The organism is Janthinobacterium sp. GW822-FHT07A03, assembly GCF_058798815.1.
The window spans coordinates 284,566-341,741 of the sequence record NZ_JBXAKW010000008.1; the positions used below are offsets into that span (position 1 = coordinate 284,566).

51 protein-coding genes (2 of these 51 only partly in view) are annotated in these 57,176 nt (G+C 64.3%); 36 read left to right on the plus strand and 15 right to left on the minus strand.

Going from position 1 to position 57,176, the window contains the following annotated elements; genetic code table 11:
* The 6 genes from AC1RJW_RS23060 to AC1RJW_RS23085 form a co-directional block, all read left to right on the plus strand.
* Nucleotides 1-1,520, plus strand: partial view of a TonB-dependent siderophore receptor gene (locus AC1RJW_RS23060; protein ID WP_493047023.1) — the 3' portion only. 886 nt of this gene lie to the left of the window's left edge; the window shows 1,520 of its 2,406 coding nt (coding positions 887-2,406); the start codon falls outside the window, past its left edge; its stop codon occupies nt 1,518-1,520.
* A gap of 91 nt (nt 1,521-1,611) precedes the next feature.
* On the plus strand, nt 1,612-3,963 hold the full coding sequence (locus tag AC1RJW_RS23065; protein WP_493047024.1) for a TonB-dependent receptor: 2,352 nt from the start codon (nt 1,612-1,614) through the stop codon (nt 3,961-3,963).
* A 131-nt stretch (nt 3,964-4,094) separates the two neighbouring features.
* The gene (locus tag AC1RJW_RS23070) at nt 4,095-4,592 is read left to right on the plus strand and encodes a Fur family transcriptional regulator (RefSeq protein WP_493047025.1); all 498 of its coding nucleotides are present in this window, start codon (nt 4,095-4,097) and stop codon (nt 4,590-4,592) included.
* Between the two features lie 118 nt (nt 4,593-4,710).
* Nucleotides 4,711-5,811, plus strand: a complete 1,101-nt coding sequence (locus tag AC1RJW_RS23075) for a branched-chain amino acid aminotransferase (RefSeq protein WP_493047026.1) — start codon at nt 4,711-4,713, stop codon at nt 5,809-5,811.
* 70 nt (nt 5,812-5,881) lie between these two features.
* A complete protein-coding gene (locus tag AC1RJW_RS23080) occupies nt 5,882-6,598 on the plus strand; it encodes a ribonuclease T2 family protein (RefSeq protein WP_493047027.1) in 717 nt (238 codons plus the stop codon).
* Between the two features lie 106 nt (nt 6,599-6,704).
* Nucleotides 6,705-8,117 carry an MFS transporter gene (locus AC1RJW_RS23085; protein WP_493047028.1) on the plus strand — a complete coding sequence of 471 codons (1,413 nt, stop codon included), beginning with the start codon at nt 6,705-6,707 and terminating at the stop codon, nt 8,115-8,117.
* Between the two features lie 10 nt (nt 8,118-8,127).
* On the opposite strand, the gene AC1RJW_RS23090 is transcribed toward AC1RJW_RS23085, so the two are convergent.
* Entirely contained in the window at nt 8,128-9,762 is a 1,635-nt protein-coding gene (locus tag AC1RJW_RS23090; RefSeq protein ID WP_493047029.1) for an acyl-CoA synthetase, read from the minus strand.
* A 114-nt stretch (nt 9,763-9,876) separates the two neighbouring features.
* Between AC1RJW_RS23090 and AC1RJW_RS23095 the strand changes: the two genes are divergently transcribed.
* The 12 genes from AC1RJW_RS23095 (at nt 9,877) to bla (ending at nt 21,084) form a co-directional block, all read left to right on the plus strand.
* Entirely contained in the window at nt 9,877-10,578 is a 702-nt protein-coding gene (locus tag AC1RJW_RS23095; RefSeq protein WP_493047030.1) for a Crp/Fnr family transcriptional regulator, read from the plus strand.
* A gap of 62 nt (nt 10,579-10,640) precedes the next feature.
* Nucleotides 10,641-11,234 (plus strand): helix-turn-helix transcriptional regulator, encoded by a 594-nt coding sequence (locus tag AC1RJW_RS23100; RefSeq protein WP_070291699.1) that lies wholly within the window; start codon nt 10,641-10,643, stop codon nt 11,232-11,234.
* 24 nt (nt 11,235-11,258) lie between these two features.
* Nucleotides 11,259-11,657 carry a DUF2946 domain-containing protein gene (locus AC1RJW_RS23105; protein ID WP_493047031.1) on the plus strand — a complete coding sequence of 133 codons (399 nt, stop codon included), beginning with the start codon at nt 11,259-11,261 and terminating at the stop codon, nt 11,655-11,657.
* A gap of 83 nt (nt 11,658-11,740) precedes the next feature.
* Complete coding sequence (locus AC1RJW_RS23110) at nt 11,741-12,337, plus strand: SCO family protein (RefSeq protein ID WP_493047032.1); 597 nt, start codon at nt 11,741-11,743, stop codon at nt 12,335-12,337.
* A 17-nt stretch (nt 12,338-12,354) separates the two neighbouring features.
* Entirely contained in the window at nt 12,355-12,819 is a 465-nt protein-coding gene (locus tag AC1RJW_RS23115) for a copper chaperone PCu(A)C (RefSeq protein WP_493047033.1), read from the plus strand.
* A gap of 122 nt (nt 12,820-12,941) precedes the next feature.
* Nucleotides 12,942-13,604 carry a CerR family C-terminal domain-containing protein gene (locus tag AC1RJW_RS23120; RefSeq protein WP_493047034.1) on the plus strand — a complete coding sequence of 221 codons (663 nt, stop codon included), beginning with the start codon at nt 12,942-12,944 and terminating at the stop codon, nt 13,602-13,604.
* Entirely contained in the window at nt 13,601-14,809 is a 1,209-nt protein-coding gene (locus tag AC1RJW_RS23125) for a multidrug effflux MFS transporter (RefSeq protein ID WP_493047035.1), read from the plus strand. The genes AC1RJW_RS23120 and AC1RJW_RS23125 overlap by 4 nt, the downstream gene beginning before the upstream one ends.
* A gap of 122 nt (nt 14,810-14,931) precedes the next feature.
* A complete protein-coding gene (locus AC1RJW_RS23130) occupies nt 14,932-16,272 on the plus strand; it encodes a DUF3422 family protein (protein ID WP_493047036.1) in 1,341 nt (446 codons plus the stop codon).
* Nucleotides 16,273-16,370: 98 nt separating this feature from the next.
* Entirely contained in the window at nt 16,371-17,849 is a 1,479-nt protein-coding gene (locus AC1RJW_RS23135; RefSeq protein WP_493047037.1) for a hypothetical protein, read from the plus strand.
* A 61-nt stretch (nt 17,850-17,910) separates the two neighbouring features.
* Nucleotides 17,911-18,303, plus strand: a complete 393-nt coding sequence (locus AC1RJW_RS23140) for a BlaI/MecI/CopY family transcriptional regulator (protein ID WP_493047038.1) — start codon at nt 17,911-17,913, stop codon at nt 18,301-18,303.
* Nucleotides 18,300-20,063: a M56 family metallopeptidase gene (locus AC1RJW_RS23145; RefSeq protein WP_493047039.1), complete on the plus strand. Its 1,764-nt coding sequence runs from the start codon at nt 18,300-18,302 to the stop codon at nt 20,061-20,063. The genes AC1RJW_RS23140 and AC1RJW_RS23145 overlap by 4 nt, the downstream gene beginning before the upstream one ends.
* Before the next feature lie 79 nt (nt 20,064-20,142).
* The gene (gene bla / locus AC1RJW_RS23150; RefSeq protein WP_493047040.1) at nt 20,143-21,084 is read left to right on the plus strand and encodes a subclass B3 metallo-beta-lactamase; all 942 of its coding nucleotides are present in this window, start codon (nt 20,143-20,145) and stop codon (nt 21,082-21,084) included.
* A 5-nt stretch (nt 21,085-21,089) separates the two neighbouring features.
* Here bla and AC1RJW_RS23155 read toward each other — a convergent pair whose 3' ends face one another.
* Nucleotides 21,090-21,413 carry a tetratricopeptide repeat protein gene (locus AC1RJW_RS23155; protein WP_493047041.1) on the minus strand — a complete coding sequence of 108 codons (324 nt, stop codon included), beginning with the start codon at nt 21,411-21,413 and terminating at the stop codon, nt 21,090-21,092.
* Between the two features lie 260 nt (nt 21,414-21,673).
* On the opposite strand from AC1RJW_RS23155, the gene AC1RJW_RS23160 reads away from it, so the two are divergent.
* Entirely contained in the window at nt 21,674-23,761 is a 2,088-nt protein-coding gene (locus AC1RJW_RS23160; RefSeq protein WP_493047042.1) for a TonB-dependent siderophore receptor, read from the plus strand.
* 3 nt (nt 23,762-23,764) lie between these two features.
* Nucleotides 23,765-24,928 carry an acetyltransferase domain-containing protein gene (locus tag AC1RJW_RS23165; RefSeq protein WP_493047043.1) on the plus strand — a complete coding sequence of 388 codons (1,164 nt, stop codon included), beginning with the start codon at nt 23,765-23,767 and terminating at the stop codon, nt 24,926-24,928.
* Between the two features lie 12 nt (nt 24,929-24,940).
* On the opposite strand, the gene AC1RJW_RS23170 is transcribed toward AC1RJW_RS23165, so the two are convergent.
* The 3 genes from AC1RJW_RS23170 to AC1RJW_RS23180 all read right to left on the minus strand — a co-directional run bounded on the left by AC1RJW_RS23170 (nt 24,941) and on the right by AC1RJW_RS23180 (nt 28,422).
* A complete protein-coding gene (locus tag AC1RJW_RS23170) occupies nt 24,941-26,812 on the minus strand; it encodes a transthyretin-like family protein (protein WP_493047044.1) in 1,872 nt (623 codons plus the stop codon).
* A gap of 106 nt (nt 26,813-26,918) precedes the next feature.
* Entirely contained in the window at nt 26,919-27,449 is a 531-nt protein-coding gene (locus AC1RJW_RS23175; protein WP_493047045.1) for an isochorismatase family protein, read from the minus strand.
* Between the two features lie 55 nt (nt 27,450-27,504).
* Entirely contained in the window at nt 27,505-28,422 is a 918-nt protein-coding gene (locus AC1RJW_RS23180) for a LysR family transcriptional regulator (RefSeq protein WP_493047084.1), read from the minus strand.
* Between the two features lie 120 nt (nt 28,423-28,542).
* Between AC1RJW_RS23180 and AC1RJW_RS23185 the strand changes: the two genes are divergently transcribed.
* Genes AC1RJW_RS23185 through mmsB form a run of 3 tightly spaced genes read left to right on the plus strand, consistent with a single transcriptional unit; the run spans nt 28,543 to nt 32,216 of the window.
* Complete coding sequence (locus AC1RJW_RS23185; RefSeq protein ID WP_493047046.1) at nt 28,543-29,760, plus strand: ABC transporter substrate-binding protein; 1,218 nt, start codon at nt 28,543-28,545, stop codon at nt 29,758-29,760.
* Between the two features lie 26 nt (nt 29,761-29,786).
* Nucleotides 29,787-31,301: a CoA-acylating methylmalonate-semialdehyde dehydrogenase gene (locus AC1RJW_RS23190; protein WP_493047047.1), complete on the plus strand. Its 1,515-nt coding sequence runs from the start codon at nt 29,787-29,789 to the stop codon at nt 31,299-31,301.
* Nucleotides 31,302-31,310: 9 nt separating this feature from the next.
* The gene (mmsB, locus tag AC1RJW_RS23195) at nt 31,311-32,216 is read left to right on the plus strand and encodes a 3-hydroxyisobutyrate dehydrogenase (protein ID WP_493047048.1); all 906 of its coding nucleotides are present in this window, start codon (nt 31,311-31,313) and stop codon (nt 32,214-32,216) included.
* Here mmsB and AC1RJW_RS23200 read toward each other — a convergent pair.
* Nucleotides 32,213-32,602 carry a DUF1090 family protein gene (locus tag AC1RJW_RS23200; RefSeq protein WP_493047049.1) on the minus strand — a complete coding sequence of 130 codons (390 nt, stop codon included), beginning with the start codon at nt 32,600-32,602 and terminating at the stop codon, nt 32,213-32,215. The genes mmsB and AC1RJW_RS23200 overlap by 4 nt on opposite strands.
* Nucleotides 32,603-32,754: 152 nt before the next feature.
* Here AC1RJW_RS23200 and AC1RJW_RS23205 point away from each other — a divergent pair, with 152 nt between their 5' ends.
* From AC1RJW_RS23205 to AC1RJW_RS23220, 4 genes are all read left to right on the plus strand, one after another.
* On the plus strand, nt 32,755-33,579 hold the full coding sequence (locus tag AC1RJW_RS23205) for a tetratricopeptide repeat protein (RefSeq protein WP_493047050.1): 825 nt from the start codon (nt 32,755-32,757) through the stop codon (nt 33,577-33,579).
* Nucleotides 33,576-34,577 carry a tetratricopeptide repeat protein gene (locus tag AC1RJW_RS23210; protein WP_493047051.1) on the plus strand — a complete coding sequence of 334 codons (1,002 nt, stop codon included), beginning with the start codon at nt 33,576-33,578 and terminating at the stop codon, nt 34,575-34,577. Before AC1RJW_RS23205 ends, AC1RJW_RS23210 begins: the two co-directional genes overlap by 4 nt.
* Before the next feature lie 68 nt (nt 34,578-34,645).
* Nucleotides 34,646-35,860, plus strand: a complete 1,215-nt coding sequence (locus AC1RJW_RS23215; RefSeq protein WP_493047052.1) for an AGE family epimerase/isomerase — start codon at nt 34,646-34,648, stop codon at nt 35,858-35,860.
* Nucleotides 35,857-36,789, plus strand: coding sequence for a carbohydrate kinase family protein (locus AC1RJW_RS23220; protein ID WP_493047053.1), 933 nt, complete (start codon nt 35,857-35,859; stop codon nt 36,787-36,789). Before AC1RJW_RS23215 ends, AC1RJW_RS23220 begins: the two co-directional genes overlap by 4 nt.
* 7 nt (nt 36,790-36,796) lie before the next feature.
* On the opposite strand, the gene AC1RJW_RS23225 is transcribed toward AC1RJW_RS23220, so the two are convergent.
* Both AC1RJW_RS23225 and AC1RJW_RS23230 read right to left on the minus strand, forming a co-directional pair.
* Entirely contained in the window at nt 36,797-37,861 is a 1,065-nt protein-coding gene (locus AC1RJW_RS23225; protein WP_493047054.1) for a LacI family DNA-binding transcriptional regulator, read from the minus strand.
* On the minus strand, nt 37,845-39,758 hold the full coding sequence (locus tag AC1RJW_RS23230; protein ID WP_493047055.1) for a glucokinase: 1,914 nt from the start codon (nt 39,756-39,758) through the stop codon (nt 37,845-37,847). The genes AC1RJW_RS23225 and AC1RJW_RS23230 overlap by 17 nt, the downstream gene beginning before the upstream one ends.
* Nucleotides 39,759-40,102: 344 nt before the next feature.
* On the opposite strand from AC1RJW_RS23230, the gene AC1RJW_RS23235 reads away from it, so the two are divergent.
* The 5 genes from AC1RJW_RS23235 (at nt 40,103) to AC1RJW_RS23255 (ending at nt 45,872) form a co-directional block, all read left to right on the plus strand.
* On the plus strand, nt 40,103-41,389 hold the full coding sequence (locus tag AC1RJW_RS23235; protein ID WP_493047056.1) for a maltoporin: 1,287 nt from the start codon (nt 40,103-40,105) through the stop codon (nt 41,387-41,389).
* A 244-nt stretch (nt 41,390-41,633) separates the two neighbouring features.
* Nucleotides 41,634-42,887, plus strand: coding sequence for an ABC transporter substrate-binding protein (locus AC1RJW_RS23240; RefSeq protein ID WP_086143001.1), 1,254 nt, complete (start codon nt 41,634-41,636; stop codon nt 42,885-42,887).
* Nucleotides 42,888-43,002: 115 nt separating this feature from the next.
* A complete protein-coding gene (locus AC1RJW_RS23245) occupies nt 43,003-43,887 on the plus strand; it encodes a carbohydrate ABC transporter permease (RefSeq protein ID WP_010397323.1) in 885 nt (294 codons plus the stop codon).
* Entirely contained in the window at nt 43,884-44,753 is an 870-nt protein-coding gene (locus AC1RJW_RS23250; protein ID WP_034777933.1) for a carbohydrate ABC transporter permease, read from the plus strand. Before AC1RJW_RS23245 ends, AC1RJW_RS23250 begins: the two co-directional genes overlap by 4 nt.
* A gap of 9 nt (nt 44,754-44,762) precedes the next feature.
* On the plus strand, nt 44,763-45,872 hold the full coding sequence (locus AC1RJW_RS23255; RefSeq protein ID WP_493047057.1) for an ABC transporter ATP-binding protein: 1,110 nt from the start codon (nt 44,763-44,765) through the stop codon (nt 45,870-45,872).
* A 72-nt stretch (nt 45,873-45,944) separates the two neighbouring features.
* Here the strand turns inward: AC1RJW_RS23255 and AC1RJW_RS23260 are convergent, their stop codons facing one another.
* The 6 genes from AC1RJW_RS23260 to AC1RJW_RS23285 form a co-directional block, all read right to left on the minus strand.
* Nucleotides 45,945-46,967 carry a ParB/Srx family N-terminal domain-containing protein gene (locus AC1RJW_RS23260; protein WP_493047058.1) on the minus strand — a complete coding sequence of 341 codons (1,023 nt, stop codon included), beginning with the start codon at nt 46,965-46,967 and terminating at the stop codon, nt 45,945-45,947.
* Between the two features lie 98 nt (nt 46,968-47,065).
* Nucleotides 47,066-48,301 (minus strand): maltoporin, encoded by a 1,236-nt coding sequence (locus AC1RJW_RS23265; protein ID WP_493047059.1) that lies wholly within the window; start codon nt 48,299-48,301, stop codon nt 47,066-47,068.
* 93 nt (nt 48,302-48,394) lie between these two features.
* Nucleotides 48,395-49,528, minus strand: coding sequence for an ABC transporter ATP-binding protein (locus AC1RJW_RS23270; RefSeq protein WP_493047060.1), 1,134 nt, complete (start codon nt 49,526-49,528; stop codon nt 48,395-48,397).
* 10 nt (nt 49,529-49,538) lie between these two features.
* Nucleotides 49,539-50,378, minus strand: coding sequence for a carbohydrate ABC transporter permease (locus AC1RJW_RS23275; protein WP_070218105.1), 840 nt, complete (start codon nt 50,376-50,378; stop codon nt 49,539-49,541).
* 8 nt (nt 50,379-50,386) lie between these two features.
* Entirely contained in the window at nt 50,387-51,301 is a 915-nt protein-coding gene (locus tag AC1RJW_RS23280; RefSeq protein ID WP_070218123.1) for a carbohydrate ABC transporter permease, read from the minus strand.
* Between the two features lie 112 nt (nt 51,302-51,413).
* Nucleotides 51,414-52,676, minus strand: coding sequence for an ABC transporter substrate-binding protein (locus AC1RJW_RS23285; RefSeq protein WP_493047061.1), 1,263 nt, complete (start codon nt 52,674-52,676; stop codon nt 51,414-51,416).
* A gap of 355 nt (nt 52,677-53,031) precedes the next feature.
* Here AC1RJW_RS23285 and AC1RJW_RS23290 point away from each other — a divergent pair, with 355 nt between their 5' ends.
* The 4 genes from AC1RJW_RS23290 to AC1RJW_RS23305 are packed head-to-tail and all read left to right on the plus strand — an operon-like array spanning nt 53,032 to nt 56,504.
* Nucleotides 53,032-53,514, plus strand: a complete 483-nt coding sequence (locus AC1RJW_RS23290; protein WP_493047062.1) for a hypothetical protein — start codon at nt 53,032-53,034, stop codon at nt 53,512-53,514.
* Between the two features lie 9 nt (nt 53,515-53,523).
* Nucleotides 53,524-54,360: an ABC transporter substrate-binding protein gene (locus AC1RJW_RS23295; protein WP_493047085.1), complete on the plus strand. Its 837-nt coding sequence runs from the start codon at nt 53,524-53,526 to the stop codon at nt 54,358-54,360.
* Nucleotides 54,335-55,048 carry a response regulator gene (locus tag AC1RJW_RS23300; protein ID WP_493047063.1) on the plus strand — a complete coding sequence of 238 codons (714 nt, stop codon included), beginning with the start codon at nt 54,335-54,337 and terminating at the stop codon, nt 55,046-55,048. Before AC1RJW_RS23295 ends, AC1RJW_RS23300 begins: the two co-directional genes overlap by 26 nt.
* Nucleotides 55,041-56,504, plus strand: coding sequence for an ATP-binding protein (locus AC1RJW_RS23305; RefSeq protein ID WP_493047064.1), 1,464 nt, complete (start codon nt 55,041-55,043; stop codon nt 56,502-56,504). The genes AC1RJW_RS23300 and AC1RJW_RS23305 overlap by 8 nt, the downstream gene beginning before the upstream one ends.
* Nucleotides 56,505-56,520: 16 nt before the next feature.
* On the opposite strand, the gene AC1RJW_RS23310 is transcribed toward AC1RJW_RS23305, so the two are convergent.
* Nucleotides 56,521-57,176, minus strand: the 3' portion of a protein-coding gene (locus tag AC1RJW_RS23310; protein ID WP_493047065.1) for a hypothetical protein. It continues 562 nt past the right edge of the window; the window shows 656 of its 1,218 coding nt (coding positions 563-1,218); the start codon falls outside the window, past its right edge; it ends in the stop codon at nt 56,521-56,523.

The following is a 57,176-nucleotide window of genomic DNA, read 5'->3' on the forward strand; positions in this document are numbered from 1 at the left end:
TGGCCGTGCGGATCAATGCCATGGCGGAAAACAGCGACTCTTTTCGCCAGGGCGTCAACGTGCGCCGTAGCGCCGTCAATCCCGTCGTGGCCTGGCGCCTCTCGCCGCGCACCAGCGTGGCGGCCAGCTATGAACATTTCCGCGACGACCGGGTGACGGACCGGGGCGTGCCTTCATACCGGGGGCGCCCGTTCGAGACGGACCCGTCCACGTTTTTCGGCATCGCCGGCACCAGTCCATCCTGGGCCTACATCGATGCGCTGGGCGTGACCGTCGAACATGACTTTGCCAGCGGCGCGGTCTTGCGCAACCGCACGCGCCTGGCCGATTATGACAAGCTGTACCAGAATGCCTTTCCCGGCCCCGTCAGCGCGGATGGCGAATCCGTGACGGTGTTGGCGTACAACAGCGCCACCCGGCGGCGCAACCTGTTCAGCCAGACGGACGTGGAATGGACCGTGACGGCCGGGGGCGTGCAGCACCGCCTGACGGCGGGCGGCGAGCTGGGCCGCCAGACGACGGACAATCTGCGCAACACGGGCTATTTCACCACCGCGGGCGCGGACGTCACCCACATCAGCCTGCCCACATCGTACCCCGTGACGGATTTGCCCGTGACCTTCCGCCCCAGCGCCACGGATGCCGACAACCATGGCGTGGCCGACACGGCCGCCCTGTTTGTGCAGGATCAAGTCCGCTTCAGTCCGCACTGGCTGGCCATCGCCGGCCTGCGCTATGAGCGCTTCGCCGTCGATTTTCTCAACCGCCGCAACGGCGCGCGCATCGCCCGCACGGATGCGCCATGGTCGCCGCGCGCGGCCCTGATATATCAGCCCATGCCTGCCGTTTCGCTGTACGCCAGCGTCAGCCAATCGTTCCTGCCGCGCGCGGGCGAACAGCTGGCGTCATTGACGCCCAGCAACGCCGTGTTCGCGCCCGAGCGTTTCCGCAACGTGGAGTTGGGTGCCAGGTGGGAAGCCACGCCGGACCTGTCGGCCAGCGCGGCCCTGTACCGGCTTGAGCGGAGCAATGTCGCCGTCACCGATCCGAACGACACGACGCGGGCCATGCTGGTCGATGGCCAGCGCAGCGAGGGGCTGGAACTGGAACTCAATGGCAAGGTCCAACCCGGCTGGAGCATCGCCGGCGGCTATGCCTGGCAGCGCGCCTTGCTGACGGCCACGCAATCGGCCACGGCATTGGCTGGCGCCACGGTAGCGCATGTGCCACGGCACAGCCTGTCCTTGTGGAACCGCTACGATTTTTCGCCCGCCTGGGGCGCGGCGCTGGGCATCATTGCCCGCAGCGCCGTGTTCGCTTCCGTGTCGAATACGGTGGCGCTGCCCGGTTTTGCCCGCGTCGATGGTGCCGTCTACTTCAAGCCGCAGGGAAATTTCCAGCTGCAGTTGAACCTGGAAAACCTGTTCGACAAAAAATATTACGCCTCCGCCCACAGCAACGACAACATCGCGCCCGGCTCGCCCCGGGCGCTGCGCATGACGGCGCGGTGGCGGTTCTAGTTTTGCAGTACCCAAGCAATCAACGAGCCAGCCAACTGCCGCAGGTAGTAGCCAGCCATATTTAAACCATCCGATAGAGTGAAAGATAGCGATGACATCGAAAGACACAGCGGGCGCCGCCAAGCCGGCCGCCATCATCCGCAGCCGCAAGCACCAGACCACTTCCACGCCGCGCATGCATGGCACGGCCCTGGCCGCGTTTGCCACCCTGGCCATGCCGCTGGCGCTGCACGCGCAAACGACGGACAAGCCGCAGCAGTTGCAGGAAGTGAAAGTCATCGGCACGGCTGAGCGCCTGATCCAGGCGCCCGTCAAATCGGCCAACGACAAGCTGACGGCGCCCCTGCTCGATACGCCGAAATCCGTCACCGTGATTCCTGCCGAAATCATTTCGCAAACGGGCGCCGTCTCGCTGACGGACGCGCTGCGCACCGTGCCGGGCATCACCATCGGCGCAGGCGAGGGCGGCAACCCCGTGGGCGACAACCTGTTTATCCGCGGCTACAACGCGCAAACGGATACGTATATCGACGGCATCCGCGACACGGGTTCGCAATCGCGTGAAATCTTTGCGCTGGAACAAATCGAAGTCGTCAAGGGCCCGAACTCGGCCTACGGCGGGCGCTCGTCCGCAGGCGGCGGCGTCAACCTGATCAGCAAGACGCCGAAGGCGGAAGATTTCACCAACGCCACCGTGGGCCTGGGCAGCGCCAAGTACCGGCGCGCCACGGCTGACGTGAACCGCGTCATCAGCGACGACGTGGCCGTGCGCCTTAACGTGATGGCGCACGACGCCCACGTTGCCGGCCGCGACTACATCAATGGCGACCGCTGGGGCATCGCGCCATCGGTCACCTTCGGCCTGAAGTCGGCCACGCAGGCGACCCTCAGCTACTACCACATGCAGTCGAGCGAGCTGCCCGATACCGGCTTGCCGTTCAATAACCCGTTCTCGTCGGGCGCGAATGTGTCGAAAAACGGCAACGGCACGCCCGTCAACGTGCCGCGCGAGACTTTCTATGGCCTGGTGAACCGTGACTTCCGCGATACGCAAAGCGATATCGGCACCATCGACGTGCGCCACGACTTCGGCAACAAGTTGATCTTGCGCAATGTCACGCGCTACGGCAAGACCAGCAACGACTATGTGTGGACCCAGCCCGACGATTCCAAGGGCAATACCATGCTGTACGGCACCGTCTGGCGCCGCGCCAACACGCGCACCACCGATACGGACGCGCTGGCCAACGCCACCAGCCTGGGCGGCGAATGGCTGGCGGGCGGCGTCAAGCACACGTACACGCTGGGCCTGGAAATCAGCCGCGAAGAAACGGACCGCAGCTCCTACCTGTTCAGCCCGGGGACGAACAATCCGCTGGAAAAAGTCGGCTCCAGCTGCCCGACCTCTGGCGTGGCCACCCTGTACAACTGCGCACCCTTGCTCAATCCGAACGCCAACGACCCGTGGGTCTACACGCGCTCCGTGTCGCCAGCCCGCACGAATATCGTTACCAACACGCGTTCCGTGTACGGTTTCGACACCATCGAGTTCACGCCGCAATGGCTGCTCAACGTGGGCATCCGCTGGGATGACTACAAGAGTTCGCTGAACACGCCGCAATACACGCTCGACGGCAAGACCACGGCCGCCACCAGCGCCAATGTGCATGCCACGTTCGCCAGCTACCAGGCGGGCCTGGTCTACAAGCCATCGACCAACAGCAGTGTGTATGTTTCCTACGGCACGTCGTCCACGCCACCGGGCAATGACGGCGGCGACGGCATCGACGGCCTGTCGGTCGCCATCCAGAACCTCAAGCCGCAGGAGAGCAAGAGCTTCGAGCTGGGCACGAAATGGGAAGTGCTGCCTGGCGGCCGTTTGTCCGTGAGCGGCGCCTACTTCCAGAGCGACATGAGCAATGCACGCGTGACGGCGCCGGACGGCAGCACGCAAAACGTGGGCGACAAGCAAGTCAAGGGTATCGAACTGGGCGTGAGCGGCAATATCACCCGCGAATGGTCGGTCTTCGGCGGTTATACGCATTTGAACGCCATCGTGGAAAACAATGGCTACGTGACGAATGGCGTCATCAATGGCGTGACGCAATACGCGCCGTCGCCGTACAACGGCAACCAGTTCCCCACCACGCCGAAAAACAGCGCCTCGCTGTGGACGTCCTACCTGGTCACGCCTGCCATCACGGTGGGCGGCGGCGTGAACTACGTCGACAAGGTCTACGCCAACGTGGCCAACAACAAGTACGCTCCGGCCTACACGCGCTTCGACGCCATGGCCAGCTATGTCGTCAGCCGCAACGTGACCCTGCAGCTGAACATCCAGAACCTGACGAACAAGCTGTACTTCGACAAGGTTTCTTCGCCGCACTACGCTGGCGTGGCGCCAGGCCGCTCCGCGACCCTGACGGCCAACATGAAATTCTGATGGTGGCACGTTTGAGGTAGCGCAAGGCGCCGTTCCCGGCAAGGGAGCGGCGCTTTTTTCATTTCGCGGTTCCCTTTTGATGTTCTCGATTGGCAATGTCAGTAGAGCTGAACGCAGAAGCGGAGAATTCCATGCAAGACATTTCATACCAGGGCGATGGCCGCGTGTTCGAGCGCCTGCGCGCCGTGCGCCTGCGTCCGACCAGCGCGCGCATCTGCATCCTGCAGGTGCTGGCCGGCACGCAGCGGCAGGCGATGAATGCGGAAGGCATTTATCAGCAGCTGCAGCACATCGGCATCGCCGTCAGCCTGGGCACGATTTACCGCGTGCTCAAGGAAATGGAGCTGGCCGGCTTGCTGCTGCGCGAGCGCGAAGCGAGCGCCAGCGGTAACAAGGCGCGCTACCTGATCAAGCCCGAGCGGGTGGCGGCGGACAGCTGCTACCTGGTGTGCCGCGTCTGCGAGCGCAGCGTGCTGGTGCAGGATGCGCCGCTGGTGGAGCAGCTGCGCCAGACAGCGGTGGCGCACGGCATGGAAATCGGCGCGAACGTGATTTCCGTGCAGATGCGCTGCAGTCATTGCGCCGAGGAAACGCAGGCAGGGCGGGGCAAACCGGTGCGGGCCGGCTGATGGCACCATTTTTTGATGCGGTGCAACAATGCGGGCCGGCCCATCCGCCTCCTCGCCGCGCGCATTAGGCGCTACAATAGGGAATCTCCTTATTCTCCCTGACTCGTCTTCTGCTACCATGACCACTTCCACACCGAATCTCGTCGTCACCCCATCCGCCCACCCCTTGTCCGACGCCGAGCGCGCCGCGCGCATGGTCAATCCCGCTTTCGGCCGCATCTTCACCGACCACATGGTGGTGATTCCTTACCGCGACGGCAAATGGCAGCAGGGCGAACTGAAGGCGTACGGCCCGCTGATGCTGGACCCGTCCGCGTCGTCGCTGCATTACGGCCAGGCCATCTTCGAAGGCTATAAAGCGTTTGCCCAACCCGATGGCAGCATCAAGACGTTCCGTCCGGAACAAAATGCGGAACGTTTCAACCGCAGCGCCGCGCGCCTGGCCATGCCGGCCATCCCCGTAGAGCTGTTCCTGGAAGCGGGCGACGCGCTGATCGCGCAAGACCGCAACTGGGTGCCGAAGAACACGGGCGAAAGCCTGTACATGCGTCCGCTGATGATCGCCACCGACCCTTACCTGGGCGTGCGCCCATCGGAAGAATACCTGTTCGTGCTGTTCGCCTCGCCCGCCGGCGCCTACTTCCCGAAAGGCGTGAAACCCGTCACCGTGTGGATCAGCGAAGACTTCGTGCGCGCCGCGCCGGGCGGCACCGGTGAAGCCAAGTGCGCGGGCAACTACGCGGCCAGCCTGATGGCCCAGTCGCAAGCGCAAGAGAAGGGTTGCGACCAGGTCGTGTGGCTCGACGCCGTGCACCGCGAGTACATCGAAGAAATGGGCGGCATGAATTTGTTCTTCGTGTATAAAGATGGCGAAAAGGTCACCGTGGTGACGCCGGAATTGACGGGCACCTTGCTGCCAGGCATCACCCGCCGCAGCCTGCTGGAAATGGCGAAAGACCTCGGCTACGCGACGGAAGAGCGTAAATTGTCCGTCCAGCAATGGCGCGACGATATCGCCTCGGGCCGCATGACCGAAGTATTCGCCTGCGGCACGGCCGCAGTCATCACGCCCGTGGGCGTGGCCAAGGCCAACGGCTTTGAAATGACCATCAACAACAATGAAAACGGCGCCGTCACGCTGGCCCTGCGCGAAGCGCTGCTGGGCTTGCAGCATGGCACGGCACCGGATACGCATGGCTGGATGCATACCGTCTGCTAAGTTGATGGTGTAATTTCACTACCGCGCCGGCACCCAGTTGCCGGCGTTTTTATATCTTGAAGGAAATACGATGAAAATTCGCTCTGTCTTGCCCGCGCTGGCCGCCGTTTTCCTCAGCCTGTCCGCCGGTGCCGTCCATGCGGCCGACGCCAGCTGCGCCATTCCGCGCAACGTCAGCTATTACGACTACGACGTCAAGCCGTCGGACGAGAAAAACACCTGCTACAAGCAAAGCACCAACGTGCCCACCGATTACTTCATGCTGGCACTGTCGTGGTCGCCAGGCTTTTGCGATAGCCAGCGCCGCCGCGGCGAAGTGTCGAAAAAGGCCGCCTTCCAGTGCGCCGAGAGCAATCACTTCGGCTGGATCGTGCATGGCTTGTGGGCACAGTCGAATAACCCGGGCACCTGCGAAGACATTTCCGTAACGCCGCCGCGCAAGACGGAACTGCACCCGCGCTATTGCAAGGGCAATCTGCCGAAGCTGGCGCCATCGGACATCCTGCCCTACATGTGCATGCAGCCCGGCGAAGCCTTGCTGCAGGGTGAATGGGAGAAACATGGCGCCTGCGATTTCGATACGGCCAAGCAGTATTTCGAGAAGGAACGCGAACTGTTCCAGGCCTTGAAATTGCCGGACAGCACCATGCCGAAAAACGCGCTGTTCCAGTGGATGAAGCAGCACAACCCGCAGCTGAAGGGCCGCTGGCTCGGCTATGAAAAGCACTCGGGCGAGTTGCGCATCTGTTATTCGAAAGATTTCAAGGTCATCGACTGCCAGAAGTGATGTAGGGTGAAATCGGCGGGCCTGCCCGGCAGAGTCCGTCCATCCATGCTAGTGTCTTGGCTGCGGCACCGTAGGCCGCCCCGGACGGGCTAGACGAACAGGCAACATGATGAAGCAGAAAAACAAGGCGCAGCCTTTCCTCGTGGGCGAGGACGGCTTGCCGCCCGGCGCCCGTTTATGGGCCATGCTGGCGCTGGCCATCGGCGTGGGCATGGCCTCGCTCGATACGGCGATCGCCAACACGGCCTTGCCGGCCATCGCCAGCGAACTGAACACGACGCCGGCCGCCTCCGTCTGGATCGTGAATGTGTACCAGCTGGCCATGGTGGCGACCTTGCTGCCGTTTTCCGCCCTCGGCGAAATCGCCGGCTACCGGCGCGTGTTTATCTCCGGCATGTTCCTGTTCACTTTGGCGTCGCTCGCCTGCGCGCTGGCCTGGTCCTTGCCCTCGCTGGTGGTGGCGCGCCTGTTCCAGGGCGTGGGCGCCAGCGCCATGATGAGCGTCAATACGGCGCTGCTGCGCGCCCTGTACCCTAAACATTTGCTGGGCCGCGCGTTCGGCAACAATGCGCTGGTGGTGGCCGTCGCGTTCGCCATCGGGCCCACGGCCGCCTCGCTGATCCTGGCGACGGCATCGTGGCCGTGGCTGTTCGCCATCAACGTGCCGCTGGGCGTGGCGGGTTTTTTCCTCGCCAGCCGCATGCTGCCGGCGACAAAACTGTCCGGCCACACCTTGGATGCGCGCACGGCGCTGTACAACGTGGGCGCCTTCGGCTTGCTCATCTTGCTGTTCGGCGACGCGGCCCATCACGCGGCCGTCTCGACCTTGCTGCCGGAACTGGTGGCCGTGGCGATCTTTTTTATGTTGCTGCTGCGCCGACAGGCGGGGCATGCGGCGCCGATGCTGCCCATCGACCTGTTCCGCCGTCCCCTGTTCTTGCTGTCGTCGCTGACGGCCATCTGCACGTTTGCCGCGCAGGGACTGGCGTTTGTTTCTCTGCCATTCTATTTTGAAGTCACCCTGGGCCGCTCGCCCGTGGAAACGGGTTTTTTGATGACGCCGTGGGCCGTGCTGGTGGCCGTGATGGCGCCCGTGGCCGGGCGCCTGAGCGACCGTTTTTCGCCGGGCGTGCTGGGCGGCATCGGCCTGGCGGCGCTGGCGGGCGGCTTGCTGACGCTCGTGTGGATACCCGCGCATCCGAGCGCTTTCGACATCGGCTGGCGCATGGCCTTGTGCGGCATCGGCTTCGGCTTCTTCCAGGCGCCGAACCTGAAAGCCATCATGGGCAGCGCGCCGCCCGAGCGGGCAGGCGGCGCCAGCGGCGTGGTCGCCACCTCGCGCCTGATCGGCCAGGCGACGGGCGCGGCGCTGGTCGCGTATTGCTTCACGGTCTCGGCCAGCCGGGGCACGACGTATGCGTTGTGCCTGGCGGCAGGATTTGCCGCCGTGGCCAGCATCGCCAGCTTTGCGCGCCTGGCGGTGGCGCAGCCGGCGTGGCTGCAAGGCAAGCGCGACTGAGTGACCTGCATCAGACGTCGATGGCCTTGTCCGACTGCATGCGCTTGCGCAATTCGAACTTCTGGATCTTGCCCGTCGACGTGCGGGGCAGGGGGCCGAAATAGATGGCTTTCGGCACCTTGAAGCCCGCCAGGTTGTTCTTGCAGAAGGCGATCAATTCCGCTTCCGTTACCGTGCCGCCTTCGCGCAGTTCGACGAAGGCGCACGGCGTCTCGCCCCACTTCTCGTCCGGCTGGGCGATGACGGCGGCCGCCAGCACTTGCGGGTGGTGGTACAGCGCATCTTCCACTTCCACGCTGGAAATGTTTTCACCGCCGGAAATGATGATGTCCTTGCTGCGGTCCTTCAGCTTGATGTAGCCGTCCGGATACATCACACCGAGGTCGCCCGTGTGGAACCAGCCGCCCGCGAACGCTTCCTGCGTCGCCTTTTCATTTTTTAAGTAACCCTTCATGCAGATGTTGCCGCGGAACATGATCTCGCCGATCTGTTCGCCGTCGGCCGCCACGGGCTGCATGGTTTCCGGGTCCAGCACGGCCACGGCGCTTTGCAAGTGGTAGCGCACGCCCTGGCGCGATTTCAATACGGCCCGCTCTTCCTGGCTCAGGGCCGCCCACTCGTCCTGCTCGGCGCAGATGGCGGCGGGGCCGTACACTTCCGTCAAGCCATACGAATGGATCAAGTCGAAGCCCATGGCTTCGATCTTCGCCACCATGGCCGCCGGCGGCGGCGCGCCGGCCACCATGCCGCGCACGGTCCAGGCTATGCCGTCGCGCCAGTTGGCGGGCGCGTTGGCCAGCGCCGCATGCACGATGGGCGCCGCGCAATAGTGGGTGATGCGCAATTCGCGCATCAGGTCGAACACGAGCTTCGGCTCGAACTTGCGCAGGCACACATTGACGCCGGCGCGCGCGGCCACGGTCCACGGGAAGCACCAGCCATTGCAGTGGAACATCGGCAAGGTCCACAGGTAGACGGCGTGCTTGGGCATGTCCCACTCTAATATGTTCGACAGGGCATTCAATGCCGCGCCGCGGTGGTGGTAGACGACGCCTTTCGGGTCGCCCGTGGTGCCGGACGTGTAGTTCAATGCGATGGCGTCCCACTCATCGGCAGGCGGCTGCCAGTCGTAATCGGGGTCGCCGCTGGCCAGCAAGGCTTCGTAGTCGAGGTCGGAAAACGCGTCCACTTCCGGACCCAGCACGTCGTTGACCTGGATCACGCGCAAGCCGGGAATCTGCGCCGCCATCTGGCGCGCCAGCTCGGCAAATTCCGTGTCGGCCAGCAAGACTTTCGCCTGACCATGGCGCAGCATGAAGGTCAGCGAGGCCAGGTCGAGGCGGATATTCAGGGCATTGAGGACGGCGCCCGCCATGGGCACGCCAAAGCTCGCTTCCACCATGGCGGGCGTGTTCGGCAGCATCACGGCGACGGTATCGCCCGTGCCCACGCCCAGCTTGATCAAGCCGGAGGCCAGGCGGCGCGTGCGCGCATACGTCTCGCGCCAGGTCTGGCGCAGGCTGCCATGTGCAATTGCCAGGCGATTGCCATATACTGCGGCTGCCCTGGCGATATAGTCGAGCGGGGTGAGGGCGGCGTAGTTGGCGCTGTTTTTGCCAAGGCCGGTGTTGAAATCAGCTGTCATGCTTGTCTCCAAGTAAAAAAATTCTGCAGCTCCCTGTTTCGGGATTGATAGGGGTTAGCATAGCACCGGTGCGATAAAATCACTGTCATCTTAGTGACAGGTCTGGAAGGTGGAATGGACAGCAACGACAGCGTGATCAGTGCAGTACCCGAACTCGACAGCCACGACTGGTTCACGGCCCTCGATGCGCGGCACCAGGCCTTGCTGCGCGCCGGCAGCGTGATCCGGCATTACGAGGCGGGCGCCGTTATTACCCGGCGCGGCGAACCGTCGGCGCACTGGATCGGCGTGCACACGGGCTTGATCAAGCTGGCCGTCTACAATGCCGATGGGCGCGGCGCCACGTTTTCCGGCGTGCCGGCCGGCGGCTGGTGCGGCGAGGGCAGCGTGCTCAAGCGCGAACTGCGCCGCTACGACGTGGTGGCCGTGCGCGCATCAAGCATCATCCTCGTGCCGGTGGACCTGTTTCATCTGCTGCTGGCCGAGAGCCTCTCCTTCAATGCCTTCGTCATCCGCCAGCTGAACGAGCGCATGGGCCAATTCATCGCCACCATCCAGAACCAGCGCCTGCTGGCCGTCGATGCGCAGGTGGCGCAAGCGATCGCGCAGCTGTTCCACCCCATGTTATACCCGCGCACCTCCAGCGTGCTTGAGCTGTCGCAGGAAGAAATCGGCTTGCTGACGGGCATTTCGCGCCAGCGGGTGAACCAGGCGCTGGGCCATCTGGCCGAACTCAAGCTGATCAGCATCGCTTATCAGTCCATCCGCGTCGTCGACCTCGATGGCTTGCGCCGTTATGGCGTGGCGTCGCTGTGATGACAGACTGCTTGCGCGATGTGTGGCATGCTGGCGGCTCGTTCACCACCTTGACCTGACGCATGGCCCTCGTTTCCGATCATCCTCTGCACTTGCTGGGCTTGCGCTTTCCGCTCAGGCTGCGCGTCACCGTGCGCCAGGGTTTTGTCACCTTGCATAATGAAATCGCCACCAAGAAGCTGGCCAGCGGCGACAGCTTCGTCGTGCCCGCCTTCTTGCGCTTTGCCTGCGACGTGATGCCGGGGCGGGGCAAGCCGGCCGTGTTCACCTTGGCGCTGGAAGGCGATGAGCCCGATGGCGGCCACGGCGGCGGCAAGCGCTGGAGCCAGGCGCTGGCGCAGCACATCTTTGATACGCCGCAAGGCAAATGGACGGCGGCGCGCCTGGCGGCCCTGTGGCAAGTGACGCCGCACAAGGCGCGTGCCCGCCTGTTTGCCGAGGGCGAGGCATTGCTCAGCCTGGTGCGCGAACAGCGTTTGGCGCACGCGTTGCACACGGCGGCGCAAGCGGGCGCCGATGGGGAAGACGGCGAGCGCGACCTGGCCCAAGTGGCTGCCGGCTCCGGCTTTGCCTCGATCCCCGCGTTTTGCGACGCCTGCGTGGACGTGGCCGGTGTGCGCCCCAGCCTGTTCCTGCGGGGCCAGGCGCCCGGATAGCCAGACTCCGTTATAATCGGGGCCATGGGATCATTATTGAAGCGCAAACAGTGGCATATGTGGTTCGCCTGCCTGGCGATACTGCTCAATGCGCTGTCGCCGTCCCTGTCGTATGCGTTTGCCTCGCGGCATGCGAACGCGAACAATGCCACCGTCGAAATCTGCTCGGCCAGCGGTGCCGTCTACACGCAAGCGGACCTGGCGCCAGCCGTCAGATCCACCACCGATTCCGTGCTGCACCACATCGAACATTGCCCGTTCTGCATGAGTCATGCGGGCGGCGTGGGCTTGCCGCCGTCCTCATCCTCGCCGCTGGCCGTCATCACGGGCCACGACCACTATCCGCCATTGTTTTACCAGGCGCCGAAAGCGCCGTTCGCGTGGCTGGCCGCCAGTCCGCGCGGCCCGCCGTCCCTGGCCTGAGTACACCTGTTCTGCCTGCCGCCATGCGGTATGGCATCTGTTTCCTGATTTGTATCAACTACGCCCATTGGGCCGGAATTACCATGAAACGTCGTCTCTTCCTTCTCGCCGGCACGGCGGGATTGCTCACGCTTGCCGCCTGCGAGCCTGCGCCGAAACCCCATTACAACGGCCTCGACCTGACGGGCGGCGATTACAAGCCCGACTTCAAGTTGAGCGGCCCCGACGGCAAGGTCTACACCTTGGCCGACTTCAAGGGCAAGTATGTGATGGTCTTCTTTGGCTTCACGCAATGCCCGGACGTGTGTCCGACAGCCCTGTCGCGCGCGCTGGAAATCCGCCAGAAACTGGGCGCCGATGGCGATAAACTGCAAGTGATCTTCATCAGCATCGACCCCGAGCGCGATACGCCCGAGTTGCTGGGCGAGTACATGCGCGCCTTCGACCCCAGCTTCCTCGGCTTGCGCACGGACCCGAAGGACACGGCGCAGACGGCCTTCAACTACAAGGTCTTCTACCGCCGCGTGCCGAGCGGCAGTTCGTACACGATGGACCACACGGCCATCAGCTACGTGCTCGATACCGAGGGGCGCATGCGCCTGGGCCTGAAGCACCAGCTCACGGGCGATGAGTGCGTGCAGGACATCAAGACCCTGATGAAATCGAAATACACCTTATAACTACCGAGGAAATGATCATGACCCATCTGAAAACCCTGCTGGCCACGGCCCTGACCGTGCTGTCCTTCTCCGCCGCTGCCCAGACTTCCGTGCAGATCACCGACCCGTGGGTGCGCGCCACCGTGCCGCAGCAAAAAGCCACGGGCGCCTTCATGCAGATCACGGCGCCGAAAGCCATGCGGCTGCTGGAAGTGCGCTCGCCCGTGGCGGGCGTGGCGGAAATCCATGAAATGAGCATGGCGGACAATATGATGCGCATGCGCCAGGTCAAGGAATTCGCCTTGCCAGCCGGCAAAGCCGTCGAACTGAAACCGGGCGGCTACCACGTGATGCTGCTGGACCTGAAAAGCCAAGTGAAGGCGGGCGACAAGATCCCGCTGACCCTGGTGCTGGAAGGCGAGGACAAGCACCGCGAAACCATCGAAGTGACCGCCGTGGCCCGTCCGCTGGGCGCCACCAGCATGCCGGCGATGAAACACTAAGCCTGCCGCTGTTCCTTGAAAAGCCCGGTACGCCGGGCTTTTTTGCGCCCGCCTGAAAGTTAAACGGTTGTTTGATATAATTCCGCACAATATTAAACGGCTGTTTAACTGATGGGAATGGCATGGCGGAAGAGAAAGAAAACGAACCGGCGCGCGCGCGCATCCTGCAGGCGGCGGTGGAGCTGTTTGCCGACGACGGTTACAAGCTCGCGTCCGTGCGCAGGATCTGCGAAGCGGCCCACGTCAACGTGGCGATGGTCAATTACTATTTTCATGGCAAGGAAGAGCTGTATCTGGCCGCCTTTGACCATGCACGCGAACTGGCGCGCGCTTCGGCTGCCGACGTGGCTGCCGCCAGCGCGCAGGCGCAGTTGCCGCCCGTGGAACAGTTGCGCCTGGCCATCGAGGCGCTCGTGTCCGACATGCTGCGCTCGGGTCACGCATCGCTGTTCAGCCGCCTGGTGGCGCGCGAGCTGATCGAGCCGACGGCGGCCATCCACAAGCTGGCCGAGCGCAATGTGCGTCCGCAGCATGCCCTGTTTACGGGCTTGATCCGTGGCGTGGTGGGGCCGGCCATGCCGATTGAGGTGGTGCAGAAATGCGTGTTCAGCGTGATTGGCCAGGTGGTGTTCTATGCCCGTTCGCGCATCGTGCATGAACTGGTGGTGCCGGAGATCACCTATGACGAGGCGGGTATCGCCGATATCGCCCGGCATATTGCCGCCTTCTCGCTGGCGGCCCTGGACGGCTTGCGCCGCCAACATTCTGCGCAGGAGCTTGCATGAAAACCAGAAACCTGACCCTGGTGCTGGCCGGGCTGGCCATGCTGGGCCCGTTCGCCACCGATACCTTCTTGCCATCGTTTCCCGCGATCGGCACGCATTTCGACGTCAGCAGCGTGCTGGTGCAGCAGACCCTGAGCGTCTATCTGGCCGCCTATGCCTTCATGACCTTGTTCTACGGTACCTTGTCCGACTCGTTCGGCCGCCGTCCCGTGATCCTCGCATCCTTGCTGATCTTTGCCGTCGGCTCCATCGGCGCCGCCTTCGCCCCCAGCTTTGGCTGGCTGCTGTTCTTCCGCGGCATGCAGGGCGCCTCGGCCGGCGCGGGCAGGGTCATCGGGCAAGCCATCGTGCGCGACAGTTTATCGGGCGCGGCCGCGCAAAAGATGCTGGCCAATATCATGATGGTGTTCGGCATCGCCCCGGCCATCGCCCCCATCATCGGCGGCTGGCTGCACGTGGCCTACGGCTGGCAGTCGACGTTCGTGTTCACCTTTACCGTCACCGTGCTGCTGGCGCTCGCCTGTCTGAAAGGCTTGCCGGAAAGTTTAGCTGTCGAGCAACGCCAACCCTTCCATCCAGGCAACATCGCGCGCAATTACTGGCTGGCCTTGCGCCACCGGGCTTTCCTCTTGCGTTCGCTGGCCGTGGCCTTCGCCTTTGGCGGCTTTGCGCTGTACATCGCCTCGGCCCCGCATTTCATCCTGGAGTTGCTGCGTCTGCCGGAAACGGCGTTTGGCTGGATGTTCATCCCCATGGTGGCCGGTTTGGTGCTGGGCTCGGCGCTGTCGGGCAAGCTGGCCCACGTGGTGAAAAGCACCGTGCTGGTGCGCTGGGGCTTGCTGGCCATGGCGGCCACGGGGGCCATCAATATTGCTTACAACCACTGGTTCGCGGCCAGCATCCCGTTCGCCGTCGTGCCCGTGATGCTGTACGCGTTCGGCATGTCGCTGGCCTTGCCGGGCATGACCATGTCCACGCTCGACATCTTCCCGCAGATGCGGGGCCTGGCCGCGTCCCTGCAGAATTTCGTACAAATGCTGGTGTTTGCGCTGGTGTCCGGTTTTGTCGCACCCTTGCTGTTCGACAGCGCATTCAAACTGGCGCTGGGACAGGCTTCGGCCGTCGTGCTGGCCGCCGCATTCTGGTGGCTGGGCAGCCGGCAAGGGGCGGGGCAGGGCGTGGCTGGAATTGTTAAAACAACATGAGGCGACCTGGAAAAGGATGGCATGCTTTCTGCTTTGTTACACTGTGACAATCAGACCCCCGCTGCGGGCAGCACAGCACGCGCGCGGGTCTAAGCAGTTTTGCAACTTTACCTTTGGCTATCATGCACTTGATTAACTCCAGTTTGAACCACGCCTTGCGCGTGCCGCTGGCTGCGGAAATCCACTCGCGGCCGTTTTTGCAGCTCGACGCCCCCGAGCTGATCACCCATCTTGCCGTGTATAAAGATGACAGCGCGGCACCCGGTGCGTCGAATATGGCGGCCCAGCACGCCACTCTGGCGGCCCTGTGCACGCATTTCGGCGTTACGCCGCCCGCTGCCGAAGCCAAGTATTTTTATTACGACTTTGGCCGCTTCCGCCTGAAATGGGAGTGCCACACGGAATTTGCCACGTTTACCTTCGCCGAACACCCGGGGCAGGCCTTGCCTCTGGAACAGGCGTTCGAGCGCATGCCCCTGGAACAGTTGCCGCAGCAATGGCTGGTGGGCTTGAAGGGCAAGCTGATGGTGGCCGCGCACGTGGTGCTCGAGCAGGCAACCGAGCCTGCCGAAATCTTCATGCAAGGCTTGTCGCGCGTGTTCGAAGGCAACACCCTGGCCGGCAGCAAGGTATTGCAGGGCGGCGAATTATGGACGGATTTCACCATCCAGTCAGACGGCTTCAGCCGTTTCGTCATCCGCGACGCGGGCATGCGCTCGCAGCAGTCGGGCCGCCTGGTGCAGCGCGTGCTGGAAATCGAAACCTACCGCATGATGGCCTTGTTGGGCTTGCCCTACGCCATGCAGGCGGCGCCATCGTTGAATGCCATCGAGAACGAACTGGCGACCCTGGCCGCCGCCATGGTCGATACGGACGACGCCCCGGGAGCCGGCGACGAGGGCGTCTCCGAGCAAGCCTTGCTCGACCGCATCACGCGCCTGGCGGCCCGCATTGAAAAGCTGTCGCTCGACAATAGCTACCGTTTTTCCGCCTCGAAAGCCTATATGGGCCTCGTGAAAGCGCGCATCGACGAGCTGCGCGAAGTGCGCATCGAGGGCATCCCCACGGTCGAGGAATTCATGGACCGCCGTTTGACGCCCGCGATGAATACGTGCGAAGCGATGGCCAGCCGCCAGGAAGCGATGGCGCAGCGCATTGCCAACACCAATGACTTGCTGCGCACGCGCGTGGGCATCGTGCAGGAATTGCAGAACCGGCAAATCCTGCAATCGATGAACGCCCGCGCGGCCCAGCAACTGCGGCTGCAGCAAGCGGTGGAGGGTCTGTCTGTCGCCGCCATCTCGTATTACGTGATCGGCCTGTTCAGCTACACGGGCAAGGCGGCCAAGGTGCTGGGGCTGCCCGTGAATCCGGAAATCCTCGTCGGTGCCCTGGTGCCGTTCGTGGCGGCGGCCGTCTGGCTGGGCTTGCGCCGCATGCACCACAAGCTGCACGCCGACTGAGCCGTGTAAGCAGCTTTGCGGCTCCGGCGGCGCGTACGCCGCGCGCCGCCAATCTTTGCTATCGTGCTGGCCTCATTGTTTGCTACAAGGAAATCAGCGTGCTTGCCAAGGTTGGAGATATCTATAGTGTGTTTTCGCACAGGCTGCAGCAGTATGTGGCTTGCCAGGTCACGGCCATCGATGATACGGCGTCCGGCAGCGCCCCGCTGGCCGCCATTTTGCAGCTGGACTGGACGGGCGACGCCTTGCCCGATGCCGCAGCAGTGCAGGCGATGCGCCCGCTGGTGTGCGATTACTATTTCTGGAACAGCCGCCACGACCACAGCTTTGCCAGCGCGAAGGTGCCGCGCCATTACACCCTGGTGGCCAATGTCGCGCCGCTGGTCGATACGGCAGTGAAAAGCTACAGCGGCGGCTGGCACATGGGCGACAGCGTGTACCGCCAGCGCCGCTGGGAGCAGGTCGACCCGGCCAGGCGCCGGCGCTTCAAGGCGGCATCGAGCGAGGAAGTACGCATAGGCGGCCAGGCCGTGCGCCAGAAGACGAACCGCATCGGCGACGATATCCTGCAGGCGATCAGCGACCTGTCCGAACTGGACCAGCTGCCTTGCCTGACGACCATCGAAACGCGCCACGGCAGCGCGGCGCTGGCCGCCTACATCAACGGCAACCCCATCATCAACGAAGTGCAGTGGCAGTCCTCGACGGAGGGCGAACTCGACTTGCGCAACAGCAATGTCAGCCGCCTCGTCGTGCATGCCGCAGGCTTGCGCTCGCTACGCCTGAACGAGGGTTTGAGTACCCTGATACTGAATGGCGCGCCGTCGGCCGCGCTGCGCATCGACGACCCGCATGCGGGGCGTTTCCTGCGCCTGCAGTGTTCCGGCGCCCTGGCGCCATTCCACGGCCTCGACCAGCTGGCGCGCCTGTCGCTGAGCGCCATGCCGGTGGTCGATTTCGACGCCGTGGCGCAGCGTTTCCCCGTGCTGACGGACCTGACCGTGTGGGGCAAGCCGGGGCTGGCGTCGAACCTGGCCAGCATCGCCAGACTGGACCGTTTGCGCTCCTTCACCGCGTATGAACTGTTTGGCTACGGTGCCGACGACTTCCCCGCGCCGGCGCAGTTGCCGGCCTTGTCCAGCCTGCCGGCCGACGCCGCCAAGGCCATCAAGGCCAGTTATAGAAAGGCGGCGGCGCTGGGCCTGGACTTGTCCGTGACGCGGCCGCGCAAGCCGGAATGGCTGGCGGAAAACCTGGATAACCCGTTCCGCGACTGGGATGGCCGCGAACACATTGCGGCGGCATATGCCAAAAAGGCCGCGCAGGCGTATAAAAAGCTGCTGGCCACGGCGCGCACGCTCGACGGCGCGAACGATGCCGGGATGGCGCAAGCCATGGCGCAGGAGATGGTCACCGCCTACGTCGGCGTGTTCAACCAGATAGAGCGGCGTTCCAGCGTCATCGAGACGGTGGAGCGCGATGAAATCTACGTGGCGCTGGAGCAGGTGCTGACGCAGGTGCCGCTGCCGGATGTGGCGGCGCTGTACGCCTTGTTCGACCGCCTGCGCGATTTTTAGTCAGGCATAATCTAGAAAAAAAGTTCTAGACATGGCGTTCTAGAATCGGTATTCTAGCGTCATGTTAAAAAATACCGCCACTCCCCATCCCACGGCCGCCGAACTGGATCTGCTGCGCATCCTCTGGCGGCGCGGTCCGTCCGACGCGCGCGCCGTGTACGACGCCCTGGCCGAAGAGCGTGCCGACGCCAGTTACGCCACCGTGCTGCGCCAGTTGCAGCTGATGCATGGCAAGGGCTTGCTGAGCCGCGACGAAAGCCAGCGGCCGCAGCTGTATGCGGCCGTCGACGCGCAGGAAAAGCTGCAGACCAGCTTGCTCAAGGACTTGATCGGCAAGGTGTTTTCCGGTTCCGGCAAGGCGCTGGTGCTGACGGCGCTGCGCGAGCACGTGAGCGACGCGGAACGCCTGGAAATTGAAAAAATCCTGCGCAGCAAGGATGGCAAACAGCCATGAACCTGGACATGCGCCTCGGCATAGAGTTGGGCAAGCTGGTCCCTGCGCTGGGCTGGGTCTTGCTGTATTTTGTCTGGCAGGGCTTGATCGTGGGCGCCGTGTCCGCAGTCCTGCTCCGGCTGCTGCGCCAGGCCAGCGCGCGCTGGCGCTATGCCGTCTGCGCGCTGGGGCTGCTGCTGTGCCTGTGTATTCCCGCCATCCATCTGCTGTCTCTGCTGTCCGGCATGTCGCCGGCCCAGCTGCCGGTGGCCGCGCCGCCCGCCTGGCGCGCCGCGCTGCAAGCGTGGATGCCGGCCCTGGTGCTGGCCTGGAGCGCCGGTGTCGCCCTGATGAGCTTGCGCCTGTGCCTGGGCCTGGCGTGGGTCGGCAAGCTGCGCCGCCAGGCCGTCGCTGCCCCGGCCATCTGGCAGGCGCGCCTCGATGCGCTGGCCTTGCGCATGGGCTTGCACGGCAGTCGGAAAGTGCCGCTGAAGCTGCATGGGGGATTGTCCAGCCCCGTCACGGTGGGTTTCTGGCGCCCCGTCATCCTGCTGCCGGCCGCCTTGCTGAGCGGCATGCCCGTCGCCTTGCTCGAAGCGCTGCTGGCGCATGAACTGGCGCACGTGCGGCGCTGGGATTACCTGGTCAACCTGCTGCAAAGCGTGGCCGAGGCGCTGCTGTTCTTTCACCCCGTCGTCTGGTGGCTGTCGGCGCGCATGCGGGCCGAACGGGAACAGGTGGCCGACGCCCTGGCTGCGCAGGCGCTGCAAGACCCGCAGCAGCTGGCCACGGCGCTGCATGCCTTGTCCCTGCACGCTGCCGCGCCGCAGCATTCCGGCTTGCTGATGTCGGCCCGGGGCGGGGCGCTGCTCACGCGCATCGAACGCCTGATGGCGCCTGGGCTTGATACGGCCGGCTGGAAGTTTGCCGTGCCCGCCTTGCTGCTGGCTTGTGCCACCTTGTTGCTGCAGGTACAGGGCAAGCCCGCCGTCAGCGGGGCCACCTTGGCCGCCGCCGCCGTCGCCATGCTGGACTTGCCCGTCAGCGCGAAACACATGCTGGTATTTGACGACAGCACGGGCCAGGTGCTGATGGCGAAAGATGCGGACGCCGTCGTGCCGATCGCCTCGATCACCAAGCTGATGACGGCCATGGTGGTGCTGGACGCCGGCCTTGACCCGGACGAACAGCTGCGCATCGTGCGCGCCGATGGCGATGCGTCCTTGCAGCGCCACAGCCTGCTGGCCGATGGCGTGGCCGTGTCGCGCGGCGCGCTGTTGCAACTGGCGCTGCTGCCATCCGAAAACCGCGCCGCCGCCGCGCTGGCGCGCACTTATCCCGGCGGCAACGCGGCTTTTCAGCAAGCCTTGCAGGCGAAGATCCGCCACCTGGGCTTGCGCCGCACCAACCTGACGGACCCCGTCGGCAGTTCGCCCGCGAATACGTCGACGGCCAGCGAGGTGGCCAGGATCGTGGCGGCGGCCGCGCGCTATCCGGACATCGCGCGCATCACCAGCCACCCGCAGGCCAGCGTGGCCGTCAATGGCAAGGTCCGCACCCTGCGCAACACCAACCCGCTGGTGGGCGGCAAGGGCTGGGACATTTTATTGTCCAAGACGGGCAGCAGCCACGAGGCGGGCAGCTGCCTGACCATGCGCATGCGCAGCGGCGGCAAGCACGTCACCGTGGTGCTGCTGGACGCCGACGGCGCGCAGCGGCGCTCGCTCGACGCCGGACACATCCGCGACACCCTGGCCGGGAGCCCAGGCCGCATGCATTGATACCCCCCCCGGGCGCGCCAGTGCGGGCGCCCATCTTTTTTACACTTTGGAGATGAAGATGACACTATTGGCGAAGTTGATGCTGGCTACGGTTGCGACCATGGCGGCAGGCACGGTGCAGGCGAAGACCCCCGCGCCGGTGCAGGATAAACCGGTTAATTGCGACAATTGCAAGGAATGGAATGCGCCCGTCAAGCCGTTCAATATCTATGGCAATAGCTGGTATGTGGGCACGGCGGGCTTGTCCGCCGTGCTGGTGACGAGTCCGCAGGGCCATATCCTGCTCGACGGCGCGCTGCCGCAATCAGCGCCCTTGATCATCGACAATATCAAGGCGCTGGGCTTTCGCATCGAGGATGTGAAATATATCCTCAATTCGCACGCCCATTGGGACCATGCGGGCGGCATTGCCGCGCTGCAGCGGGCGAGCGGCGCCACCGTCATGGCCAGCGCCTCGGGCGCCTTGGGCCTGCAAAGCGGCACGAATGGCAGGGATGACCCGCAATACCAGGCCAATCCCGTCGTGCATGTGGCCAAGGTGAGCAAAGTCAGCCTGGTGGGCGAGGGCGATACCGTCAAGGTCGGCCCCCTGGTGCTCACGGCCCACATGACGCCGGGCCACACGCCGGGCGGCACGACGTGGACCTGGACCTCATGCGAAGGCCAGCGCTGCCTGAACGTGGTGTACGCGGACAGCCTGAACCCGTATGCGAGCGGCGATTTCCGCTATACGGGCAAAGGCGCGGGCAAGGGCGGCACGCCCGATATTTCTGCCTCATTCGAAGCGAGCATCGCCAAGGTGGCCGCCTTGCCATGCGACATCATCATCCCCGTGCATCCGGGCACGACGGACGTGCTGGGCAAGGCCGCGAAGCGCAGCGGCACGGACAATCCCCTGATCGACGCCAACGCCTGCCGCGCCTATGCGGCGGAAGCGGGCGGCTTGCTGGCCAAGCGCCTGGCGAAGGAACGGGGCGAGGCGGCGCCTGCGGACGCCAAGGGCGCGGCGCACGCGCATTAAGCGTTTTACCCTGCCGCCTGCCCCTGTTTTTGCAGGCGTTTCAGGAACACCGTCATTTCCTTGACGGCTTGCAGGTCGCCTTGCTGCTGGGCGACTGTGACGCCCGTGGTCCAGGCGGCCTGCGCTTCATCCAGCCTCCCCAGCTGGAGCAAGGCCTTGCCCAGCAGTTTCCAGGCGGCGGAATAGCTTGTTTGCTGTTGCGTCGCCTGCGCCAGGTGAATGGCCGCTTGCTCTGCGTCATTATCTTTCAGGCAGGCGTCGCCCAGGCCAAAGCGCAGCAGGGCGCTGTCGCGGCCCTGCGCCAGCAGTTTTTCCAGCTTTTCACGCATCAAGAGTTCCATTGATATGCAAGTTAATTCTTGCATATTAATGCCTGTGACATGAGTCCGCAAGCCATCGTTGGCCTGCGGGACTCTCACTATGCGCTGACTTCCTGTCCGTGGCGCGGTGCCGCAGGGCAGGCGGCCGTATCTAGACGCTACTGTATGTAGGCAAGTTTGGAGAAAAGCGAACGAGGCCAGTCTTTATTGAGAGTGCATTATCATTTATAATGCAATTCATTTGCATATCATCCTCTTTCAGGAATCCCATGTCCTTCTCATTACAACGCCCGATGGCGTTGCTGCTGGCTGCCGCCAGTCCGCTGGCCCTGGCGGACGGACCCGCTGTGCAGGACAGCGTCACCGTCAGCGCCGAGCGCCAGCATTACCGCAGCCTGTCCGCCACGGGCGCCACCAAGACGGACGCTTTATTGATGGACTTGCCGCAAAGCGTGCGCGTGCTGACGGGCGACCTGCTGCGCGATGCGGGCGTGACGACCCTGGCTGGCGCGCTGGACCTGGCCAGCGGTATTTCAAAACAAAGTCCGCTGGGCGGCCTGTGGGACAGCTACGCCATGCGCGGTTTCACGGGCGATCCGAATTTCGGTTCCGACTACATGGTCAACGGTTTCAGTTCCAGCCGCGGCTACAACGGCATGCGCGACGGCGGCAATACGCAGGCCGTGGAAGTACTCAAAGGCCCCGCGTCGGCCCTGTACGGCCGGGGCGAGCCGGGCGGCACGGTGAACATCACGACGAAAAAGCCGAAGTTCGCACCGGAATACAGCGCCGATGTTGCGCTGGGCAGCTTTCAGACGCGCCGCGCCGCGCTGGACTTGACGGGACCGTTGAGCGACACCGTCGCCTACCGCCTGAACGCCGCGCATGAGGACGGGCACAGCTTCCGCGATACGCTGAAAGTCGAGCGCAGCCTGTTTGCTCCCTCGTTTATCTGGCTGGCGGGCGAGCACACGACCGTGTCGTATGAAATCGAAGCGGTGCGCCAGCGCGCGCCGTTCGACCGGGGCGTGGTGGCCGTGAACGGCAAGCTGGGGGCGGTGCCCGTGTCGCGTTTCCTGGGCGAACCGGGCGACGGCCCCATGACGGTCAAGTCGCTGGGCCAGCAGCTGTTCATCCACCATGCGCTGTCCGACGACTGGACGCTGCAGGCGGGCGCGTCCTACCGCGACAGCGAATTGCGCGGCTATTCGACAGAGGCGAACAGGCTGCTGGCCGATGGCCGCACCCTGAACCGCCAGCGCCGCCACCGCGATTTTTCGGCCACCGACGCCTCCGCCCGCGTCGAGTTGCTGGGTAAGTTCAAAACGGGCGCGCTGGCGCACGAGGTGCTGGCCGGCGTCGACGCCTATCGCTTCGACGACCACCGGGTGCAGCTGCGGCGCAATCCCAGCGCCGCGAATGCCTATGCCATCGACATCTACGCGCCCGTGTACGGCGGCAAGGCCGATCCGCTGGCCCTGTCCATCGACACGCAGGAAGGGCAGCAGGCGCGCGGCCTGTATGCGCAAGATCAACTGGACCTGGGCGCGCAGTGGAAGGCGCTGCTCGGCGTGCGCCACGACAGCTACACGCAGGACGTGGCGAACCATCGTCTGAACACACGCAACCGCCAGTCGCTGTCGGCCACCAGCCCCCGCGCGGGCCTCGTGTACCAGGCGTCGACAATGTGGTCGCTGTATGCGAGCGCGGCCAGGGGCTTCCGGCCCAACAGCGGCATCAGCCTCGATAACCAGGCTTTCCCGGCCGAGCGCAGCCGCTCGTATGAACTGGGTGCGAAGCTGGAAACGGGCAAGCTGACGGGCACGGTGGCCGTATACGACATCCGCAAGAGCAATGTACTGACGACCAATCCCGCCAACACGGACTTTGCCATCGCGGCGGGCGAGGTGGGCAGCCGGGGCCTGGAACTGGACGTGTCGGGCGAACTGGCGCGCGGCTTGCGCGTCTCGGGCGCCTATGCCTACACCAACGCCACCGTCACGCGCGGCGACACTACGATCGTGACGGGCAGCCGCTTCGCCAACGTGCCGCGCCACAGCGCCAACGTGATCGCCACGCAGCAGTTCGCGCTGGGCGCGGGCACGGCCAGCGTGGGCGGCGGTGTGCAGTATGTGGGCGAACGCCTGGGCGACGTGGCCGTCAGCAGCCAATTTACCCTGCCGGCCTACACGACGGCCAGGCTGCTGGCGTCGTATGCGCCTAACGCCAGGCTGCGATTGGCTTTGAGCGTGGAAAACCTGTTCAACCGCAGCTACTATGCGAGTTCCTACAGCCAGCTGTGGGTGGCGCCGGGAGCGGAGCGCACGCTGAACTTGAATGCCCATTACCGTTTTTAAGGGATGACGATGACCTTGACTACATCTGCCACCCTGCGCACCCGCATCGCCGTCATCGACGTGCTGCGCGGCCTCGTCATGCTGATCATGCTGTTCGACCATGTGCGCGAAACCGTCTTTTTACATCATCAGGTCAGCGACCCCATGGATGCGGCCCACGTCGATCCGGCCCTGTTCTTCACGCGCCTGGCGGCCCATGTCTGCGCACCCATGTTCGTTTTCCTGACGGGTTTGTCGGCCTGGCTGTACGCGCATCCGGCCGCCGGCCCCCGCAGCGCGGCCGGCTTCCTGTTCAAGCGGGGCTTGCTGCTGGTCGTGCTGGAGCTGGTGTTCGTCAATTTCGCCTGGAGCGGGGCGTTTCCGCCCGCCGTGCTGTATCTGCAGGTGATCTGGGTCATCGGCCTGGCCATGATGGCGCTGGCCGTGCTGCACAAGCTGCCTTTGAAAGTGCTGCTCGTGCTGGGCGTGGCGATTGTCGCGGGCCAGCATTTGATGAGCGGCTTGCGCGCGGAACCGGGCAGCCTTGGCTATTACGCGCTGACGGTGCTGCTGCAACGGGGATACCTGGTGGCGGACGGCGCCATGCGGATCAAGGTCAGCTATCCGCTGCTGCCGTGGATAGGCGTGATCGTGCTCGGCTATGCGGCCGGGCCCCTGTATGCGCGCGGCCGTTCGCCGGACGGGCGTCGTCGCCTGCTGCTGGCGCTGGGCGCGGGCAGCTTGCTGCTCCTGGGCCTGCTGCGCGGTTTCAATCTGTATGGCGAAACCCTGCCTTGGGTGGCGGGCGACACGGCCTTGCGCACGGCCATGAGCGTGCTGAACTTCACCAAGTATCCACCGTCGCTGGACTTTTTGCTGTTCACCTTGGGCCTGGGCTTGCTGGGCCTGGCCTGGCTGGAAAGCGTCGATAACGGGTTCACGCGGGCTTGCGCCACCTTTGGCGGCGCGCCCATGTTCTATTACTTGCTGCACCTGTATTTGCTCTTGATCATCGGCATCACCCTGACGGCCGTGCTGGGCGCCAATCACGGTGCCCGCTATGGCGTCGAGCATATCTGGCAAGTCTGGCTGCTGGCCTTGCTGCTGATGCCCGTGCTGTACTTTCCCTGCCGCGCGTTTGCCAGCTACAAGCGCACGTCGCGGCAGGCGTGGGTGCGTTATTTCTGAATCAAGCCTATTCTATTTGCAGTACAGCCTGTCGATGCTGTGGCTGGACGCCAGGTAATGCCGCGTCTGCCAACCGATGGCCACTCTGTAGGCGCACGGCGGATCCAGCGCCACGTTGACGGGGAAGCCGCCATTGTTGCCCGACAGGTGAGGCCCGCCCGCGCCGCCGCGGAACAGATAGTTGCTCGGTGGTGGAGGCGGCGTGAAACTGGCGGCCGGCAGCGGTGGCGGCGGATGCTGGATGCCGTTGTTGTTGGAAATCGTGATATTAAAGAAGCGCAAATGCGGGTGGTCGATCGTGTACAGGATATGCACAAGGCCGCCCGCGATGGGGTTGCAGGCATTGCTGCGCAACTCTTCCAGGTCCAGCGCCACGATGACGGGCGAGTTGTCGAAGACGATGGAGTCGAGCCCGTCCGTGGCCAGCAGCGCCAGGGTATTTCCATCGCGCACCTCGAAGCCCATGCGGTAGCGGCGTATCGGTTCGCTTTCGGCCGCCGTCAGGCTGCGGCCCGCGTCGAGGATGGGCAAGCCGCCAGGCAGCTTGGCCGGATGCAGGCTGGTGATGGCGGGGGTGTTGATGGTCAGTAAGTCGAATGTGCGCAGGAAGATGTTGGGCGCCACGTTGACGACGGCCGTCGTGCCGTCGCGCATGTCCACCGTGACTTGCTTGCCGTCCACCCGTATCCAGCCGCCCGGTTTCAGATCGCCCGCGTCGACGATCACTTGCGCCGAGTCGGCCAGGCCCAGTCCGTTCGTATAAAACACATAGCCGACGAGCGTGCCGAGGATTTGCGTAAGCGGCGCCAGGCTGGCGGGCGGCACCGTCGGAATGGCTGTCGGGTCGTCGCTGCCGCCGGGCCAGGACCATTCGCCGATGAGGAAACGGTATTCGAGCGGATTGGCGGGGATGGCGCTGTTGCGCAGCGGGCAATTGCCTTTCAACGTGACGCCGCCGGCGAACACGTACGACGCGCCGGCGCCGCCCGCATAGCCTTGCGCGGAAAAGCCCGCCAGCGAGGGGAAGGGGTGGATGTCGAAGATTTCCACCTGCTGCCAGTGGGGCACGCCTTCCACGTCGGGCGGCAAGACGTCTTTCGAGCATAATTCGACGCAGAAACAGTAGCCCACGTTTTCGCGTCCCGGCTGGCGGCCGTTGACCTGCGTTTCCGACAGGATGGTCACGCTGCCCAGCTGCGCCGTGAAATACACGTCGGGCCCGCTGGCAAATTCCACGTTGATGAACGGCGAGAACGGCGTGAGCGTGAAGTCGGACGTCAGGTAATCGATGCGAAAGCGCCCCGTGGCATCGGTGACGGCAACGCCCAGTGCATCGTCCTGCAGCCAGTCCGCATCAAAAGCCCGCACGGTCGCGCCCGCAATCGGCGCGTGGGGCGCGTCGCAGGTGCGCAGGCGGCCGCAGATGGTCCAGGCGCCGAAACGGGCGCGCACGAGGCACCAGAAGCGTTGCGGCAGGCAATAGTCCCAGATGGCGACGAAATCGTTGTCGACCTGGCGCCAGCGGGGCTGGATGGTGGTGATGGAAAACTGCAGCGGCACGGGGTCTTTCGGCCCCGGCTTCAGATGCGGCACGGTAGGGCACAGGATATCGACTTCGACGGCCTCGCCCTGATAATCGCCTTCCAGGGTGAAGCTGTAGTTGCCGTCGTCATCCGTGCGCGCTTCGGCCAGCAGGAAGGGGGCTTTCGCCTGCACTTCCTCGTCGGTGAGGATGGCGAAGGTTTCCTTGGCGCTGGCCACGGCCAGGGCCGTGACGTTTTGCGACTCGCGCGGCCGGTACAGGCGCACGATCACGTGCGACAACGGTTCAGGACACTCGGCACAGATCAAGCCGCACAGCTTGCCCCGCAGGATATAGGCCATGATGGTTCTCCAGCTCGGTTGGACAACTGCGCCGCTCGCAGCGGCGGCGCTGTTACCAAGCTAGCAAATGGATGGCCATCGGGCTTGATCCTGCGTAAAGGAGTGCTTATTTAATCAGTGCCAATACCTCGCGGAAACGCGGATGCTTGCAGTCGCGCAACCATTCAAAGGCCAGCATTTCCACCGTCACCAGCTGCGCGCCCAGCTTGCCGAGGCGGGCCAGCGCGGCGTCGCGGCTGGCGGCCTGGCGCGAGCCGACGGCGTCGATGGCGATGATGACGTCATACCCGAGTTCGAGCAGGCCGATGGCCGTCTGCAGCATGCACACATGGGCTTCGCAGCCCGTGACGACGATCTGTTTGCGTCCGGGCGGCAAGATCGCCTGCAAGCCGTCGGCACAGGCGCCGAAATGCGTCTTGTGCAAGGTCCGCTCGCACAACGCGGCGATTTCCTCCACGTTCGGCCCCAGTCCCTGGCGGTTCTGTTCCGTGCCCAGCACGGGCACGCCGAGCAGGCGGGCGATCCTGGCCAGGCGCAGGTTTTGCGCCAGCACCAGGCCCGCGTCGTGGATAGCCGGCATCAAACGGCCTTGCAGGTCGACAATGACCAGTACGGCCTGGTTTGCATCCATCAGCATGGCATTCTCCTAATTAGTATGTGGCGACAGGACAGTGTAGCGCGCCGCAGTGTGCTCAAGTTGGCCAGCTGGGCGTGGCCGTCTCGCCCATCAGGTAGGCGTGATTGAGCTCGATGGCGCCGCGCAGGTAGTTCCACAGGGCGCTGACCCGGGCGATGTTGCGCCGTTCGCTGGGCGAGATCATCCAGAAGGTGCGCAGCAGGTCGATCTCGCCGTCGAGCACGGGCACCAGTTCGTTCGACTGCTGCGCCACGAAGCAGGGCAGGATCGCCAGCGCCTGGCCCGCGCGCGCCGCGTGGTACTGGGCGATCACGCTGGTGCTGCGAAACGCGCGCAGGGAATCGGGCGCCACGTTATCCATGTAGCGCAGCTCCGAACTGAAGACCAGGTCGTCCACATAGCCGATGATGGGGTGCTGCGCCAGCTGCGCCACGCTGGTGATCGGGGCGTGGCGCGCCAGGTAGCCTGGCGTGGCGTACAGTTTCAGCCGGTAGTCGGACAATTTGGTCACCACGTACGGGCCGGACAGGGGCCGTTCGATGGAAATGGCCACGTCCGCCTCGCGCTTGGACAGGCTGACGAAACGGGGCACGGCGATCAGGTCCACGCTGATGTGCGGGTAGCGGCCGCAAAACTGCGCCAGGTGGGGTGCCAGCACGATGGCGCCGAAGCCCTCGGTAGCACCCAGGCGCACTTGCCCCGACAGCAATCGGTTGTGTTCGCCCAGCTCCTCGGTGGCGGCAAACACCGTGCTTTCCATCGTTTCCGCGTATTCCATCAGGCGGTGGCCTTCGGGCGTCAGCTGGTAGCCCACGTAATTGCGGTCGAACAGCTGCGTGCCCACCTGCTCCTCGAACTTGCGCATGCGGCGCGACACGGTGGAATGGTCGATGCCCAGCTTTTTCGCCGCGTCGACGAGGCCCGCGCTGCGCGTCAGTTCCAGGAAGACCCGTACATTGTCCCAATCGAGCACTTTGTTCTCCTTGTGCATTTTTGCAAAGGAATTATGCATTAATTTCACTTGAGTGCATATTTTTACACATGCAGAATGCATCTATACATATAAGAAAAACCCATCCACCTGGAGACACGCATGAAAAAAACCGTTCTGGCCATGGGCGCGCTGGCGCTCACCCTTTCCTTTGGCGGCGCGCACGCGCAGATTTCCGATGGCGTCGTCAAGGTCGGCATCCTGACCGACATGTCCGGCCCGTATTCGGCCATGGGCGGGCGCGGCTCCGTCGTCGCCAGCCAGATGGCCGTCGAGGATTGTCTGAAGGCTGAATGCAAGGGCATGAAGATCGAAATCCTCTCGGCCGACCACCTGAACAAGGCCGACATCGCCGCTTCCAAGGCGCGCGAGTGGATCGACCGCGACAAGGTCGACGCCATCGCCGATCTGACCAATTCCTCGGTGGCCCTGTCCGTGCAAAAACTGATGAAGGAGAAGGGCGGCATCGCCATGTTCAGCGGCCCGGCCACGGGGCGCCTGACGAACGAGGATTGCTCGCCGAACGGCTTCCACTGGATGTTCGACACGTATTCGCAGGCGGCCGGCACGGCGGCGGCGCTGACCAAGCTGGGGCAGAAATCCTGGTATTTCGTCACCGTCGATTACGCGTTCGGCCATTCGCTGGAAAAGGACGCCAGCGATGTCGTCAAGCGCAATGGCGGCACGGTGCTGGGCGCCGTGCGCCATCCGCTGAACGCGTCCGATTTCTCGTCCTTCCTGGTGCAGGCGCAAGGCTCGAAAGCGCAGGTGATCGGCCTGGCCAACGGCGGCGCAGACGTGGTCTCCGCCATCAAGCAGGCGCGCGAATTCCGCATCGGCAGCGGCAAGGACCAGCGCCTTGCCGCCTTGCTGGTGTTCCTCTCCGACGTGCATGCGCTGGGGCTGGAAACGGCCCAGGGCCTCGTCTACGCGGACGGCTTTTACTGGGATTACGATGACCGCAGCCGCGCCTTCGCCAAGCGCTTCGAGGCGCTCAACAAGGGCGCTAAGCCGACCATGGTGCAGGCGGGCGTGTATTCGAGCGTCTACCACTACCTGAAATCGGTGGCGGCGGCGAAAAGCGACGACTCGAAGATCGTCGCCCAGAAAATGCGCGAGTTGCCGATCAAGGATGCCGTCATGAACAACGCCTCGATCCGCCCCGACGGCCGCGTCATCCACGACATGTACCTGGTGCAAGTGAAGACCCCGGCCGAATCGAAGGGACCGTGGGACTACCTGAAAGTGCTCTCCACCATCCCCGCCGACCAGGCGTTCAAGCCGATGGATGCGGCGGCGTGCAACTTGGTCAAGAAATAACCATCGAATACCTTACGGAGCCTCACATGAACCAAGCCCTCACCTCAGTTCCCGCCGTCCCCCTGCACATCGCCGGCAAGCATCACGCCTCGACCAGCACGGAATGGCGCGACGTCGTCAACCCGGCCACGCAGGAAATCGTCGCCAGGGTGCCGTTTTCCACGCCCGACGAAGTCAATCTGGCCGTCGCCACGGCCAAGGAAGCCTTTAAAACGTGGCGCAATACCCCGCTGGCGGCGCGCATGCGCATCATGCTCAAGTACCAGCAGCTGATCCGCGAAAACATCGGCGCGCTGGCCGAACTGATCACCCGCGAACACGGCAAGACCCTGCCCGACGCGGAAGGAGAAGTGATGCGGGGCCTGGAAGTGGTGGAGCACGCTTGCTCGATCGCCACCCTGCAGCTGGGCGAAATCGCGGAAAACGCGGCCACGGGCGTCGATGTCTACAATATCTACCAGCCGCTGGGCGTGGGCGCCGGCATCACGGCGTTCAATTTCCCCGTCATGCTGCCATGCTTCATGTTCCCCATCGCGATTGCCTGCGGCAATACTTTTGTGCTGAAACCGTCGGAGCAGGACCCGTCCTCGAGCATGTACCTGGTCGAACTGATGTACCAGGCGGGCTTGCCGGCGGGCGTGCTGAACGTCGTGCATGGCGGCGCCGACGTCGTCAACATGCTGTGCGACCATCCCGACATCAAGGCCGTGTCCTTCATCGGCTCCACCCACGTGGGCACGCATGTGTACCGCCGCGCCAGCGAATCGGGCAAGCGCGCGCAATCGATGATGGGCGCGAAAAACCATTGCGTGGTGCTGGCCGATGCCAACAAGGAGCAGGCGATCAATAACCTGATCGGCGCCGCATTCGGCGCGGCCGGCCAGCGCTGCATGGCCAATTCCGTCGTCGTGCTGGTGGGCGAGGCGCGTTCCTGGCTGCCGGAAATCGTTGCCCGCTCGCAAGCGCTGAAAGTGGGACCGGGCAGCGACCGCACGGCCGACCTGGGTCCGATGGTCTCCAGGGCCGCCATGCAGCGGGCGGAAAAACTGATCCAGGCGGGCGTGGACGAAGGCGCGCAGCTGCTGCTTGACGGCCGCGGCCACAAGGTGGCCGGCTACGAGGGCGGCAACTTCATGGGGCCGACGATTTTCTCGAAGGTGGCAGCGTCGAATTCCGTCTATACGCAGGAAATCTTCGGCCCCGCCATGTGCGTGGTCGAGACCGATACGCTCGACGAAGCGATCGCCTTCATCAACGCCAACCCGAACGGCAACGGCACTTCGATCTTCACCTCTTCCGGCTGGGCTGGGCGCAAGTTCCAGAACGAGATCGACGTAGGGCAGGTGGGCATCAACGTGGCCATTCCCGTGCCCGTCGCCTATTTCAGCTTCACGGGTTCGCGCGCGTCGAAACTGGGCGACCTGGGCCCGAACGGCAAGCAGGCCTTGTACTTCTGGACGCAGACCAAGACCGTCACGGCGCGCTGGTTCGCCCCGGACGATGGCGGCAGCGGCGTTAACACCACCATTGCGATGAAATAAGGGGGGGCGATGAGCACCAATATCGTTTTTATCGGCCTGGGTAACATGGGGCTGCCCATGGCGCAGAACCTGGTGCGGGCGGGCCATGCGGTGACGGGTTTCGACTTGGTACCGGCCAGCGTGCGCCAGTTCGCCGATGGGGGCGGCCTCGTGTCCGACGACCAGGGCGCGGCGATAGGCCAGGCTGACATCGTCATCACCATGCTGCCGGCCAGCCGCCACGTGCTGGGGGCGTACTTGGGTAACTCTTTTGGCGACGCGGGCATCCTGGCGCAGGCCCGGCCCGGCACCTTGCTGATCGACTGTTCGACGATTTCCACCGAGGCGGCGCGCCAGGTGGGCCGCGCGGCCGAGGAGAAGGGCATGCCCATGCTGGACGCACCCGTCTCGGGCGGCACGGCGGGCGCCACCAACGGCACGCTGACGTTCATGGTGGGCGGCGAAGAATCCGCGCTGGCGGCGGCGCGCCCCTACCTGGACGTCATGGGCAAGGCGATCTTCCACGCGGGCGGCTCCGGCAGCGGCCAGACGGTCAAGATCTGCAACAACATGCTGCTGGGGATTTTGATGATCGGCACCAGCGAGGCGATACGCCTGGGCGTGGCCAATGGCCTCGATCCGAAAGTGGTGTCGGACGTGATGGCGAAAAGCTCGGGCCGCAACTGGACCCTGGAGGTGTACAACCCATGTCCGGGCGTGGCCGAGAACGTGCCCGCGTCGCGCGGCTACACGGGCGGCTTCGGCGTCGATTTGATGCTGAAAGACCTGGGCCTGGCCGTGGAAAGCGCGCTGGCCAGCGGCGCCTCGGTACCGCTGGGCGCCTTGTCGCGCAATCTATATAGTTTGCACAGCAAGGCGGGGGCGGGCGCGCTGGATTTCTCCAGCATTTATCAGCTGCTGGGCGAGAAAGCTTAAGGCTGTTGCGCCTGCAGGGCGGCCAGTTCCGCCCTGGCTTTTTCCAGCTTGCCTTCCAGCTTGGCGATCTTCTTCGGCTCTTTATTGGCTTCCTGGGCCAGGCGCAGCGAGCGCTCCGTCTGGTTCACCTTCGCCTGTGCTTTCAAAATTTTCTTGTTGTGGCGTTCGATCAGGGTGCTGTCGCGGCAGTGGGCATTGACTTCGTCGAGCGCGCGCGTCAGGCCCGCGACCTTGTCGGACAAGCCCTGTTCTTTGGCCTGGCGCAATTCGCTGCGGATGCTTTCGCGCTTGGCGGCGCAGCCGGCCAGCTGGGTGTCGGCGGCGCTGGCGCCCACGCAGGCGGCGGCGAGCAGCAGGGTCAGGGCGGTTTTCGAGAGAAGGTTCATGGCATTCCTGTGTCAGTGGTGAGCTTGTGCAATGTAAGCCTGCCGGCCTGACCTGTCAAACTTCGCCTACCGTGCGCGCCTGTCCCGCATGGCATCGGCTACCATGCGTGTTTTCTTCTTTCCGATACCGCCGCATGACCAGGAAATTACTCTTGCTGATCCCTTTGCTATTGCCGCTGCCTGTTCTGGCGCAAACCTCGCCCACCTTGCTCGATCTGCAGTTGATCGCCATCAAGGCACGGGCCGATGCGGCCAGCCATAGTCCGGAAAGCATCGCCGAGTTTGCCGAGACCCGGCGTATGGCTGAAACGGGCGACGTGGAGGCGCAGCTGGAGCTGGCGCGCATGCTGCAATTGGGCGTTGGCGCGCCGCAAGACACGGCGCTATCGATGGCCTGGGTGCGCAAGTCGGCCGAAGGCGGCTATGCGCCGGCGCAGGCAGCCTTGGGGCTGGCCTACACGGTGGGCGGCAAGGTGCCGATCGACCGCGTGCAGGGCGAATACTGGCTGCGCAAGGGCGTGGAGCAGGGCGACGCACTGGCGCAAACCATCCTGGCGCTGGAATTCATCGATGGCGACAGTCCTGCCGAAGAACAGGCGCTGGCCATCACATGGCTGAAGAAGGCCGCGCTCGAAGAGCACTTTATTCCTGCCTACAACGCGCTCGGTGAACACCTGATGCGCGCAGCCGCCGATGAGCAGGAGCGCGGCGAGGCCTTCCACTGGTATGACAGGGCGGCGCGTGAAAAGGAACCTGCCGGCATGCGCAACCTGGCCCGCGCGCACGAGCTGGGCCTGGGCGTGGCACAGTCGGACAAGCTGGCCCTGGTCTGGTACGAGCGGGCGGGATGGGGCGGCGACTTGCCCGCCATGCGGCGCATGCTCGACGTGTACGTCAAAGGAGAACTGGGGCAGGCGGCAAATGCCGAAGACGCCGCCGAATGGCGCGCCAGGCTGGCGGAAAGCGAGAAGAAATGAAGACCATCGTATTGTTATTGACCCTGGCGCTGGCGCAGAGCGTGCTGGCGCAGCCCGCGTCCTCCAAGGAACCGCGCCAGCATCCGGCGCTGGCCGAATTCGACACCAAGGGCCTCGACGACATGCGCGCGAGGGTGCAGGCGGTGATCGACCGCCCGGCCGACCTGTCGCCGGACAAGGTCGCCGCCTTCGACAAGATGCGCCGCGCCGCCGAAGGGGGCGATACGGCCGCCCAGCTGAAGCTGGCGCAGATGCTGCACGAGGGCGAAGGCACGCCGCGCGACACTGGCGCCGGCCTGGCGTGGATGCGGAAATCGGCCGAGGGCGGCTATGGCCCGGCCCAGGCATTCCTGGGCGTGGCCTATACGCTGGGGCAGGGCATGGCCATCGACCGCAAGCTGGGCGAATACTGGTCGCGCAAGGGCGCCGCGCAAGGCGTGGAACTGGCCAACTTCATGGTGGCCCAGCACTTTGAAAACATCCACAGCAGCCCGGAAGAACAGGCGCATGCGCTGCACTGGCTCAAATACTATGCCGAAAACGGCTTCATCCCTGCCTACAATGAAATCGGCTACCGCCTGATGATGACGGCCAAGGACGAGGCGCAGCGCAAGGAAGCGTTCGGCTGGTACATGCAGGCGGCCAAGGCGCTCGATCCGCCCGGCTTGAACAATGTGGCGTACTCGTATGAAGTGGGGCAGGGCGTGCCGCAGAGCGACGAGGCGGCCCTGGGCTGGTACGAGATGGCGGCCATCGCGAAAAGCCCGCCGGGCCAGACGGGTTTTGCGCGGCTGCTGGAGCAGGGCCGTGGCGGAGCCACCCGGCAAGGGCCGGCGCCCCAGCCCTTCGAGTTGTACCTGCTGGCGGCGAAGCAGGGCGACGCGGAAGCCATCGAACGGCTGGTCAAGGTGTACGATCAGGGCGAGCTGGGACAGGCGGCCGATCCGGCCAAGGCGGCGTTGTGGCGCGAAAAGCGCAAGCCGGCCAAGGCGCCCTGATTCGGCGAGACGGGGCGGAAACGGCATGCTATCATCATTGTTATCGATAACAATATCATGAGAGACCCATGAATCCCGATTTCCGCTCTAGGGCAATGCTTGAAAAGCACATCCTGCACACGATGCACTTCTACCACCCGCGCGCCGTCGATGCGAGCGGCGGCTTCTATCATTTCTTCCTCGACGACGGCACCGTCTACGACGCTGCCACGCGGCACCTCGTCAGCAGCACGCGCTTCATCTTCAATTACGCCATGGCGTATCGCCATTTCGGCGGCGACGATTACCAGGCGGCCCTGCGCCACGGCGTGGCCTTCCTGCGCGACGTGCACCGCGACCCGGCCACGGGCGGCTACGCCTGGCAACTGTCGTGGAAAGACGGCGTCAAGACGGTGGAAGACGGCGCCAACCACTGCTACGGCCTGGCCTTCGTGCTGCTCGCGTATGCGCATGCCTTGCAAGCGGGCGTGACGGAGGCGCGCGCCTACCTGGACGAAACGTTTGAATTGATGGAACAGCGCTTCTGGCTGCCCGAACACGGCCTGTACGCGGACGTGGCCAGCGCCGACTGGGCCACCCTGGACGGCTACCGGGGCCAGAACGCGAACATGCATGCGTGCGAAGCCATGCTGGCCGCGTTCGAGGCGACGGGCGAAGCGAGATATCTGCACCGCGCCGAGACGCTGGCGCACAACATCACGGTGCGCCAGGCGGGGCTGGCGAACGGTATGATCTGGGAGCACTACAAACCCGACTGGGCTATCGACTGGGACTACAACCTGCACGACAAGAGCAATATCTTCCGTCCGTGGGGCTACCAGCCCGGTCACTTCACGGAGTGGGCCAAGTTGCTCCTGATCATGGAGCGCCACAGCCGGTTCATGGCCGGTCCATCGGAGTGGCTGCTGCCCCGTGCGCGCGAACTGTACGACACGGCGCTGGCCAGGGCCTGGGATGGCGCGCATGGCGGCATCCACTACGGTTTCGGCCCGCACGATGAAATCTGCGACGGCGACAAATACTTCTGGGTGCAGGCGGAAAGCTTCGCCGCCGCCGCCGTGCTGGCCGCGCGCACGGGCGACGACGCCTACTGGCAAAGCTACGACAAGATCTGGGATTACAGCTGGACGCACTTCGTCGACCATGAACATGGCGCCTGGTACCGCATCCTGACGCCCGAGAACCAGAAGATCAGCAACGAGAAAAGCCCGGCCGGCAAGGTCGATTACCACACCATGGGCGCCTGCTATGAAGTGCTGAACGTGATCGGCGGTGCCGCATGAGCGCCGCCGCTTTTCCCACTTTCCCCGCGTTTGTCTCGGCCGGCGAGGCGCTGACGGACATGCTGCGCACGGGCGCGGACGCCTGGAGCAGCCAGGTGGGCGGCTCGACCTGGAACGTGGCGCGCGTGATGGCGCGCCTGGGCGTGCCCAGCGCCTTTGCGGGCGCCGTCAGCCTCGACGTCTTCGGCGACGCGCTGGCGCAAGCGACCGACGCGGCGGGCCTGGACATGCGCTTTTTGCAGCGCCGCGCGAAGTCGCCGCTGCTGGCCATCGTGCATGAACTGCATCCGCCCACGTATTACTTCATCGGCGACGATAGCGCCGACCTGCATTTCGACGCGGCGCAGCTGCCGGCCGGCTGGATGCAAGGCGCGCAATGGGTGCATTTCGGCGGCATCAGCCTGGCGCGCGAACCGCTGGCGGGCAAGCTGGTGGCGCTGGCGCAGGAACTCAAGGCGGCTGGCGTGAAAATCAGCTACGACCCGAATTTCCGCATCATGATGGATGAGCGCTACGACGCCACCCTGCGCCGCATGACGGAGATGGCCGATGTGGTGAAAGTGTCGGACGAAGACCTGGCGGGCCTGTTCCGCCACGACGACATCGATGGCGCGTTTGCCGTGCTGCGCGGCTGGAATCCGCACGCCACGTATTTGTATACGCGTGGCTCGCAGGGCGCGGCCCTGTATCGGGGCGAACAGACATGGCAGGCGGCGCCGCCCGTCATCGAGGTGGTCGACTCGGTGGGGGCGGGCGACGCCAGCATCGGCGGCTTGCTGTACAGCCTGATGTACCGGCCCGATGCCGATGGCGGCCAGCACTTGCGCTTCGCCGTCGCGGCCGGGGCGGGCGCCTGCCTGGCGGCCGGCGGCTCGCCGCCCTCGGTGGAACTGGTGGAATCGCTGGCGCAGCGCACGCAGGTGCGCTAAGGGCTGGTCAGCGGGGGCCGCATGCCCCCGTCGACGCCCGCTCCATCAAGGTAAACGCCATCAGATGGTGCGTGGCGGGCGCCGTTTCGCCCGCGCGGCGCTGGCGTATCTCGTCGATGACGAGACTGACGGCGGCGCGCGCCATGTCGGCGATGGGCTGGTGGATGGTGCTCAGCTCGGGCCAGACGGTGGTGGCGACGGGCGTGTCGTCGAAGCCGCACACGCTCAATTGCGCCGGCACCTGCAAGCCCATGCCGTGCGCCACGGCCAGGGTCGCGGCGGCCATATCGTCGTTGCTGGCGAAGATGGCGCTGGGGCGCGGTGCGTGCGCCAGCAGCCGGCGCGCCGCGTCCAGTCCCGAACGGTACGTAAAATAGCCTTGCGCCACCCTGTGCGGCGGCACCTGCAAGCCAGCTTCCCGCATGGCGTCCTCGAAGGCCTGGCGGCGCAGCAGGGCGGGCGTGTGCGCCGGGTCGCCTTCGATGAAGCCGATGTCGCGGTGGCCCAGCGCGAGCAGATGGCGCGTCATGGCCAGCGCGCCTTCGTAGTCGTCGATGCGCACGGCCGACACATCGGGCGAAGGGCGCGCCGTGGCCACGGCGATGGCGGGTATGCCCATGCTATTGAGCTGCGCCAGCACTGCGGGCGAATCGCACAGGGGCGGCGGCACCAGGATGCCGTCCACGCCGGCCGCCACCAGGCAATCGATGCCGGCGCGCTGGCTGTCCAGGTCTTCGCAGCGCTCGAGCAGCAGCTGGCCGCCGCCCTGGCGGCACTGGTCCATGGCGCCAACGAGAAATTCGCTGAGGAAGGCGGCGCTGGGGTTGCTGTACAGCAAGCCGATGCGCAGGGTGCCCGTGCGGGCCGCCCTGGCCGCCAGGTTGGGCTGGTAGCGCAGGCTGGCGATCGCCGCCTCGACCTTGTCGCGCGTGGCCGTGCTGACGCTGGCGCGGCCGTTGATCACGCGCGACACCGTCATGGCAGACACGCCGGCCAGGCGCGCCACGTCGTGCACGGTGGCCCCGCTGGCCGTATCGATGGCGGCGGGCGCCGCCTTATTCGAGGTGGCCACCGAATTTCAGCTTGCCGCTGATGCGCATGCCGTGCAATTGACCTTCTTCCAGCTGGGCGGCGCTGGTACGCTGCGCCGTGTCGCGCCGCGCCAGTCCCACCGACAGGATATCGAGCATCATCAGCTGCAGCAGGCGCACGATCATGGGCACGAAATTGAGGTTGCCTTCCGGGTGGTTCAGGGTCAGCAGCACGTCGGCCAGCTTGGCCAGCGGCGAACCGCTGGCCGTGATCGCCAGCACGCGTGCGCCGCAGGCCTGTGCCACCTTGACGGTGCGCAACAGGTCGGGCAGGGCGCCCGAGCGGGAAATGACCAGCGCCACGTCGCCCGGTTTCAGCATGGCGGCGCTCATTTCCTGCGCCTGCGGATCGGCAAAGAAGCTGCTGACGATGCCCAGGTTGAGCAGCTTGTGCTGCATGTCGTCGGCCACCACGCGGGCGCTGCCCACGGCCAGCAGTTCCACGCGCTGCGCGCCGCGCAGCAGCTCGATGGCCGCCGTCAGCGCCTTCACGTCGAGCATGTCGCGCATGGCCAGCGCGGCCGAGGCGTTATTGCCCAGCACCTTGCGCGCCAGTTCCGCGTCGGAATCCGAAATCTCCACGTGGCAGTGGGCCACCGTGATGGCGCCGCCCGTCAGGCCGGAAGCGAGCTTCAATTTGAAATCGGCCAGGCCCTGCACGCCGATCGAACGGCAAAAGCGCATCACGGTCGGCTGGCTGACGCCGACGCGCTGGGCGATTTCGGCGATCGGCAGGGTCAGCATGGCGTTCGGCTCCTTCAGCACCCAGTCGGCCACCTTGCATTCCGATGGGCTCATGCGCCCGCGCGCCTGGCGCACGGATTCGAGCACGGGCGCGCCGGAATGGGCCCGCTTGAGCTTTTGCGCGAGGATGGCGGCGATGCCCAGGAAAGTCGGCAGTTCGGCCGTGATCAGAAACGTGGGGATTTGCGCCAGATATTCGTTCAGGCGGCCCTTTTGCTCGAAGCGGGCGCGGAATTGCGACCGTTCGAACAAAGGCCCCAGGCGCGGCACGATGCCGCCGCCTATATAGATGCCGCCCAGCGCGCCCAGGGTCATGGCCACGTTGCCGGCGATGGAGCCGAGGATGGCGCAGAAGCAGTCGACCGCTTCCAGGCACACGTCGCATTCATTGTTCAGGGCGCGGCTGGTGATGTCGGCCGCCAGCAGCGGCGGAACGTCATGCCGGCCAGCCCGGTCGGACAGGGCGCGGTAGATCAGTTCCAGCCCCCGTCCGGAGGCGAGGCGTTCGGCCGAGACGTGCGACAGTTCGCGCCAGGCGAAGGACAGCACGTCCATCTCGCGCTGGTCGCAGGGGGCGAAGCTGACGTGGCCCCCTTCGCTGCCCAGCGCGATCCAGCGGTCTTCGGCGGGGATCATGCCCGACACGCCCAGGCCCGTGCCCGAGCCGAGCAAGCCGATGACGCTGTCGGCGCGCGCCATGCCGCCGCCGATCTGCAGGCGCTGGTCGGGCCGCAGGTAGGGCAGGGCCATGGCCAGCGCCGTGAAGTCGTTCACCACCAGCAGGGTGTCGAGGCCCAGCGCGGCGCGCATCGCCTCGATCGAGAAGAACCAGTGATGGTTCATCATGCGGATATTGTCGTCGTCGATGGGGTTGGCGATGGCGATGGCCGCATGACGCACGCGCGCCGAACCGGCGGCGCGCGCCTCGCTGCTATCCATATACGCGGTGATGGCGTCGAGCAGCGACGCGTAGTCGTCGCAGGGCAGCACGGCGACCGCTTCCAGGTGGCCCTGGCGCGTTTCCAGCACGAAGCGGGCATTGGTGCCGCCGATGTCTGCCAGCAGGCGCGGCCCTTCGCTGAAACGCTCCGCCGGATCGCTGCCTGCTACTTCCATTTTTTCATCAATTTTCATGGCGGTGCCTAGTCTCGTCTGCGTGCGCTGTCTTGGCGGCGCACTGTCGTTATGGCAAAAACCAAGGATTTTAATTCGTATACGTGCCGCGTGCCGAAAAATACGGGGTGCCTGCGCAAATGCCTGTCCACCGTGCCAGATGGGGTGGCGCCAGCGAAAAAACAGGGCAGGCAACTCGCTTGTCGGTACGCAAATAAAGTGTCGCAGAGTAGTCGTAGGATTACAACATAATATGTTGATATTTGTTCGTAGTATAGTTACTATGTCCCTGCTGGAAAGAATTCTGGCCAGTACATTCGGCCACGAATGACTAGATAAAAAATAAATTACTGAGGAGACTTACCATGCTGCATCGCAACATGTTGAAGGCCGTGCTGAAAACACTGCCAGCTGCCATCGTCCTGGCCATCGCCAGCGGTTCCGCTGCCGCCGACCCTATGTACCCATCCGATTCCGAAGGCTTCCACGGCTACCTGCGCGCCGGCGCCGGCAGCAATACTTCGGGCGACGGCGGTTCGCAGGGCTGCTTCGGCCTGGGCGGCAATACCATGAAATATCGTCTGGGCAATGAGTGCGACGCCTACACGGAATTCGGCTACACCAAGTCCGTCGCCCAGTCCGGCGGCGTGAACTACCTGGCCACCATCTGGGTCAACGCCTACGCGCCCAACTCCGATTTCGGCGACAACAAGCTGGGCATCGTCAAGGCCTATGTCGAAGCCCAGGGACTCGATTTCCTGAACGGCGGCACGGCCTGGATCGGCAAGCGCTTCTACTACCGTCCTGACATCCACATGCTGGACTTGCAGTACATCAATATGAACGGCACGGGCGCCGGCCTGGACCGCATTCCTGCGGGCCCCGGCAAATTCTCGTACGCCTTCTTCAAGGACAACGACATCAACACCGTGTCGCCGACCGGCGTCGTCAGCACCAAGTCCGCCGTGCGCCAGAACTTCATCTACGGCGAGATTCCCGTGAATGAAAACGGCACCCTGGACCTGGCCGCGACCTACATCATCGGCGAAGGCAAGGACAACGACGCGTTTGGCCAGAAGCACAATGGCTGGCAATTGTCGGCCTTCCACCGCCAGGCGAAAGTCTTCGGCGGCGGCAATACCTTCGGCGTGCAGTACGGCGTCGGCCCTGGCACCGGCAAGGGCGCGCAGTTCGGCGCTTCGGGCGACACCAATTTCGGTTCGGACGTGAAACGCACGCGCATCTTCAATGACATGGCGATCCAGCCGATGGCCAACTTCGGCATGGAATTCGTCGCCCTGTGGCAAAAAGACGAATCGAACGCCACCGGTTCCTCGACCTGGACCTCGGTCGGCGTGCGTCCCGTGTACGCATTCACCAACAACTTCAAGCTGGTGGGCGAACTGGGCACGGACCGCGTGACGCAAGCGGGCGGCCTGCCGGCCAAGCGCCTGACCAAGCTGACCATCGCCCCGACGATCTCGGCCGGTCCTGGCCTGTGGTCGCGTCCCGAGCTGCGCGCTTTCGTGACCTACGGCAAATGGAACGATGCGGCCACCGCCTCGGTCAATGCGTCGAACAACGGCGGCCCGATCTACAACAACAATACCAGCGGCACCTCGTATGGTTTCCAGGTGGAAACTTGGTTCTAAGTTTGCAGGCATTGTAAGTCTAGATCAACCTGGCGCATCCTTCGCGGATGCGTTTTTGGCGCCGTCCCGTGATATAAATGCAATGTAGTCATGTCATGGATCACGGCGCCGTCTTTTCACTGAAGATGATGCCCGTTTGCAAGCGGGTCTGAGCACAAGAGCGCCGGTACAGGCGCAGATTTCACCTTTTTCGGCCCCGTATGCCGAAGCCCCCTAAAAGCTTGATCAAAAAAGGAATGTGGAGATGAAACTGAAATTCAAGATTACCCAACTGGCCGCATTGACCACCCTGGCATTCGCCGGCAGCGCGTTTGCGACCGACGTGGAAGTGTTGCACTACTGGACCTCCGGCGGCGAAGCGAAGTCCGTGGGCCAGTTGCAGCAGATCGTGAAGGAAAGCGGCTTCGGCTGGAAAGATTTCGCCGTGGCCGGCGGCGCTGGCGAAAACGCCGCGACCGCGCTGAAGACCCGCGTCATTTCCGGCAATCCGCCAACGGCTGCCCAGATCAAGGGCCCGTCGATCCAGGAGTGGGGCGCCGAAGGCGTGCTGGCCAACATCGACGATGCCGCCATTCCAGGCAAATGGGATGCCGTGCTGCCGAAAGTCGTTGCCGACATCATGAAATACAAGGGCCACTACGTTGCCGCTCCCGTCAACGTCCACCGCGTCAACTGGATGTGGGTCAACCCTGAAGTGCTGAAAAAAGCCGGCGTGGCCACCACCCCGACCACCTGGGATGCGTTCTTCGACGCGGCCGAGAAGATCAAGAAATCGGGCGGCATCGCGATCGCCCACGGCGGCCAGCCTTGGCAGGACGCCACCGTGTTTGAATCGGTCGCGCTGGGCGTGGGCGGCACGGAATTCTACAAAAAGGCCATCCTCAAGCTGGACCAGAAGGAATTGACCGGCCCGACCATGCTCAAGGTGTTCGACACCTTGGGCAAGGTGAAGACCTACATCGACAAGGATGCGGCTGGCCGCGACTGGAACCTGGCGACCGCCATGGTCATCAACAACAAGGCCGGCTTCCAGTTCATGGGCGACTGGGCCAAGGGCGAGTTCACGGCCGCCGGCAAGGTGCCGGGCAAGGACTACCTGTGCGTGGCAGCGCCTGGCACGGACAAGGCCTACACCTTCAACATCGATTCGTTTGCCATGTTCACGCAAAAGGATGCGAATGCGAAGAAAGGGCAGATCGCCCTGGCCAACGCCATCATGAATCCGAAGTTCCAGTCGATCTTCAACCTGAACAAGGGTTCCATCCCCGTGCGTTCCGGCGTATCGAAGGACAAGTTTGACGCTTGCGCCCTGAAATCGATGGAAGACATGGACGCCACCAACAAGAACGGCGGCCTGGTGCCATCGTTCGCCCACGGCATGGCGCTGCCATCGGCCACGCAAGGCGCCGTGACCGACGTCATCGCCAAGTTCATGAATACCAACATGAGCTCGAAAGACGCGGTTGCCGCCCTGGCCAAAGCGGCAAAAGTGAAGTAATCACGACGGCGCCGGCACTCCCGCTGGCGCCCGCTGCATCGCATGCATCGCAGGCGTCCGCCCTGGCTTTCGACCAGGCCGGCGCCACACGCAGTTCTACTTCTACGGCTGTCCTATGTCCATACGCAAGCAATTCGACCGATGGATACCGCAGATGGTGCTGGGCCCCACGCTCATCGCCAGCTTGGTATTCGTCTATGGTTTTATCTTTTTGACCGGTTGGCTGTCGCTGACCGAATCGCGGCTGATGCCGAACTACGAGTTCGCCGGCCTGGTGCAATACGTCGAGCTGTTCGACAATGAGCGCTGGTGGACCTCGCTCAAGAACCTCGGCATCTTCGGTGTCCTGTTCATCGGTTGCAGCATCGCCATCGGCCTGTTCCTGGCCATCCTGCTGGACCAGAAAATCCGCGCCGAAGGCGCGCTGCGCGCCATCTACCTGTATCCGATGGCGCTGTCCTTCATCGTCACCGGCACGGCCTGGAAATGGATGCTCAATCCCAGCCTGGGCCTGGAAAAGGTCATGCACGACTGGGGCTGGACCTCGTTTACCTTCGACTGGCTGGTGAACTCCGACATGGCCATCTACACGGTGGTGATCGCCGGCGTCTGGCAGTCGTCGGGCTTTGTCATGGCCCTGTTCCTGGCCGGCCTGCGCGGCATCGATGATGAAATCATCAAGGCGGCGCAAGTCGACGGCGCATCGCTGCCGACGATCTACTGGCGCATCGTGATTCCCGCCATGCGTCCCGTGTTCTTCAGCGTGCTGCTGATCCTCGCGCATATCGCCATCAAGAGCTTCGACCTGGTCATCGCACTGACGGCTGGCGGACCTGGCAATTCCTCGTCCGTGCCGGCCATCTTCATGTACCAGTTTTCCTTCACCCGCGGCCAGCTGGGCCTGGGCTCGGCATCGGCAATGATGATGCTGGCCACCATCGTGGCCGTGCTGGTGCCGCTGATGTACCTGGAAACGCGCAGCGCAAAGGCGATGAGATGACACCTACCCGCAATAATCGACTCACCCTCGGACGGGTGGTGGTATACCTGCTGCTGATTCTGTTCGCGGTGTACTACATCGTGCCCCTGTACGTGACCCTGTCGACGTCGTTCAAGTCGCTCGACGAGATCCGCAGCGGCAACCTGCTGGCACTGCCGCACGTGTGGCAGTTCGATTCCTGGTCCAAGGCCTGGTCTTCGGCCTGCACGGGCGTCACCTGCGACGGCATGCAGCCGTTCTTCTGGAACTCGATCAAGATGGTGATTCCCGCCGTGCTGATCTCGACCTTCCTGGGCGCCTTCAACGGCTATGTCTTCGCGCACTGGCGCTTCCGCGGTTCGGAAATCCTGTTTGCCGCCTTGCTGGTGGGCTGCTTCATCCCATTCCAGGTGGTGATCCTGCCGATGGCGCGTTTGCTGGGCGAATTCGGCCTGGCCAATACGACTACCGGCCTGGTTTTCGTGCACGTGGTGTATGGCACGGCCTTCACGACCTTGTTCTTCCGCAATTACTACATCGGCGTGCCGGAAGAATTGATCAAGGCAGCGCGCATCGACGGCGCCGGCTTCTTCTTGATCTTCCGCAAGATCGTGCTGCCGATTTCGGGTCCGATTTTCGTCGTCTGCATCATCTGGCAATTTACGCAGATCTGGAACGACTTCCTGTTCGGCATCGTCTTCGCCAGCGGCGATTCGCAGCCGATCACAGTGGGCTTGAACAACCTGGTCAACACGTCCACGGGCGTGAAGGAATACAACGTCAACATGGCCGCCGCGGTGATTGCCGCGCTGCCGACCCTGCTGGTCTATCTGGTCGCAGGCCGTTATTTTGTGCGCGGTCTGACCGCAGGCGCAGTCAAAGGTTAAGGAAAGAATATGTCCAGTTTATCGATACGCAGCATCCGCAAGGTGTACACGAATGGCGTCGAGGTCCTCAAGGGCATCGACATCGAGATCAAGGATGGCCAGTTCCTGATCCTCGTCGGCGGCTCCGGCTCCGGCAAATCGACCTTGCTCAATATGGTGGCCGGTCTGGAAAGCGTCACCTCGGGCGAAATCCTCATCGACGGCAAGGTGGTCAACGACCTGCCGCCGAAGGACCGCGACATCGCCATGGTGTTCCAGTCCTACGCGCTGTACCCGTCGATGACGGTGCGCGAAAACATCGCGTTCGGCCTGAACGTGAAAAAGGTGCCGAAGGCGGAGCAGGAAGAAATCGTCTCGCGCGTGGCCGAAACGCTGCAGATCACGCACTTGCTGGACCGCCGCCCGGCGCAGCTGTCGGGCGGCCAGCGTCAACGCGTGGCCATGGGCCGCGCCATCTCGCGCAAGCCCTCGCTGTTCCTGTTCGACGAACCGCTGTCGAACCTGGACGCCAAGCTGCGCGTGGAAATGCGCGCCGAGATCAAGCTGCTGCACCAGCGCCTGAAGGCCACCATCGTCTACGTCACGCATGACCAGATCGAGGCGATGACGATGGGCGACCTGATCGCCGTCATGAAGGATGGGGTGGTGCAGCAACTGGGCACGCCGCAGGAAATCTACGACAATCCGGCCAACCTGTTCGTGGCTGGCTTCATCGGCTCGCCATCGATGAACTTCATCACCGTCAAGCCCGTCATTGAGGGCAACGAAGTGTTTGCCGCCATCGATAACGCGGGCAAGAGCATGCGCCTGGCCTTGCCATTCGCCGCCGACAAGCTGCGCAGCTATGCGGGCCGCGAGGTGATCCTGGGCGTGCGCCCGGAGCAGATCACGGACATGAGCAGCGCGCACGGCGACGTGGGCCAGGAACTCGGTTGCCTGATCGATCTGGTCGAGCCGACCGGCCCCGATACCCTGCTGACGACGCGCCTGAACGGCGCCGCCGTGACTTGCCGCACGCATCCGCGCGAAGCGGTGCTGCCGGGGCAGACCATGCAGCTGTCGTTCAACCTGTCGAAAGCGGCCCTGTTCGATCCGGCCAACGGCGAACGCATCGCCTAAGCGCCACCTGCCATGAAAAACGGCCCGCTTGTCCAGGCGACAGGCGGGCCGTTGTCGTTTACGCCGCTGCGATTATCGTGCCAGTGATTGTTTGTACGCGATGGCGTAGCTCAGCTTGCCTTTGTTCTGCGTCAATTCTTCCAGCGTTTCGCGGTCGACCTTGTCCAGCGCGCCCAGGTCGGCGGCGCTCTTGCCGCCGCTGACGATATCGCCGGGCCGCAGCGCCGCCATGGCCTGCGCCGCTTGCAAGATGGCGTTGGCGTACGCCGCGCGGTCCAGCAGGTCGATGTGCGCCAGGTCCGGCGCCGGCATGCCGCGCAGCCAGTCGGCCCAGTAAAACTCGAGAAATTCCGTGGCCTTGCCAGGCGGCTCGTAGCCGATCTCGCGCGTAAAGTAGACGAGCGAGCGGTAGGGGTCGTCGCCGAGCGTGCGCAAGCCGATGGCGGACGGCAGCTGCTGCGGCGTGATGGCCTGGTTCTTGCCGTTCTTCAGCCAGACCTTGTTTTCTGCGCGCATGCGGGTCCAGAAGGCCGCTTCGTCCAGCGCGCTGAAATTGTCGCTGACCTTGACCCAGACCTGCAATTGATGATTGCGCCCGCCATCGGCTTCCCAGAAGGTGGAAAACGTGTGGTGGCCATCGGTCAGGTACACGATGCCGCGCGGGCCGATGACGACGGTCTTCATGTCGTCCGGGCGGCTGCCGACGGCCGCCTTGCAGCGGTAGCCGGCCGGTGGCGCGGCCAGGGTGGCGCCGGCCACGTTGGCCGTGTCGGGCAAGACGTCGCCCTGGCCATTGGCTTCGCACAGGTCGGCGAATTTCTTCGGCTTGGCGATGTCGGCGATGTGCTTTTCTTCGGCCGCATAGCGTCCCAGCTTGTAATACACCTGGTCGTAGCCGATGGCAGGCTGGGTCGGATGCAGTTCATCGAGGCGCACCTGCAGGATGCGCGGATGGGCGGCGCTGCCCACCACGGTAGACATCAGCGCCTGCTGGCGCGCGCTGAGGGCGGGCGCGACGGCGGCATCGCGGGCCCAGGCCATGCTGGCGAAAGACAGGGCCAGCGCGGCGGCGGCCCGGGGGAATGCGGCGTGCATGCGACCTCCGAAGTGAGCGGTATGGCGTGCAGCATAGCGCGGCACGCGATTTCGCGCAGTCCGATAGGCGCATGCACTGCGCCAGATCAAGACAGCTTCTAAAACCACGTCTCCACTTGCAGGCCGAACGAGGTGCCGCTGGTGGCGTTGCCGTACACGGGCCCCGATTCATTGGCCTTGTTGACGGCGGCCGTGGCGGCGTCGTTCCATTTGCCGTAGGTGACGAAGGCGCGCAGCTCGGGACGCGACCAGTAACCCTTGCCCGCCGTCAGGGTGGGCGCGAAGGTCAGCTTGGTCAGGCGCTGCGCGGCGCCGCCCGTGGGCGAGGTCACGCGGTCCGTGCCCAGCTCGAACTGCAGCTTGAAGTTGTCGTTGACGGCATACACGGGGCGCACGCCCAGGGTGGTCCAGGTCGAGCTGCCGCCCGAGACGTTGGACTTGTCGCGCTGGACGATGGCCACCATTTCCGCGCTCCATTCGGGCGTCGGCTGTATCCACAGCGAATTGAAGATGCGCAGGCGCGTGACGTCGCTGCCGTTGCGGATCGAACCCGTGGTGCCCATGCGGTCGCAGCACTGGCCGCCGGCGCCCGTGCCTGGCCCCACGCCGTACTGGATGCCGAAGGTGTTGGCGCCGCCCCATACTTTATCCTGCTTGTGCAGCACGGTGGCCTGCCAGCCGCCGTGCGAGGTGCTGTCCTTCTTGTCGGGCGTGATGAGGGTGGTCAGCACTTCCAGCGTGCCATCCTGGTTGACGGGAATGCCCTGGTAGACGAGGTTTTGCCGGATGGCCGAGTTGCCGGGCTTGTCGTTATCCTTGAAGAAGCCATAGCTGATACGGCCCGGTCCCAGCTTGTACTGGTCGATGCCGCCGCCCGTGCCGTTCATATTGATATATTGCAAGTCCAGCATGTGGATGTCGGGACGCATGTAGTAGCGCTTGCCGATCCAGGCCGTGCCGCCGTTGAGCGTGGGTATGTTTTTCGCTTCCACGTACATCTTCGACATGCTCAGGTCCGAATCGCTGACGGCGGAGCTGGGCGTGTAGGCGGCCACCATGATATGGCCGACGAAGCTGACGCCGTTGGCCGACTTGGCCATTTCCTTCTGGTATTCGAATTCGCCATAGGTGTCGCATTCGTTGCCGAGCCGGTAGCGCATGGTGTTGCCGCCCAGGCCATAGCAGCTTTGCGGGCCGCGGCTGTCCGTGCTCGAGCCGAGGCCGGCGCGGAAGTAGCCGTGGTATTCACCTTCGGCATCGCTGGCGTGGGCGGCGCCGCAGGCCAGCAGCATGGTGCAGGCGAGGGCCAGCGAGGTCTTGATCGGGTGTTGCATACAATCTCCTTGTCGTTATTAAAATGCGTGCTTGGGCACGTCGTATACCGGATCGCTGCCGATCCGGTCGGGGGACTGCCTGGGCGTGAAGGCTCAGGCGGCCAGATTCTGTTTCGAGGAAATCAGGTTGCCGGGCTGGCGCCGCGTGCGCGCCACGCCCTGCGCGTCGAACAGATGGAAGGCGCTGCTGGCGGCCGAGACCGTGAACGGCTGGCCCAGCGGCACGCGGTTGTTGCCGTCGCCGCGTATCACCAGTTCCTGGCCGTTGTCCAGGCTCAGGTAGATGAAATTGGCTTCGCCCAGGTGTTCCACCAGGCTGACGACGCCCTGGAAGCGGGCGCTGCCGTTGCCGTTTTCCAGGATGTGCTCGGCGCGCAGGCCCACCGTGACGGCCTCGCCCGCCCGCAGGCCCGCCGGATCGACGAGGGCCGTGATTTCCTGGCCGCTGGCCAGGGCCACGCGCACGCCATCTTCCTCGGCGGCAATGACTTTTCCCTCAAAGAAATTCATCATGGGCGCGCCGATGAAGCCGGCCACGAAGCGGTTCGCCGGCTGCTGGTACAGCTCCAGCGGCGTGCCCGCCTGCTGGATATGGCCGCCATGCATGACGACGATCTTGTCGCCCAGGGTCATCGCCTCGACCTGGTCGTGCGTCACATACACGATGGTGGCGTTCAGCTGGCGGTGCAGCTTGGCAATTTCCAGCCGCGTCTGCACGCGCAGGGCCGCGTCGAGGTTCGACAGCGGCTCGTCGAACAGGAACAGCTGCGGTTCGCGCACGATGGCGCGGCCGATGGCCACCCTCTGGCGCTGGCCGCCCGACAGCTCGCGCGGCAGGCGCTCGAGCAGATGGTCGATCTTCAGGATGGCGGCCGCGTGGCGCACGCGCCGGGCGATGTCATCCTTGCCGGCGCCGGCGATCTTCAGGCCGAAGGCCATGTTGCGGAACACGCTCATGTGCGGATACAGCGCATAGCTCTGGAAGACCATGGCGATGCCCCGTTCGGCGGGCGGCAGGTCGTTGACGACCTTGCCGCCGATGGACAGCGTGCCGTGCGAAATGCCTTCCAGGCCGCACAGCATGCGCAGCAAGGTCGATTTGCCGCAGCCGGAAGGGCCCACCAGCACGACGAATTCACCGTCGCGGATGTCGAGGTCGATGCCGGCCAGCACGTTCGTGCGGCCGTCGTAGGATTTGCTCAGTTGTTGCAGGCTTACATGGGCCATGGTGCACCTATTATTTGACCGCGCCGGATGTCAGGCCGCGGATCAGTTGACGAGAGAAAATGACGTACATGACGAGCACGGGAATGACGGCCAGCGACAGCGCCGCCAGCACGGAGTTCCAGTCGGTCACGTATTGCCCGATGAATTGCTGCACGCCCAGGGTGACGGTCTTGGTGCGGTCCGACGGCGCCAGGATCAGCGGGAACCACAGGTCGTTCCAGGCGGGAATCATGGTGAACACGGCCACCGTGGCGATGGCGGGGCGGATCAGGGGCAGGATCACCTGGAAGAAGATGGCGAATTCGCCCACGCCGTCGCAGCGCGCCGCATCCTTCAGTTCGCGCGGCACCTGGCGCACGAATTCGGACAGGATCATCACGGCCAGCGGCAAGCCCTGCGCCGTGTACACGAGCACCAGCGCCGTCAGGGTATTGATCAGGTCGAGCCGCACCACCAGTTCCAGGATGGACACCGTGCCCAGGCGGATGGGAATCATGATGCCCAGTGCCAGGTACAGGGTCAGCAGGCGGTTGCCCGTGAACGTGTATTCGGACAGTGCCCAGGCCGCCATGGCGCCGAACAGCACGATCAGCAGCAGCGACAGCAGGGTGACGAACAGGCTGTTGCCGAAATACAGCAGGAAATCCGAATTGGCCAGCACCTTGTGAAAGCCCACGAGGGAAAAGGTGGCGGGCGTGGGCAGGGCCAGCGGATTGTCGAAGATGGCGGCCCGCGTCTTGACCGAATTGATCAGGATCAAGACGATGGGGAACAGGGCGATCAGGGTGTAGCCGGCCAGGATCACGTGCACGGCGGCGCGGCCCAGGGGGCGGGTGGAAACGTTGCGCATGGCGGCCCTTACAGTTCGTAGCGTGTCAGCTTGCGCTGCACGAAAAAGAAATACACGCCCACGCCCACGAGGATGACGAGGAACATCATGGTGGCCACGGCCGCGCCCATGGTGGGGCTGCCCAGCTGGGCCTGGTAACCGAAGAAGGTGCGGTAGAAGAAGGTGCCGAGGATGTCGGTGGCGTAGTTCGGCCCCGCCAGCGCGCCTTTCACGGAGTACACGAGGTCGAAGGCATTGAAGTTGGCGACAAACGTCAGGATGGTCACCAGTCCCAGGGTGGGCCAGATCAGCGGCAGCTTGATTTGCCAGAAGATGCGCATCGCGCTGGCGCCTTCCGCGTGGGCCGCCTCGATGATTTCCTCCGGCACGGCCAGCAGGGCCGCATAGATCAGCATCATGGGAATGCCGATGTATTGCCAAACAGAAATGAGCGCGATGGTCAGCAGGGCCGTCGATTCCTGGCCCAGCCATGGCGCGAAATAGCTGCCGATGCCCACGCCATCCATCAGCGACTGGCCCACGCCCCACAGCGGCGACAGGATCAGCTGCCAGATGAAGCCGATGATCACCACGGACAATAATGTGGGCAGGAAGATCAGGGTGCGGTAGCTGCGCTCGCCCTTCAGCCCCTTGAGGCTGAAGAGGGTGGCCAGCAGCAGGCCGATGGGATTTTGCAGCAGCATATGGATGAGGAAAAACTTGCAGTTGTTCCACATTGCATTCCAGAAACTTTGCGACCATTGCGGGTCGAACAGGATGGTGGCGTAGTTGGCCAGACCGGCAAAATGATGGCGGCCGCCCTCATCGGTCGTGTACAGGCCCAGGCGCAGGGTATCGGCCAGGGGCAGGGCGCTGAACAGCGAGTAGATGATCAGCGCCGGCGCCAGGAACACGGCCACGTGCCAAGGGAAAGCTTTCTTCACGGCGAAACTCCAGACGAATAAAAACACCGGCGGCGGGGCCGCCGGCAAAACCGCGCCACCGGGCCGCTGCATCGCATTGCTCAGGCCGGTTGCGGGGGGAGGATGGGGGGGATTACTGCTGCAGCTTGTACCACTTGGCAAAGCCGGCCTGGATCTGGCGCGCCGCGTCCTTCGGCGCCAGCTTGCCGTTCAGTACCTGGGCGTTGACGTTCCACAGCTCGTTTTCCATGCTCGGTTCGCCCCGGTTGAGGATTTGCGCGTTCAGGCGGATGGTCGAGGCGCAACTGGCGCGCCAGCCGTTCATCTGCTTGGCCAGCGGATCCTTGATGGAAATCAAATGGTTCGACAGCGAGAAGAAGCCCGTCACCTTGTTGGTGTAGATGTCGGCGAATTCCTGCGAACCGAGCCAGGCGAGGAATTTGTAGGCGTCTTCCTTGTTCTTCGACTTCTTGTTGACGCTCATGCCGATGTCCGTGTGGTCCGAGATATAGCACTTGTCGCCGGCCTTGCGCACGGGCGGGTTGAAGGCGCCCAGTTCCAGCTCCGGATCCTGCTTGAAGTAGGCGATGTCCCAGGAGCCGGACGGATAGATGGCGGCCTTGCCCAGCGCGAACTGGTTCTGGCTGTCGCCATAGGTTTGCGCGCTGGCGCCCTTGGACAGATAGCTGCCCAGCCGGGCTTCATATTCCCAGGCGGCGACGAATTGCGGATCGGTAAATTTGGCCTTGCCCGCGATCAGCGCCTTGCGGCCATCCTCGCCCTTCCAGTAATTGGCGCCGATGCTGGTAAACACCACCTGGTTCGCTTCCCACTGGTCGGCCGTGCCCAGCGCCAGCGGCGCATACTTGCCGCTCTTCTTGACCGTTTCGAGCACCTTGAAGAATTCCTCTTCCGTGGCGGGCGGCTGCAGTTTCAGTTCGCGGAAGATTTTCTTGTTGTACAGGAAACCATGCATGACGGAGGCGATCGGCATGCAGAAGGTGTCCTTGCCATCGTCCGTCTGCCACGCCACCTTGGCCGAGGCGGGAAAATTCTCCATGCCGGCCTTGCCGTCGAGCTTTTCCAGCTGGCCCCGCTTGTACAGGGCCAGCGAGACGTCGAACGGGCGGCAAGCCAGCAAGTCGCCTGCCGTGCCGCCGCTCAGGCGCGCGTTCAGCGTGGAATCGTATTCGGTGGGGGCGGTGGGCGAAAACTTGATCTCGATGCCCGGATGTTTTTTCTGGAAGGCGGGGATGAGCACCGTTTCCCACAGGGTCTTGTCGTCCACGCGCCAGCTCTCGATGGTAAGCGTGCCCGCTTGCGCCGTGCCGCTGGCCAGCAGCAGGGCCAGCAATGTGTTGCGCGCGGCCACGCCGCCTTGTGCATGCAATCGCATGATGTCTCCTTGTTGGTGTTGGTCTTGTTTGGCTGCCTGATACGCTGCAGTTGGCGGACAGTAGCATCGGGGGAAATGTGACGCCAGCTTCCGGCTTTGCGCTGATGATCGTTTCTTATCTTGTTGATTTCAAAGGATAATATTGAAATGCGCAGGTGCGCTTGCTTACCTTTCCTTACCGTCGGCCGCTGCCGTGGCGCGCCGTGCGGGGCGTCGGGCGGGCGCGGCCGCCTGGACGCCGTGCAAGATGGCGCAACAAAAGCTCACGTTTCTTTACAAATCAGGTGACTAAATTACCAACCTGCTGTTTTGTAGTTGGGCTATAGTTTGTCGCGACAAGAACAAGGGGACAGCATTGAAGACGCTACCGCGCAGCACCGCCGACCGCCATGCCGGGGCCGCCCGCCGTCGCGGCGTGGCGGCACTGGCACTGCTATCACTGATGTGGACCGGCGTGCCCGTGCGGGCCGAGCCGCTGCAAGTGCTGCACTGGTGGACCTCGACCGGCGAGCGCCGCGCGGCCGACGTGCTGGTGGCGCGCCTGGCGCAGGAAGGCGTCGAGTGGCGCGACGCGGGTATCGCGGGCGGCGCCGGCGTCGGCGCGGGCAAGGTGCTGAAGAGCCGCGTGCTGGCCGGCAATTCGCCGGAAGTCATGCAGCTGATCGGCTACACCCTGGGCGAGTGGAGCGACCTGGGCCTGCTGCTGCAGCTCGACAGCGTTGCCGCCAGCAACAACTGGCGCGCAACCATGTATCCGACCGTGTGGGGCCTGCTGCAGAACCGCGGCCATACGATGGGCGTGCCGGCCGGCATCCACCGCATCAATACGCTGTTTTAAAACCGCAAGATTTTCCAGCGCCTGGGCCTGGCCGTGCCGCGCAGCTGGAGCGACTTCGAGCGCGTGGCCGCCACGCTGCGCCAGGCCGGCATCACGCCGCTGGCGCAAAGCAGCGAGGCGTGGCAAGTGGCCACCCTGTTCGAGACGCTGGTGCTGGCCGAATCGGGACCTGCCTACTACCGCGCCCTGTTTGTCGACAAGAAAGCCGAGGCGTATGCGGACCCCCGCCTGCGGCACGCCTTGCAGCGCTTGAGGTCGCTCAAGCAATGGATGGCGGCGCCGCTGCGCGAACAGAGCTGGCCCGAGATGGCGCGCCAGGTCGGTGATGGCGAGGCGGCCATGTATATCATGGGCGACTGGGCGAAGGGCGAGCTGAACGCCTGGGGCCGCGCCACGGACGAGGTCTTCGGCTGCGCCGCCGCGCCCGACACGGGCGAATATCACCTGTACAGCATCGATACGCTGGCCATGTTTGCTTCCGACTACACGCACCAGGGCGCGCAGGAAAAGCTGGCGCAGGTGGTCGCTTCGCCGTCCGTGCAGCTCGAGTACAGCCAGGTAAAGGGCTCGATTCCCGCCTTGCGCCAGGCCGACCTGTCGCGCCTGGACAGCTGTGGGCGCGCCTCGGCGCAGGCGTTCGCGCGCGGCGCCGCCTTCCAGGCGCCCAGCCTCGTGCACCGCATGGCCACCGATGAAACCAGCAAGGACGCCATCATCGCCGAGGTGCACCGCTATTTCCTTACTGATACGATCAGCGCGGCCGACGCCCAGCGCCGCATCGCCAGCATGTTGCAGGCGCTGAATAAAAAAGGACGAGACCATGTCACGCAAAATCCTGGTCGTTGACGACGATCAAAAGACCCGCATGCTGTTGAAGGCATATTTGGAAAAGAATCAATATGAGGTCAGCCTGGCGCACGATGGCGCCACCTTCCTGGCCGAATTCCACCGCCACGTCGACAGCCTGTCGCTGGTGATCCTCGACGTGATGTTGCCTGACACGGACGGCTTTGCCTTGTGCAAGGTAGTGCGCGCCCGCTCGAACGTGCCCGTCATCATGCTGACGGCCAGCTCCGACGAGACGGACAGGGTGGTGGGCCTGGAGCTGGGCGCCGACGACTACATCGCCAAGCCCTACAGTCCGCGTGAATTGCTGGCGCGCATCAAGGCCATCCACCGCCGCACGGGCATCGACGCGGCGGCGCCGCCCCGCTATTACCGCTTCGTGGGGTTCACCCTCGACACGCTGGAACGCACGGTGACGGATGCCGATGGCGAAGCGCTGCAACTGACGGGCCTCGATTTCCAGCTGCTGCGCTATTTTGTCGAGCATCCGGGCGATATCCTCGACCGCAGCGTGCTGTGCGAACAGACGCGGGGGCGCGACGCGGGTCCGCTCGACCGCTCGCTCGACGTGCAGGTGAGCCGGCTGCGCCTGCGCCTGAAGGATGATGGCAAGCAACCCGTGCTGATCAAGACGGTGCGCGGCGCCGGCTATGTGTTTTCGGCCGACGTGAGCAGTGCGCATGCCTGAGCGGGGCGCGCGCCGCCTGCTCGAGCGCCTGCTGCCGCCATCGCTGCTGGGCCGTCTGTCCGTCGTGATGGTGGCGGGCGTGCTGGCCACGCAACTGGTGGGCAACCTGATCTGGGCCGCGCAGCTGCGCCGCGACTCGGCCGTGGAGGCGCGCATGGCTTCGCAGCACCTGGCCCGCAGCGCCAGCAGCACCATCCGCTTCTTTCTCAGCCTGCCCGCCAATTACCGGCCCATCCTGATCCAGCAATTCCGCGAGATGGGCGGCACGCGCTTCTTTGTCAACGTCAACCAGGGCCCGCTGGCCATCCGCGAAATCGCGCCGCACGCGCTGGCCGACACGGTGGTGGCGACCGTGGGCGCGGCGTTGAAGGCGGATTTGCCGCAGCTGGCCGGCTACCGCGTGGGCTTCGCCTGGCCGGCCGACCTGGTGGTGGCCGACAGCGGCGCGCGCATCGGCGATTTGCCGGAAAACTGGGTCCAGCATATCTTGCTGCTGAAACCGAATCCGGCCCCCGTGCTGGTGATCCAGGCGGAACTGGAACCGGGCAATTGGCTGTACCTGGCGGCGCTGATGCCGAATCCGTATTTCTTGCAAAGCAGCAACCCTTGGACCCTGGACCGGGTACTGCTGCAGGCGCTGTCGCTGGCGGCCGTGCTGTTGCTGTCCATCCTTGTCGTGCGCTGGACCACGCGGCCGCTGGCGGCCCTGTCGGACGCGGCCGAGGCCTTTGGCCGCGGCGAGACGCCGCCGCCCCTGCCGCAGACGGGCAGCCGCGAGTTCGTGCAGACGGCGCGCGCCTTTGGCGCCATGCGCGAGCGCATCCAGCGTTATCTGGAAGACCGCGAACGCCTGTTCGTGTCGATTTCGCACGACTTGCGCACGCCCATCACGCGTTTGAAACTGCGCACGGAACTGCTCGACGACGATGTGCAGCGCAATGAATTCCACGATGACCTCGACGAGCTGGACATGATGGTCAAGGGGGCGCTGCAATGCGTGAAGGACAGCGACATCCATGAAAACGCCACCGAGGTGCGGCTCGACGCCTTGCTGCAGCGCATGGTACGCGGCGCCCAACTGGCCGGCCACGAAGTGCATTACGTGGAGACGGGCCTGAGCGTGACGGCCAAGCCCCTGGCGCTCAAGCGCGCCATCGGCAACTTGCTCGACAATGCCTTGTTTTACGGCAAGACTGCCCACCTGTCCGCGCGCCGCGAAGGCGAGCACATCGTCATCCGCATCCGCGACGACGGCCCCGGCGTGGCCGAAGAGGCGTTCGCCAGCCTGTTCCAGCCCTATGTGCGCCTGGAACATGGCCGCGAGCAGAATGCGCATGGCATGGGATTGGGACTCGGTATTGCGCGCAGCATCGTGCAGGCCCACGGCGGCGAGCTGAGCCTGGCCAACCACCGCGAGGGCGGCCTGGAAGCGACCATCCGCCTGCCGGCGCAGTAAGGCGCCGGCGGCAGCGTCAGGCCAGCAGCGCGCTGGGCACGCGCGGCGAGGACATCAGGTCGCGGAAGGCGGCCCAATGCGCGGCACGCGTCGCGCCCTGGCGCTCGACATAGGCTTTCGCCATGTCCTGGCCCAGGTTGTAGTTGATGACGTACGCGCCCATGGCATCGTAGAACTGCAGGCGCTGCGCGGATTTCTCGGCCGGATACAGGCGCACGTTGACCAGCCATTCCAGCGCTTCTTCGCGCGTGATGCTGCCTTCGAGGTACTGGCGCGCGATGTCGTTGTCGGCGTAGCTCAGTTTGGCCAGCAAGGCATTGAGTTGCGCATAGCGGGGCGCCAGCGCCGGGTCCAGGCCGGCCAGCGGATACAGCACCTGCTGTTCGAAGTCCAGCCTTTCCGCATCCGTGAAACTCAGTTCGATGCCGTAATTGGCCGTGCCTTCGGCGATCAAGGATTGCGGCGAATACAGGGGATAGATGCAGTATTCCATCCAGCCCTTGCCGCGCACCAGGTCGCGTTCCAGCAGCACGTTATAGACGTGGTGGCCCGGATACGCTTCGTGGCAACCGAGGTCGACGGCGCGATCGATATACACGGGCAAGTCCGTATTGATCTGGATCACACTCTGGTAGTTGCCCTTGTACCAGTTGTAGCCGCTCCACGGCTGGT

Excerpts from the sequence above, each read along its gene's own strand:
- AC1RJW_RS23235 (WP_493047056.1), top strand. The coding sequence starts at position 40,103 with ATGCTGCATCGCAACATGTTGAAGGCCGTGCTGAAAACACTGCCAGCT.
- AC1RJW_RS23300 (WP_493047063.1), top strand. The coding sequence starts at position 54,335 with ATGTCACGCAAAATCCTGGTCGTTGACGACGATCAAAAGACCCGCATG.
- AC1RJW_RS23305 (WP_493047064.1), top strand. The coding sequence starts at position 55,041 with ATGCCTGAGCGGGGCGCGCGCCGCCTGCTCGAGCGCCTGCTGCCGCCA.
- AC1RJW_RS23125 (WP_493047035.1), top strand. The coding sequence starts at position 13,601 with ATGAAAACCAGAAACCTGACCCTGGTGCTGGCCGGGCTGGCCATGCTG.
- AC1RJW_RS23165 (WP_493047043.1), top strand. The coding sequence starts at position 23,765 with ATGACGATGACCTTGACTACATCTGCCACCCTGCGCACCCGCATCGCC.
- mmsB (WP_493047048.1), top strand. The coding sequence starts at position 31,311 with ATGAGCACCAATATCGTTTTTATCGGCCTGGGTAACATGGGGCTGCCC.
- AC1RJW_RS23285 (WP_493047061.1), bottom strand. The coding sequence starts at position 52,676 with ATGCGATTGCATGCACAAGGCGGCGTGGCCGCGCGCAACACATTGCTG.
- AC1RJW_RS23210 (WP_493047051.1), top strand. The coding sequence starts at position 33,576 with ATGAAGACCATCGTATTGTTATTGACCCTGGCGCTGGCGCAGAGCGTG.
- AC1RJW_RS23145 (WP_493047039.1), top strand. The coding sequence starts at position 18,300 with ATGAACCTGGACATGCGCCTCGGCATAGAGTTGGGCAAGCTGGTCCCT.
- AC1RJW_RS23255 (WP_493047057.1), top strand. The coding sequence starts at position 44,763 with ATGTCCAGTTTATCGATACGCAGCATCCGCAAGGTGTACACGAATGGC.
- AC1RJW_RS23070 (WP_493047025.1), top strand. The coding sequence starts at position 4,095 with ATGCAAGACATTTCATACCAGGGCGATGGCCGCGTGTTCGAGCGCCTG.
- AC1RJW_RS23185 (WP_493047046.1), top strand. The coding sequence starts at position 28,543 with ATGAAAAAAACCGTTCTGGCCATGGGCGCGCTGGCGCTCACCCTTTCC.
- AC1RJW_RS23140 (WP_493047038.1), top strand. The coding sequence starts at position 17,911 with ATGTTAAAAAATACCGCCACTCCCCATCCCACGGCCGCCGAACTGGAT.
- AC1RJW_RS23230 (WP_493047055.1), bottom strand. The coding sequence starts at position 39,758 with ATGAAAATTGATGAAAAAATGGAAGTAGCAGGCAGCGATCCGGCGGAG.
- AC1RJW_RS23065 (WP_493047024.1), top strand. The coding sequence starts at position 1,612 with ATGACATCGAAAGACACAGCGGGCGCCGCCAAGCCGGCCGCCATCATC.
- AC1RJW_RS23240 (WP_086143001.1), top strand. The coding sequence starts at position 41,634 with ATGAAACTGAAATTCAAGATTACCCAACTGGCCGCATTGACCACCCTG.
- AC1RJW_RS23130 (WP_493047036.1), top strand. The coding sequence starts at position 14,932 with ATGCACTTGATTAACTCCAGTTTGAACCACGCCTTGCGCGTGCCGCTG.
- AC1RJW_RS23090 (WP_493047029.1), bottom strand. The coding sequence starts at position 9,762 with ATGACAGCTGATTTCAACACCGGCCTTGGCAAAAACAGCGCCAACTAC.
- AC1RJW_RS23160 (WP_493047042.1), top strand. The coding sequence starts at position 21,674 with ATGTCCTTCTCATTACAACGCCCGATGGCGTTGCTGCTGGCTGCCGCC.
- AC1RJW_RS23170 (WP_493047044.1), bottom strand. The coding sequence starts at position 26,812 with ATGGCCTATATCCTGCGGGGCAAGCTGTGCGGCTTGATCTGTGCCGAG.
- AC1RJW_RS23120 (WP_493047034.1), top strand. The coding sequence starts at position 12,942 with ATGGCGGAAGAGAAAGAAAACGAACCGGCGCGCGCGCGCATCCTGCAG.
- AC1RJW_RS23245 (WP_010397323.1), top strand. The coding sequence starts at position 43,003 with ATGTCCATACGCAAGCAATTCGACCGATGGATACCGCAGATGGTGCTG.
- AC1RJW_RS23110 (WP_493047032.1), top strand. The coding sequence starts at position 11,741 with ATGAAACGTCGTCTCTTCCTTCTCGCCGGCACGGCGGGATTGCTCACG.
- AC1RJW_RS23080 (WP_493047027.1), top strand. The coding sequence starts at position 5,882 with ATGAAAATTCGCTCTGTCTTGCCCGCGCTGGCCGCCGTTTTCCTCAGC.
- bla (WP_493047040.1), top strand. The coding sequence starts at position 20,143 with ATGCTGGCTACGGTTGCGACCATGGCGGCAGGCACGGTGCAGGCGAAG.
- AC1RJW_RS23155 (WP_493047041.1), bottom strand. The coding sequence starts at position 21,413 with ATGCGTGAAAAGCTGGAAAAACTGCTGGCGCAGGGCCGCGACAGCGCC.
- AC1RJW_RS23190 (WP_493047047.1), top strand. The coding sequence starts at position 29,787 with ATGAACCAAGCCCTCACCTCAGTTCCCGCCGTCCCCCTGCACATCGCC.
- AC1RJW_RS23265 (WP_493047059.1), bottom strand. The coding sequence starts at position 48,301 with ATGCAACACCCGATCAAGACCTCGCTGGCCCTCGCCTGCACCATGCTG.
- AC1RJW_RS23115 (WP_493047033.1), top strand. The coding sequence starts at position 12,355 with ATGACCCATCTGAAAACCCTGCTGGCCACGGCCCTGACCGTGCTGTCC.
- AC1RJW_RS23075 (WP_493047026.1), top strand. The coding sequence starts at position 4,711 with ATGACCACTTCCACACCGAATCTCGTCGTCACCCCATCCGCCCACCCC.
- AC1RJW_RS23095 (WP_493047030.1), top strand. The coding sequence starts at position 9,877 with ATGGACAGCAACGACAGCGTGATCAGTGCAGTACCCGAACTCGACAGC.
- AC1RJW_RS23270 (WP_493047060.1), bottom strand. The coding sequence starts at position 49,528 with ATGGCCCATGTAAGCCTGCAACAACTGAGCAAATCCTACGACGGCCGC.
- AC1RJW_RS23085 (WP_493047028.1), top strand. The coding sequence starts at position 6,705 with ATGATGAAGCAGAAAAACAAGGCGCAGCCTTTCCTCGTGGGCGAGGAC.
- AC1RJW_RS23260 (WP_493047058.1), bottom strand. The coding sequence starts at position 46,967 with ATGCACGCCGCATTCCCCCGGGCCGCCGCCGCGCTGGCCCTGTCTTTC.
- AC1RJW_RS23105 (WP_493047031.1), top strand. The coding sequence starts at position 11,259 with ATGGGATCATTATTGAAGCGCAAACAGTGGCATATGTGGTTCGCCTGC.
- AC1RJW_RS23220 (WP_493047053.1), top strand. The coding sequence starts at position 35,857 with ATGAGCGCCGCCGCTTTTCCCACTTTCCCCGCGTTTGTCTCGGCCGGC.
- AC1RJW_RS23250 (WP_034777933.1), top strand. The coding sequence starts at position 43,884 with ATGACACCTACCCGCAATAATCGACTCACCCTCGGACGGGTGGTGGTA.
- AC1RJW_RS23100 (WP_070291699.1), top strand. The coding sequence starts at position 10,641 with ATGGCCCTCGTTTCCGATCATCCTCTGCACTTGCTGGGCTTGCGCTTT.
- AC1RJW_RS23275 (WP_070218105.1), bottom strand. The coding sequence starts at position 50,378 with ATGCGCAACGTTTCCACCCGCCCCCTGGGCCGCGCCGCCGTGCACGTG.
- AC1RJW_RS23215 (WP_493047052.1), top strand. The coding sequence starts at position 34,646 with ATGAATCCCGATTTCCGCTCTAGGGCAATGCTTGAAAAGCACATCCTG.
- AC1RJW_RS23175 (WP_493047045.1), bottom strand. The coding sequence starts at position 27,449 with ATGCTGATGGATGCAAACCAGGCCGTACTGGTCATTGTCGACCTGCAA.
- AC1RJW_RS23200 (WP_493047049.1), bottom strand. The coding sequence starts at position 32,602 with ATGAACCTTCTCTCGAAAACCGCCCTGACCCTGCTGCTCGCCGCCGCC.